We start from the raw sequence: 57,671 nt of genomic DNA, 5'->3' as shown, positions 1-57,671 counted from the left end.
AACAGGGTAAATACATAGATCATGATTCGTTCCGTCCGGCAGATGAAGGACGCCAGAGACGGATCGACCTTATGCCGAGCGAGCGCCTTGCGGGTCACGCGCACTACGATAAAAGCGATCAGGATCCCGACCAACGCGATGATCAGCGCTGCACCGAGATCGGGCAGGTATTTTATCACGCTTTGAGTCAGCGTATCCCAGAAATTTGTAATAGTTTTCATAGATTCACCACCAATGAGAATATCTTATAAAAAACGGTTGACAATTACAAGAGATTAGATGTAAACTTTTAATAAACTTATTCAGTGCATTAATCCCGATCGTCGCGGGCTGACGCCCCCAAAACGGCGATCAATAAACGAAAGAGGTGCTTTGATGAAAGCTTTGATTACAGGCGCATCCTCCGGAATCGGGCGCGATATGGCGCGTTATCTGGCGCAGAAAGGTTGGGATCTGATCCTGGTCGCCCGCAGAGAGGACAGGATCCGCGAATTACAAAAGGAGCTCAAGAATGTTGACGTCCGCTGTATCTCGCTTGATGTCGGACGCGCAGAGGACTGCTACCGTCTGTATGAGCTGACGAAGAACGACGGCGTCGACATGCTGGTCAACAACGCCGGCTTCGGACTTGCAGGCGAATATGTTCGTGCCGATCTTGATACGGAGCTGAACATGATCGATGTAAACATCAAGGCAGTGCATATCCTGACCAAGCTGTTCCTGCGTGATTTTGTCGCGCGTGACCGCGGCTTTATCCTCAACGTCGCTTCTTCAGCGGGCTTCATGGCGGGCCCGTTGCTCTCGACCTATTACGCGACCAAGAACTATGTCCTGCGTCTGACCGAGGCGATCTATGAGGAGCTTCGCCGCAAGGGGAGTCGCGTCCGCATCAGCGCGCTCTGTCCGGGACCTGTGAACACCGAATTCAATAAGGTTGCCAAGGTAAAATTCGCGATCGACGGTATCTCTTCCGAATATTGCGCGAAGGTCGCGATCGACGGAACCCTGCAGGGCAAGCCGGTCATCATCCCCGGTGCTTTGCTGAAAGCGGGACTGTTCTTCCGCAAGTTCCTCTCGGAGAAAACCATGCTGAAGATTGCTTACGGTTTTCAGCGCAGGAAAAACGAACGATAAATATGACAGCGCTTACGGCAAAAAGTCCGCAAGCGCTGTTTTTCTCTTAATATACGGTCATCAGAGGATTGAGATTCGCTCTCTGTGCCTCTGCCTCCTCGATGAAGGCGGTCGCCTTGTAACAGCCCGCGACAACGCAGTCTGTGGGACGCTTGGCAACATGAACGGTGATACCCGTTTCCTGTTCGATCAGCTCCGCCATACCCTTTAGCTGAGCAAGTCCTCCCGACAGCATGATACCGTCCACCTGGATATCGCCGAGAAGCTCGGGCGGTGTTTCTTCGAGAACGTCGGTGATTGCGCCGATAATGTCGCGCGTGATATCCGCGAGCGGCTCCATCAGCTCCGTTGAGGTGATCTCGACCGCTCTGGGCAGACCCCTGAGGCTGTCTCTTCCTTTTGCCCGGAAGGTCAGCTCTGTTTCCGGCTTGATCGCGCAGGCGATCGCTTCTTTACAATTTTGCGCCATCGCTTTACCGATGATCAGACCGTGCTGACGGCGGATGTAGCGTGCGATCTCTTCATCCATGCTGTTGCCGGCGGTTTTGAGGGTCTTGCTGACGGAAATACCGCCCAACGACATGACCGCGATATCGACGGTTCCTGCGCCCATATCAACGACCAGCGAGCCGTGAGGCGTCATAATATCGACGCCCATGCCGAAAGCAGCCGCCTTGGTGGATTCGATCAGCAGAACTCTGCGTACGCCGAAGCTTGAGATCGCGCCGACGATGGCGCGTTTCTCGACCTCGGTGATCTCTCCCGGGATACAGGCGACGACGCGGGGCATGACGACGCGGCTGGTGCAAACCTCACACATGAAGATGTTGACCAGCTCCTCCACCAGTCCCGACTGCGCGATCACGCCGCCCTCCAGCGGGAAAACAACATCGATGCGGCTGGATGTCTTGCCGAGCATGGCGTAAGCTTCCGAGCCTGTCGCTAGGATCTCGTTATTATCACGGTTGTAGGCGATGACCGAGGGCTCGTCGATCGCGTTCCCGTTATCATTGATTCTTAGGCGTGAATTCGCAGTACCTAAGTCCAAAGCAATATCCATATATTTGCTCCTTATTACAAATGTTATTGCGAAGCTCGATAGAGCTGCGACAATCTCAACCTATTATATAATGCTAATTAAGAAATTTCAATAGTTTTATGAGCGGATCAAAAACGTTTTTAACCCTGTATAGCGCAGGATACGGCGATTATTCTCCACCATATACTGTAACGCTTTCTCATCGCCGACCAGGATCAACAGCTTTTTCGCTCTGGTAACGGCGGTATAGAGCAGGTTGCGGTACATCAGCTGAGGCGCGCCGCGGTACATCGGCATGACAACGCACTCGAACTCGTTGCCCTGACTTTTGTGTACGGTACAGGCATAGGCGAGCTCCAGATCGCCGACGCTGTCGCTGTCATAGGCGGCGATCCTGTCGTCAAAACGCACCTTGTATAGTTTGGAAGCGTTGTTCACCTCGATCATCACGCCGATATCGCCGTTGAATACGCCTTCGCCCATTTCGCCGTCGTCACGTGCCCAGGGGATGTCGTAGTTATTGCGGCTCTGCATGACCTTATCGCCTTCGTTCAGCGTGTAATAGCCGACCTTCACGCCGCGGGAGGGGTTGGGGTTGACGAGTGCTTGCAGGCGATTGTTCAATTCATAAGTGCCTAAAATACCCTTGCGGGTAGGGGACAGCACCTGGATATGCTCGTGCAGATCGTAGCCGAAGGCATTTTTCAGTCTGCGGGCGCAGAGATCACCGATGGTGTGTGCGATGCTTTCCATATTGTAATCACGCATGAAGAAGAAGTCGCTGTCACGCGCGCGTATATCGGGCATCTCACCGTTGATGATACGGTGAGCGGAGGTGACGATCAGACTCTGCATCGACTGACGGAAAATCTCATTGAGCGTGATAACGGGAATGGTTCCCGAAGCGATCAGGTCGTAGAGGACATTTCCCGCGCCCACGGAGGGGAGCTGATTACTGTCGCCGACCAAGATCAGACGGCAGGTCAGCGGAAGGGCGCGGAGAAGTGATTCAAGCAGGGCGGTATCGACCATACTGACCTCATCAACAATCAGCGCGTCGGTGTTCAGCATATTGCGTTCGTTGCGCTTGAATACCGGCTTGTCCTCGATATCGTAGCTGACCTCGAGCATGCGGTGGATGGTCTTGGCTTCTTCTCCCGTGACCATTGTCATGCGCTGGGCGGCTCTGCCGGTAGGAGCGCATAAAGTGACCTTCTCGCCGCTTTCCTTCAAGAGCCGGATGATCGCGTTGAGGGTGGTGGTCTTGCCGGTGCCGGGGCCTCCCGTTAGGATCAGCAGACCCGTATTCAGCGCCGCGGTGATCGCGTCCTTCTGACGCTTCGCGTATTGTATCCCCGTGCTTTCTTCGATCTGTCTGATCTTTTCCTCGGCGCCGGAAATCTGCATGGCGGGATACCGCTGCAGCATTTTGATACGCGCCGCGATATAGGCTTCGCCGTCGTACAGAGAGGGGAGGAAGATACATTCCTTCTCGTCGATGGTATCGAGAATGAGCGTGTTGTCCTCGATCATCTCTTTGAGTGCCGATTCACAGGATTCGGGCTCGATCTCCAAGAGGCTCGCGGTGGTATGAACCAGCTTATCCTGCGGCAGACAGGTGTGACCGTTGAGTCGGTTGTGACTGAGTACAAAGGCGAGTGCCGCCCGTATCCTAACGCGGGAGTCCTTTACGCCGTCATGGGACAGGGCGATCATATCGGCAGTCTCAAAGGAGATCCCCATTCCTTCTTCACACAGGATGTAGGGATTCTCCTCGATAGAGGCGATGGCGTTGTTGCCGAGCTTCTTCCAGATACGCACCGCGGCGTTCGCGGAGATATTGTAGGCGGCGAGATACACCATCAGCTCGCGGATTCCGATGACGCGTTTAAGCTGTTCGCTGATATCCTGCGCCTTCGTCAGCGAGATTCCCTTGAGCTTTGCGACTCTTTCGGGGTCGGTCTCGAGAACGGTCAGTGTGTCAGAACCGAACTCCGTGACCAGCCGTCGTGCCGTGGAGGGTCCGATCCCTTTGATCGCGCCGCTGGAGAGATATTTGAGGATGCCGTCGAGGTTCTCGGGCATCATGCGCTCAAATGCGGTTACCGCGAACTGCTCGCCGTAGGTTGGATGATTCTTGAATACGCCGAAGAGCTTGACCGTTTCGCCTTCGCTGACGAGAGGAATAATGCCCGTCGCGGTGATAAGCGCTTCTTCGCCGCTTAATTCCAGCACGGTATAGCCGTTTTCTTCATTACGGTAGATGATGGACTCCACCTGACCGCTTAGTTCAAATAACTGTTCGTTAGACATCATTGATCCTGTACGTAATAGCGTTTGTTGTTCTTACCGACGCCGAGCATGACCTCCGCGAGTCCCAGCCCCGAGAAGCGAGAGAACATGCCGAGGGTGATTCTGCCGCCGAGTAAGGTGACTTCGTCATCATAGCTGACGTCCTTATCCACCTTGACGCACATCATGTTCATGCCGACTGCGCCGACGACGGGGTACAGCTTACCTTTGATCTCGACGACTCTGCCGCTGCCGTTATGACCGATACCGTTGTTATAGCCGACCGGCAGTACGGCGATCCGGATATCCTCCGCCGCTTCAAAGCCTGCGGAATAGCCGATGTGTTCTCCCGCCTTGACGTCCTTTAGCTGGATGATGCGGGTCTTCATCGAGATCGCGGGTTTAAGATCGATCTCAACGTCACGGATGGTCTCGCTGAGATGATATTTCTTCTGGAAATGCTTGTCCCTGGCGGCGCGCAGCTTGTTCTTGATACCGCCGCCGTAGCTCTCGGGAGAGATGTTATAACCGTACATCACCAGCCCCATGCGGGTCGCGGTAGCGATCTCGTCCTTCGGATGAGCCATCATGGCGATGCCGCTGCCCAGGTGTACCAGCGGAATACGGCTCAGATCGAGCAGGGAAGTCAGCTCCTTGAAGCGCGCGGTCTGGGCGTCATAATAGGGGTCGAAGATGCCGGCTGTGGCGTAGTGCTGGTAAATGCCCTCCAAGGTATGGATCGAGGCGTCGATCAGGTCAGCCGCCTTCTTCACCTCCTGCTTGTCCTTGAAGCCGAGACGGTTAAAGCCCGAGTCGATCTGTAGATGCAGGGAGAAGGCGTGCTTGCAGGGATTCTTCAGAAGCTGTTCGAGGTAATCGAGATCGGGGATCGCTAAGGTCAGGTTCAGCTCGGCAGCGTCGTCGATACGATCCATCGCGACAGGCTCAAGACAGAGGAGCTTTGCGGACTTGTTATGGCGGCGAAAATCCTCCGCTTCATCCACCGAGGAAACTGCAAAATAGCGGATCCCGCCCTCATACAGGGCGTTTATCGCTTCGTAGCCGTGACCGTAGGCGTCGCCCTTGACGATGCCGATATGGGTCTTATATTCCGGATATTTTGCGAGCAGTGCTTCGACATTATGCTTCAGATTGCTCAGATTGATGATGGTATAGGTGTCAGTCATGATAACCCTCCGTTATGTTCGTTGCAGCACAGCCTTGATAAAGGGTGCGGCAATCTCAACAGATATATACAAACAGATTTATTATATCATGGTGCAATTATTGCTTTCTGCCGTAAGAGAAAATTAACGAATATTCCGATTTTGTTACAATACTTGAATTTCTTACCGTTTTAGGCTATAATAAGGCGAATTCTTTGTATGATACTATTATTATCAGTTTTGACAGATAGGAAATGCTTATGAAAAAGTTTCTGACCATTTTGATATGCAAGCTTCTGCGCTTTGTCGGAAAGCTGATCGGCAAGGGCAGCAGTATGCCCGGACAGGTCGCCTTGAAGCTCTGTCCCGATATCTTGAAGCGCATGGAATTGCCCCGGTACATCATCGCCATCACCGGCAGTAACGGCAAGACCTCTACCGTCGAGATGATCGCCCATATCCTGACCCGCGCGGGCAAGTCGGTCGCTTGGAACCGCGAGGGCTCCAACCAGATCGAGGGCGTTACCACGATGGTGCTCTCCAACGCGACCTTATCCGGCAAGGTCAAGAGCGATATTCTGCTGATCGAGAGTGACGAGCGCTACGCGCGCAAGACGTTCAGCTATATCAATGTGACGGATTACGTCATCACGAATCTGTACCGCGATCAGCTGACCCGCAACGGTCACCCCGAGTTTGTATTTGACGCGATCGCCGACAGCGTTCACGACGGCACCCGCCTGATCCTAAACGCCGACGATCCGCTGGTGTCCGTCTTCGGTCACGACAGAGAGAATGTAGTTTGGTTCGGAGCGGACGAGCTGTCTACCGATACCAAGGAGCTTGACAGCGTCTATAATGACGGCGCTTACTGTCCGATCTGCAAGGCGCCGATGGTCTATACCACTCATCACTATAACCATATCGGTCACTATCGCTGTACCGCCTGCGGCTATCGCCGCGAGGATACCGATTACACCATCACAGCAGTCGATATGAAGAAGGGCGAGCTAGAGATCAACGGCAAATATCATATCTCCTTAGCACTGAAATCACTCTATAATATCTATAATATCTTAGCGGCGTTCACGGTTGCTTCTCTGGTTGGTATCGACGGCGAGAAAATCGCCCTCGAGATGAATGATTATGTGCTGAAAAACGGCAGAGTCATCAACTTCAACCTCGGCTCGCGCAAGGGTACGCTGCTCACCAGCAAGCACGAGAACAGCGTGTCCTACGACCACTCCCTGCGTGTGGCGTGCGCCTGCGAGGGCGGGTGCGACGTGCTGATCATCGTCGACGCGATTAGCCGCAAGTACTTTACCGGCGACGTGTCGTGGCTGTGGGATATTGATTTTGAAATGCTTAAGGACGAGAACATCCATGAGATCGTGCTTTCAGGCACCTATGTCAACGACCTCGCCGCCCGATTCTCTTATACCGATATACCGAAAGACAAGATTCACCTGTACGAGAGCATAGACGACGCGGTAGGTTACCTCGACAGCGGTCGTAAGGAGTATATCTACGCGATCACTTGCTTCTCGGATAAAGATAAGTTCCTAGCGGACGTTGAGGAGGTTTAAGATGAAGCTGCTGCATTTATACTACGATATCATGAACCTCTACGGCGATTACGCCAATATAAGCGCCGTGAAGCGGATGCTGGAAAAGAGCGGGGAAGAGGTCGCCGTCGATAAGCTCAGCCTGTCTGATGAAGCGACCCTTTCCGACTACGACTTCATCTTCATCGGTTCGGGTACCGAGAAGAATCAGAAGGTTGTTTTGAAGGACATCGTAAAGTACAAAGACGCCTTGAAGGATTATATCGAATCCGGAAAGGTGCTGCTGATGACGGGTAATTCCTTCGAGCTGCTCGGTAATCTGATTACCGACGGAAAGGGTACGGAATACAGTGGCTTAGGTTTTTTTAAGTACGAGACCATCGAGAAGAGCGGCGTCCGCATGACGTCCGATATCATCTGCACCGCGTCCTTCCTCGATCGTCCGCTGGTCGGCTTCATCAACAAGTCAAGCGTGATCTTCGGGATCAACGATACCCTGTTCCACACGCAGTTCGGTATCGGGAACTCCGATGACGACAAGACCGAGGGTATCCGTTATAAAAACTACTTCGGCACACACCTCACAGGGCCCGTATTAATGAAGAATCCTCATTTTCTGACCTATATCACTGCTTTGATCCTCGGCAGAGAGCCCGAAACGGCTCATCTGACCTACGAGCAAAAAGGCTACGAAACAACCCTGAGAAAGCTCAGCGAGCGCGCTCAGGGATAACGGAGGGATAATTATGGCGATGTCGGCTACAAAATGGCTGATGAATAAATTCAAGGATATCAACCGCGAACGCTTCGACAAGCATGTGGAGATCATCCATAAAAATACCGGTAAGAGCAAGTTTTACATTCGTATGGATATGCTGTGGAATTTTCTCACCCGCGGTACAGGTTACACGGACTATTTCCGCTGTAATTTCATCGAGCTGAACTCCCGCGAGAAGGATACCTTCGTGACCGCGAAGAAGTTCTATAAGCTGCTCGCTTACCTCAACAGCGAGGAATACCTGGTCGTTCTCAACGATAAGCTGATCTTCGACGAGCTGTTCAGAGAATATCTCGGACGTGATTTCATCAATTTACAGGTCAGCTCCGCCGAAGATTTCAAGGCGTTTCTGAGTGATAAAACGACGGTTTTCGCGAAAGAAAATCACGGAGAAGGCGGTCATGGCATCACCAAGATCCGCGTCTCGGATATTGCCGACGCCGAAGCGCTCTATCATCAGCTCAGGAAGAACGGTCAGCTGCTCGTAGAGGACGCGATCATCCAGCATGAGGACTTGAACCAGATCAATCCCTACGTCGTCTGCTCCTTCCGCATCATCACCCTGTATAAGGACGGAAAAGCGACAATGATCGCCAACGCCATGCGCATCAATCAGGATGAAGCCGAGGTTATCGGCTGTACCAACGACCTGTATTTCAGCATCGGCGCCGACGGTAAGATTGACAGCAACGTCGTTGATGATTACGGCGAGGTCTACGACACCCACCCTATGACCGGCAAGCGCTTTTCGGACGTTTACATCCACGGCGTAAAGGAAGCGTTCGATATGTGCGTCGAGGCGCATCAGCGTATTCCTCAGGTGCGTTACATTGGCTGGGACGTCGCCTTCTCGGTGAACGGTCCCGTGATGGTCGAGGGCAACGAGTACCCCGGGTACGGACTTGTCCAGCATTTTAAGCTCCGCGATAAGCGCACCGGTCACCTTAAAGAGATAGCCGACGTTCTCGGCGACGAGTATTTTCAAATCAAGCTGTAAGCAGTAAAAAGCTGTCACTCCGCTTCGGAATGACAGCTTTCCTTATGCGACGGAATCCGAGATTTTAATGAAAGGGTATTCCCGCTGCATGAGCCTTGCGATATCATAAGCCGGGTCGTTTTCCCGACATACACAGAGAATACAACTGCCTCTTGTGCTTTTGCAGAGCCTTGCCGCTCGTCGTATTCTTAATTCGGCGTTATCGGCTTTCAAATCGTTCAGCACGATCAATAGCTCGCCTTTCCCTTTATAGGACATGTTCAGCACCGCCGAGATAAAGGAGCTCAGCCCGATGATCGCGAAAAATACCAATAGTATCATACAGAATATGTACATCAACTCACCTCACCTTATATTATTAGTTTGATCGTAAATTGTGCATGATTCATTCCGTTTTGACCATACTAACCTTACCGGAACACCGGCAATAACTATTGAGGTGACAAGATGTTAAAAGAAAATAACCCGAACCGCTCGATCCACTGCACCGTTGATGAGTGTAAATATCATTACGGCGAAGATAACTACTGCTCGCTCGACAGTATCATGGTGGGTTCACATGAGAAGAATCCCACCGACGAGAGCTGCGTAGACTGCCGCTCCTTCGACTGCGATAAGAGCTGTATGCACTGATCGGCACCTGCCTCCCTCTGATGAGGGAGGTTTTTTTCACCTTTTTATCAGGGCTTACATAGTATATACTGTATTCTTTGATGAGGTGATGGGATTGAAGGTTGCAGTCATCGGCGGCGATAAGCGGATGCTCTTTACTGCGAAGGAACTACTGAATGACGGTCATAGGGTCTGTATCGCAGGCTTTGACTCATTGTTGAGCCTGTGTGATATATGGATCACGGATATCGTAACTGCGGTATCGTGGGCGGATATGATCATCCTGCCGGTCATGCCGGTCAAGGGCGGTTATCTCAACGCGCCTTATACGTCTGATAAGATCAGGATCGGCGAGTTGCTCCGCCTGACCGGTGAGAAGCCGGTGTTCAGCGGTTCTGCCCAGCTGCTCCTGCCGTATAAGCATCACTCCCTGTATGATTACGCCGCGCGGGAGGATTTTACCTACCGTAACGCCGAGCTGACCGCCGAGGGCGCTCTGAGTCTGATCCTCAGCGATTACGAGGGCTCCGTATGCGGCAGCCGTATCCTTGTGACAGGCTACGGCAGGATCGCGAAGCTTTTGTCGGAAATGCTCAGATGTATGGGTGCTGAGGTGACTGTTGCCGCGAGAAAGGACGCTGATCGCGCGCTGATCGGTCTGAGAGGTATGACTGCAACCGGCTTCGGCGAGATTGATTACAGCGTTTATGATATCATCTTCAATACGGTTCCCGCCCCGATCATCGGCGCCGAGGAGATCGACAGGATGCGTGAGGATGTGTTCGTCGTCGATCTCGCGTCCCTTCCCGGCGGCGTAGACTTCAACAGAGCTGGAGAGAGAGGACTCAGCTGTATTCACGCCCTGTCCCTCCCGGGAAGCACGGCGCCGCTCGCGGCGGGGTGTATCATCAAGGATACCATCATAACAATACTGTCCGAGCTGAATGGAGCCGGCTCGGTATGAAGGAGGAAAACGGTGGAAAAGATAACTGTAGGCTATGCGATGACAGGTTCCTTTTGCACCTTTGATAAAAGTCTGAAAGAAATGTCGCGGCTCTGTGCCGACGGATACGAGCTCTTGCCGATCATGTCCGAGAACGCCTATATGACCTCGACGCGCTTCGGCAAGGCGCGGGATATCGTTGCAAAGGTGGAGGATATCTGTCAAAAGAGCGTCATCCATACCATCAGCGGCGCGGAACCCATCGGACCGAAAAAGCTGTGCGACGTGCTGGTTGTCGCTCCCTGTACCGGCAACACGCTCTCTAAGCTCGCGCTGGGTATCACCGATACGCCTGTCGCGATGGCTGTGAAGTCCCAGCTTCGTATCGGCGCTCCGGTACTGCTGTGTATCGCGTCAAACGACGCCTTAGGCGCTTCCGCCGAGAATATCGGGAAGCTTTTAAACCGCAAGAATGTCTATATCGTACCGGTCTCTCAGGATGATCCCGAGAATAAACCGAATTCACTGGTGGCGGACTTTAGCCTGATACCCTCGTGTGTGAAGCTCGCGATTCAGAGAAAGCAGGCTCAGCCGATATTCAGATGAAGCCGTAGGGCAGAAGAGTATTTGAACTTTTCTGCCCTAAAATATTGAAATGCTATCGGTTTTGTGCTAAGATAAGTGTTTAGTAAGGAGGGATGGCTTTGAAATTCTGCAAAACCTGTAAAGTCCTTTGCTTTGACAACACATTACCCGCGAACGGCTGCAAGCACAAGATCGCCGAGATCACCGATATCAACGAGCCTGTACGGCTGTGTATCGTCGGCGGTACGGAGCGCGCGATGCTGACCGGTATGCTGAAGGATGAGGGGATCCCCTATATGGAGGAGAACGTCCAACCCCAGGGCGTTGCGAACGAGATCGTCACCGGCTACGACGTGAAGCTCTCGAATATCAGCCTTGTCGTACCGTTCCAGGCGCTGCCTAAGGCGAGCGAGCTGTTGAGCTCTCTCGAAACCGTACCCAACGAGATCGAGCCTCATATCGACGAGATCAAGGCACAGATCGAGCATCTGAAGAGTGAGAACAAAGAGGACAAGCCCATGAGCGCGGCGAAGCGAACCACCGTCAAGGTGCTCTCCGTGATCGCGCTTTTGATCGTAATCGCTCTCGTCGTTTTCGGGACCGACGCGCTCACCTCATGGATCAAAAGTCTATTCTGAGTATTTTCACCCGATATAATATTTTGGAGGTAATTTGATATGAAACTGGATTCTTTATGCGTACAAGCCGGCTACGAACCGCAGAACGGCGAACCCCGCGTTCTGCCGATCATGCAAAGCACGACCTTCGTCTATGACAGCGCCGAGACCATGGGCAAGCTGTTTGACCTGACCGCCGAGGGCTGCTTCTACACCCGACTGGCGAACCCCACCCTGAACGCTGTCGCCGCTAAGATCGCCGCGTTAGAGGGCGGCGTAGGCGCGATGCTGACCGCTTCCGGTCAGGCGGCTTCGCTGATCAGCATTACCAATATCTGCAAGGCGGGCGATCATGTGATCGCTTCCGCAGCGATCTACGGCGGTACCTTCAACCTGTTCAACAAGACCCTGCGCGATCTGGGTATCGACTTCGACTTCGTCAGCCCCAATATCTCTGCAGAGGATCTTCAGAAGGCTTTCAAGCCTAACACCAAGGCGGTTTTCGTCGAGACCCTGACCAATCCTTCTCTGGATGTCATCGACATTGAGCTTTTTGCGAATATCGCTCACGCGCATCATGTTCCGCTGATCGTTGATAATACCTTCGCGACCCCGATCAACTGCCGTCCCTTCGAGTGGGGCGCGGATATCGTGGTTCACTCCACCTCCAAGTACATGGACGGACATGCCGTTTCTCTGGGCGGCGTCATCGTCGATTCCGGCAATTTCGACTGGACGCAGGGCGATTATCCCATGCTGACTACGCCCGACGAGACCTACCACGGCACGATCTATACGGAGCAGTTCGGTAAGGCGGCATATATTACCAAGTGCTGTACCCATCTTATGCGTGATTTCGGCGCTCAGCAGTCGCCTCAGAACGCGTTTCTGCTGTTCCTCGGTCTCGATACCCTCGCGCTGAGAATGGAGCGCCACTGCTCCAACGCGCAGAAGGCGGCTGAGTTCCTTGAGAAGCACGACAAGGTCGAGTGGGTCAACTATCCCGGTCTTGAATCCAATCAGTATTATGAGAGAGCGAAGAAGTACATGCCCCACGGTACCTGCGGCGTTATCTCCGTCGGTATCAAGGGCGGTAAGGAGGGCGCTGTCCGCTTTATGGAGGCGTTAAAGCTCGCCAAGATCGTCATTCACGTTGCCGACGCCCGTACCTGCGTTCTGCATCCCGCGTCCACGACCCACCGTCAGCTCACCGATCAGCAGCTGATCGACGCCGGTATCGCGCCGAACATGGTGCGTCTGTCCGTCGGTATCGAGGATCCCGAGGACATCATCGCCGATCTCGCTCAGGCGCTGGAGAACGTGTAAGTATGGACGGACGTTTTACCTGTGCCATCATCGTCGCCGCCGGCGACAGCACGCGCATGGGCTATAAGCTCAGTAAGCAGCTTATCCCGCTCAACGGAAGAGCCGCGATCGAATATACCTTAAAGGCGTTTCAGAGCTGCGATCTGATCGACGAGATCGTCGTCGTGGCGCGTCCCGTCGATATCGAGAATATCGCCGAGGTCGCCTTCAAGTTCAAAAAGGTCAGCACCGTTACCGCGGGCGGCTCCACCCGTATGGCAAGCGTCAGAAAGGGTATCCATGCCGCCGATAAGCGCGTGACGCATTTTGCGATCCATGACGGTGCGAGAGTACTGATTACTCCCGAGGAGATCGAGAGGGTGCTTTCCGCCGCTTATGAGAACGGCGCCGCGACCCTCGCGACTCCCGTGACGGATACTGTGAAGGTCGTCGGTGAGGACGGAGCGATCCTCTCGACTCCCGACCGCTCCTCTATGTGGGCGGTTCAGACGCCTCAGGTCTTTGAGAAGGATTTGTACAAGCGGGCGATGGGCAACGCGCTGATGAATAACCTCGACGTGACGGACGACTGCTCGATGGTCGAAGCCATCGGAGAGCAGGTGCTGACCGTTCGCGGCGAATACTCGAATATCAAGCTGACAACGCCGGTGGATATCACGATCGCCGAAGCGTTATTATCAAAAAGGAAGTGACAGCTATGCGGATCGGACACGGTTACGACGTACATCGTTTGAAGAAGGGCAGGGAGCTGATACTCGGCGGCGTTGAGATTCCCTATGAAAAGGGTCTGGACGGACATTCCGACGCGGATGTTTTGCTGCATGCCGTGATGGATGCGCTCTTGGGCGCAGCCGCTCTCGGCGATATCGGCAAGCTGTTCCCCGATACCGACCCGAAGTATGAGGGAGCCGACAGCGCGAAGCTCCTCTGGGAGGTCGTCGGCGAGCTCAAGGAAGCAGGCTTCAAGCCTCATAACATCGACTGTACGGTTTGCGCCCAAGCGCCGAAGCTTGCGCCTTATATTGATGAAATGCGCGAGAATATCGCGGTTGCCTGCGGGTTGAAAAAGACCGCCGTCAGCGTCAAGACGACGACCGAGGAGGGCTTGGGCTTTACCGGCTCGGGCGAAGGTATCTCCGCCACCGCCGTCTGCCTGATCGAGGAAATATAAGCTGTTGACCGTAAAATACTCAAAGAGAATATATCACGCACCTCTCTCATACACATGTGGGGAGAGGTGTTTTTTATGTTCAAAAAATGGTTTACGATCCTGTTATCCGCGATATTCCTCACCATACCCGTCCTATCGGCCTCTGCTTTATCTGAGGAGGATATCTCTTCGCCGTCGGCGATTTTAATGGATGCAAACTCAGGTAAAATTCTCTATGAGAAAAATGCACATGAACAGCGCCCCTGTGCTTCGATCACTAAGGTCATGACTCTCACGCTTGTAATGGAGGCGGTAGACAGCGGCAAGATCCACATGGACGACGTGGTGACGGCGTCACAGCACGCCGCCTCAATGGGCGGCTCGGATATCTGGCTTGAGGAGGGCGAGCAGATGACCGTTGACGATATGATCAAGGCTACGGCGGTAGCCTCCGCCAACGACGCGGCGGTAGCGCTCGCGGAATTCGTCAGCGGGAGTGAGGAGGATTTTGTCGCCGCAATGAACGCGAAGGCGCGGGAGCTGGGCATGGATAAGACCGTGTTCAAGAACTGCAACGGACTGGATGAGAACGGTCATATTACCTCTGCTTACGACGTGGCACTGATGTCACGCGAGCTGATGAAGCATAAAAAGATATTTGATTACACCAACATCTGGCTGGATTCCCTTCGAGGCGGCGAGACCCAGATCGTCAACACCAATAAACTTTTAAAAACCTACGACGGGATCACGGGGTTGAAAACCGGTACGACCGGCGCGGCGGGTTCGTGTATCAGCGCGACCGCCGAACGCGACGGCATGAGCCTGATCGCGGTCGTGCTGGGCGCCGACAGCGGTAAAGAACGCTTCAAGGACGCGGCGACCCTGCTGGATCACGGGTTTGCGAATTACGAGAGCAGAAGGCTGAGTCTGAATGATACTCTCGAGCCGATCGCCATTGACGGCGGTATGAAGGACAGCGTGAAGATTCTCTGTGAGCAGAGCGCGTCGCTGACCGTGCCGAAGGGCGAGGGCGAAGCGATTGAGCAGAATATCAGCCTGCCCGAGTCTGTCACAGCTCCCGTGAAACGCGGCGACAGGGTAGGGGAGCTGAGCTTTTCACTGAACGGCGAGCAGATTGCGAAGTTCGATATCACCGCCGCTGAGGACGCGGAGAAAAAGAGCTTCGGCAGCATTATATCGGTTCTGTGGCAGTCGCTGATCAGGATGTGAATTCGGAGAACGGAGAATGGATAATGGTGATGGGCGGGTTAAGCCCGCACCCGGATTATAATAAGCTTGATTATGAAACAACACCAGCGACTCTATATAGAGCAGTTACTTTCCGAGGCTCCCTTTGGTAAAGGGAGCTGTCCCCGAACGGGGACTGAGGGATTGCATAAATCGATCGACCGAAGAGAGATACCCTTCTCTGTTCTCCTCACAACATCTTGTGCCGCTGATCTCATCCTCCAACAAAATTTAGCTTTTATTCATAATTAATACGATAAAAATGTTGCAAACGGGCTTGAAATATAGTATAATGATGTAGTTAATATGAGAAGAAGTGTGTTTAGTTCTTCTCGGGAATTATAAGGAGGGTATTTCATGCCTACAACTCTTAGTGATAAGCATTTACAGGGCTTTTTGGGTACTGATGAATATGTCGGTATTGCTCCCGCGGTAAAGGCGGCTCACGAGGCGCTTCATTCCGGTCAGGGACTTGGCAACGATTTTATCGGTTGGCTCAATCTGCCTACCGACTATGACAAGGAGGAGTTCGCCCGCATCAAGGCTGCTGCCGAGAAGATCAAGAAGAACTCCGATATATTCGTCGTGATCGGTATCGGCGGCTCGTATCTGGGCGCCCGTGCCGCGATCGAGTTCATCAAGTCCCCGAACTACAACGCGCTGTGTAAGGACACCCCGCAGATCTACTATACCGGTAACTCCATCAGCTCCAACGCTCTCTCCGAGTTGCTCGAGATCTGTGAGGGCAAGGATGTTTCCATCAACATGATCTCCAAGTCCGGTACCACCACCGAGCCCGCGATCGCGTTCCGCGTATTCCGCGAGATGCTCGAGAAAAAGTACGGTAAGGACGGCGCCAAGGAGCGCATCTTCTGCACCACCGATAAGGCGCGCGGCACCCTCAAGCAGCTTGCTGACCGCGAGGGCTACGAGACCTTCGTCGTTCCGGATGACGTAGGCGGACGCTACAGCGTTCTGACCGCTGTCGGTCTTTTACCGATCGCTGTATCCGGCGCGGATATCGACGCGCTCATGCAGGGCGCTAAGGACGCTCAGGACAAATTTGCCGAGCCCGACCTCGAGAAGAACGACTGCTACAAGTATGCCGCGATCCGCAACATGCTTTATAATAAGGGCAAGACCACGGAGATACTCGTAAGCTACGAGCCCGCCTTCACTCTGATGAACGAGTGGTTCAAGCAGCTCTACGGCGAGTCCGAGGGTAAGGATCAGAAGGGTATCTTCCCGGCATCCGTCATCTTCTCCACCGACCTGCACAGCATGGGTCAGTACATCCAGGACGGCAGACGCAACCTCTTCGAGACCGTTGTGCTCTTTGATTCCGTTCAGAGAGAGATCACCATCGGTACCGATCCCGAGAACGTTGACGGACTGAATTTCCTCTCCGGCAAGACTATGGAGTTTGTCAACCGCAAGGCGTTCGAGGGTACTGTCCTCGCGCATAATGACGGCGGCGTACCCAACATCGTGCTCACCGTTGATAAGATGGACGAGTATAACCTCGGTTACCTGATCTACTTCTTCGAGAAGGCTTGCGCGATCTCCGGCTACATTCTCGGCGTGAACCCCTTCAACCAACCCGGTGTTGAGAGCTACAAGAAGAACATGTTTGCTCTCCTCGGCAAGCCCGGCTACGAAGATCAAAAGGCTGCTCTCGAAGCAAGATTAAAGTAAGTTATCAGTTCTACAGACTGTTATAAAACATAGGAGGAATGTACAAATGGTTACATTAATTATTGGTAAAAAGGGCTCCGGCAAGACCAAGAAGCTCATCGCGCTCGCTAACGAGGCTGTCGCCAAGTCCAGCGGTAACGTTGTCGTTATCGAAAAGGGCAACGGTCTGACCTACGACGTCACTCACAAGGCGCGTCTGGTCGATACCGACGTATATGGCATCAAGGGCTACGACATGCTGCTGGGCTTTATCAGCGGTATCTGCGCGGGTAACTACGACGTTACCGATATTTTCGTTGATTCCACCTTCAAGATCGCTCCCGCCGGCGTAGAGGGCATCGAGGACTTCGTCACTAAGCTGAACGCTCTCGCTGAGGAGAGCGGCGCGAAGATCACCCTGCTGGTATCTTCCGATGAGGCGGGTCTCCCCGAGGGCTTAAAGGCTGTTTGCGAAGAGATCTGATTGATTATAAATCAAAGCAACTGCCGCTCCGAAAGGGGCGGCTTTTGCTTTTGGAGAACTGTGAACGGAGAACGGTAGAAGGCAGCCTTCGCCCACACCTGAGTTGTAAAACAGATAATAACCGTAATGCCTGCGACCCGATAAAGAGTCACATATATTTGAAAAGCAGTCGTCATACCAATTCAAAAGCCGTCAGGCTTTCCGTAACTTCTTATTTCTTATTTCTTATTTCTTAGTTCTTAGTTCTTAGTACAACAAAGCCGTCAGGCTTTCCCATCACCGTTCTCCAATTAAATCTAATCAATTACAAGATTTTTACTTGACAAAAACCCGCTGTCTTATTATAATAATTACCAGCGTTTAATGTAGATAACTGTGCGGAGGTACTATGCTGTTAGATTTGAAAGAGCTTTTCGTTTCCGACGGCGCCTGTAAGGACGTCAGTTATACGCTTTCGATGAGCGACGTCGAGATCGCGGGGGAGCATCCATTCAACTCTCCTGTTGAGATCATCGCTCACGCTGAGAACAAGGCGGGTATCGTCACGCTCGATATCGATTCGCATTTTGTGTATGATACATTATGCGACCGCTGCCTTTCGGAACTCAGTCAGACGTTCGACTATCACTTCTCCCATAAGCTGATTCAAAATCTCGAGGAGGAGTATAACGACGACTACATCGAGACGCCCGACTTCACCGTGGATTTAGATGAACTTGTATCATCCGATATTCTGCTTGAGCTGCCGACCAAGTTTCTTTGCAGGGGAGACTGTCAAGGTCTCTGTCAAAAATGTGGACATAATCTTAACTTGGGAGATTGCGGCTGTGATAAACAGGAGATTGACCCGCGGCTCGAGGCGCTCAAAGCGCTTTTAAACTGATAATAATTATAAAAGATATAAATGGTAAGGAGGGTTTTTCATGGCTGTACCGGCTAGAAAACATTCACATGCTCGTAAAATGAAGAGAAGATCCAATGTTTGGAAGCTCCAGGCTCCCGCTCTGTCCGTTTGCCCCGAGTGCGGTGAGTATAAGGCTCCCCATAAGGTATGCCCCAACTGCGGCATGTACAAGGGCAGACAGGTCATCGTCAAGGACGCTGACTGATCTTATCGTAATCTGCGAAACTAACAAAAGTGCAAGGCGGGCAGTCAATTCTACTGTACCGCCCTTTTGTTATTATTGCATAAGTTTTTATATTGAAGTTGTTATACCAATCCAAAACGCGAAGCGTTTCCCGCAATTCCTAATTCCTCATTCCTAATTCCTCATTTCTGACCCCGGAGGCTTACTATGGCAGTTACAATTAAAGACGTTTACCGCCATAGCTATGCCGAACGCGTCGGCTGCGAGGCGGGGGACACCCTGATCTCGATCAACGGCAACGAGATCGTCGACGTGCTCGATTATCGGTTTTATCAGCTTAATTCTCTGTTGGAATTAAAGATAAGAGATCAAAAGGGCGTGATTCACACTGTCAAGGTGCGTAAGCCCGAGTATGAGGAGCTGGGGCTGGAATTCGACTCCTACCTGATGGATAAGGAGCGCTCCTGTCGCAATAAATGCGTGTTCTGCTTCATCGATCAGCTTCCGAAGGGCATGCGTGAATCGCTCTACTTCAAGGATGACGACAGCCGTCTGTCGTTCCTCTTCGGCAACTACGTCACGCTGACGAACCTCACCGAGCACGAGATCAGCCGTATCATCAAAATGCATATCAGCCCCATCAACGTCAGCGTTCACACCACCAACCCCGAGCTGCGCGTGAAGATGATGGGCAACCGCTTCGCCGGTAGTTCGCTATCGATTCTCAGGCGCCTATCCGATCACGGGATCGCGCTGAACACCCAGATCGTCTGCTGTCCCGGACTTAACGACGGCGATGAACTCAGGCGCTCTCTTCATGATCTTTACGAGATGAACGTCAACCTGATCGCGGTCGTGCCCGTGGGACTGACCAAGTACCGCAAGGGGCTCTTTGAACTGACCCCGTTCACGCGGGAGAAAGCGCAGGAGACCGTCGATATCATTGAGGACTTCGGTGAAATGTGCCTGAGAACCCGCGGCAAGCGTATCGCCTACGCCGCCGACGAGCTGTACCTAAAGGCGGGGTACGACATCCCCGACGCGTCGTTTTACGGCGACTTCGAGGCGATCGAGAACGGTATCGGACTGATAGCCCAGCTGACCGAGGACTTGCGCGACGAGCTCTCCTTCCGCGATCCCGACGAGAATATCCGTCGGCATGTTTCCATTGCCTGCGGTACGTCCGTAGCGCCGTATCTGAGGGGGCTGATGAATGAGGTAGAGGCAAAATATCCGAACGTGAAGATCACCGTCTATCCGATCGTCAACCGCTTCTTCGGCGAGCAGATCAACGTCAGCGGTCTGATCGTCGGCAATGATCTGATCGAACAGCTGAAGGATAAACCGCTGGGGGACGCGCTGCTGATCTCCTCGGCAATGTTACGATTTGAAAATGACCTCTTTCTTGACGACGTTCATATCGACGCCGCCATGAAGAAGCTGAATATTGAGATTTTCCCCATCAACAATGACGGCGTAATGCTGCTCAATGCGATTCTCGGAGAGGAGGGGGACAATGGCTAAACCTATTATTGCGATTGTCGGCAGACCCAATGTCGGCAAGAGCACGTTATTCAATAAACTTGTCGGCGAACGTATCTCGATCGTCGACGATACACCCGGCGTGACCCGCGACCGTATCTACGGCGACGTGGAGTGGAGCGGAAGGAGCGCCATGCTGATCGATACGGGCGGTATCGAGCCCAAGTCGGACGATGTGATCCTGTCCCAGATGCGCGAACAGGCACAGCTGGCGATCGACAATGCCGACGTCATCATCATGGTCACCGATGTGCGCTCGGGACTCGTGGCGACCGATCAGGACGTCGCCCACATGCTGCTCAAAAGCAACAAGCCCATGGTGCTCGCTGTCAACAAGTGTGACTCCGTCGGCGATCCGCCGCCTGAGTTCTATGAGTTCTATCAGCTCCCGATCGAGCCGATCGCGGTATCCTCCGTACACGGTCACGGTACGGGCGACCTTTTGGACGCGGTTTTTGAGCACCTTGAGGATTATCGTGAGGATGAAGCTGATCCTGAGGTGATCTCCGTCGCTGTTATCGGCAGACCGAACGTCGGCAAGTCCTCGCTGATCAACAAGATCACCGGTGAGAACCGCTGTATCGTATCGGATATCGCCGGCACCACCCGCGACAGCATCGATACAAAGATCGAGAACAAGCACGGCATCTTCAACTTCATCGACACCGCCGGCATGAGACGCAAGAGCAAGGTCACCGACCAGATCGAGCGTTATTCCATCCTACGCGCCAAAATGGCGATTGAACGCTGTGACGTTTGTGTCGTTATGCTCGACGCCGAGACCGGTATCACCGAACAGGATACCAAGGTCGCGGGACTCGCGAAGGAAGCCGGCAAGGCGACGATCATCGCCGTCAACAAGTGGGACGCTATCGAGAAGGACGACAAGACCATGCAGAACTTCCGCAAGGATATCGAGCGGGATTTCGCCTTCATGAGCTACGCCCCGACCGTCTTTATCTCAGCGAAAACGGGTCAGCGACTGGATAATCTCTTTGAGAACATCGTCCACGTCACCAACACCGCCGCCATGCGCATCACCACGGGACTTTTAAATGACCTGCTCGCTGCCGCGACAGCTCGTGTACAGCCGCCGACCGACAAGGGCAGACGGCTGAAGATCTTCTACATGACGCAGGCTTCCGTAAAGCCGCCGACCTTCATCTTCTTCTGCAACGACGCTGAGCTGTTCCACTTCTCATATCAGCGTTATCTTGAGAACCGACTCCGCGAAGCCTTCGACTTCAGCGGTACACCCATCAGATTTGTGATAAGGGAGAGGGATAAGAAGTGACTTTTGAGCTGATTATGCGGACGATTGCCACCATGCTGATCGCGTATCTGCTTGGCAGTCTCAGTCCCGCTATCATCATAACCAAGCTGAAAACCGGTAAGGATATCCGCAAAATGGGCTCCGGCAACGCCGGCTTTACCAACGTGCTCCGTTCCGTGGGTACGGGTCCCGCGGTAGCTACGATCATCTGCGACTACCTAAAGGGTATCATCGCCGTTCTGATCGGCTGGTGGATATTCTCCAACCTGACCGTCACCAACGACGTAGCCCCGCTGGAATACGTCAAATACGGACGATACCTTGCGGGCATGTGCGTTATCATCGGGCATGTGTTCCCGCTGTATTACGGCTTCAGGGGCGGTAAGGGTGTCGTTACGGCGAACGCGCTGATGCTGGTCGTTGACTGGCGCGTGTTCCTCATGATCGTTGCCTCCTTCCTGATTATCGTCCTGATCACCAGGATCATCTCGCTGGGCTCGGTCGCCTGCGCAGCGCTGTACCCTGTCTACACGATGATCGTGACCTACTTCTTCGAATATCTGCCATATCTCGGGACGGAGAATGAGCTGCGATTCCGTTTCGTCCTGATATCTACAGCCTGCGCGCTCGCCGTAGGGCTGATGGTTATTATCATGCACCGCGAGAATTTAAAGCGCCTCTTCAACGGAGAGGAAAAGTGTATCAAACCGAAAAAGACCGAAAAGAGGAGTTAATATAATGAAGCGTGCGAGCTGTATATTGATTGTATTCGTGCTGTTGTTTGTGACCGCCATATCCGCCTCGGCGTTCGACTACGGCTGTAATGTGGATACCGTCTCAGGATCCGTATATCTCGAGAACCTCGACACCGGCGCCGTTATCCTCGATAAATATGCAAACAAGAAAATGTATCCCGCCTCTACGACCAAGATCATGACTTATATCATCACGACAGAGAACGTACAGGATCTCGAGAATACCAAGGTCGCGATCTCTGCCGACGCGCTGACGGGGCTTGATCCCGAGAGCACCGTCATGGGGCTCTCCGAGCACGTAGGGGAGGAGGTCTCGATCAAGGATCTGCTCTACGGTATGATGCTGCCCTCGGGCAACGACGCCGCGTTGGTGCTGGCAAATTACGTTGGAAACGGTATCTCGGGCTTTGTTGAGATGATGAACAAGAAAGCGGCGGAGCTGGGCTGTGAGAACACCCATTTCGTGAACCCGCACGGTCTGCATGATACCAACCATTATACCACCGCGCTCGACATGGCGAAGATCGCCAAGTGCGCCATGAAGCAGCCGATGTTCATGGAGATCACCTCCACCGTGAACTACACCCCGGCAGGCTTCACCAATCCCCTGCATAATACCAACTATATGCTCGATGAGAACTACCACCGCGGCGAATACTATTACCCCAACGTAAGGGGCATCAAGACCGGCTATACCGACGAGGCGGGAAAGTGTCTGGTCACCACCGCCGAGAAGGACGGCTTTAGCTACCTTTGCGTCGCGATGGGCGCCGCGTATTCCTTTGCGGACGATATCAACTACGCCATGAAGGATACCGCGAACCTGTACGACTGGGTTTTTCAAAACCTCGCTCAGCAGGTCGTCTACGGTCCTGCCGATACCGTGAAATCCATCCCCGTCGAGTATGCATCAAAGGGTCAGGAGCTGGCGCTCATTCCCGAGAGGGAGGTCCTCGCGCTCCTGCCGAATAATTATGACAAGAGCCTGCTGAAAACCATCGTCAGCAGTGAAGAGCGCGTACAAGCCCCCGTTACCAAGGGTCAGGTGCTTGGCACCGTACATGTCGCTTACGACGATCTGGAGCTCGGCGATATCAACATCGTCGCCTCCGAGGATATCGAGCGCGATACGTTCAGCTACATCACCGCGAAAACCGGCGAGTTCCTTAAAAATAATTTCATCTGGATCATCGTCGTCGCAGTGGTACTGCTCGCGGTCATCGTCGCAATCTCGTCAGCCAGAGCTTCCGCCCGTAGGAAAGCTCGCGCCAGAGCAGGCCGCCGCTACCACCGATAATCGATAAGAAACAATGCCGGACGAGCTTTTTCGTCCGGTTTTTTCTTTTATTCACTTGACTAAAGACGGCTGAGGTTATACAATAATATGTATGATTATGTAACTACGGAGGTAACTATGTCTGATTGTATTTTTTGTAAGATTGCCGCGGGTGAGATCCCGTCCAATAAGGTCTATGAGGATGACCGTATCATCGCCATCCATGACCTGAATCCCATGGCTCCCGTACACGTCCTGTTCATCCCTAAGACCCATATCTGCTGCGCGAACGCGATCACCGAGGAGAACAGCGATATCATCGCCCATATCTTCACCAAGATCCCTGTCGTCGCAAAGGAGCTGGGACTGGAGAACGGCTACCGCGTCGTCAATAACTGCGGTGAGGACGGCGGACAGACTGTGATGCACATCCATTTCCATCTGCTCGGAGGCAAGAAGCTGAGCTTGGGTATGGCTTGAAGGATATTTTATAAGTTAAAGAAGGTATTTACATGGCAAAAACATTCAAAATGACGATTGCGGGCTGTGAGCGCGAGCTTCCGCTGTGCGAGGTCAACGAGCATCTGGATATCGCCGCTTTCATCATGTTCGGCGATGTGGAGATCACCGAGAAAGCAGCCGCCGAGCTCCTTAAGATCGCTCCGGAGCATGATGTGGTCATCTCCGCCGAGGCAAAGGGAATCCCGCTGTGCTACGAGATGGCGCGCCAGGGCTGCGGCAAGTACATCATCGCGCGAAAGGGCGTCAAGGTCTACATGCCCGATCCCATCAGCGTGAACGTCAAGTCCATCACCGCCCTGAGCCAACAGACGCTGTTCCTCGGAAGCGACGACGCGGAGCATATGCGCGGCAAGCGCGTGTTGATCGCCGACGACGTTATCTCCACCGGCGAGAGCCTCAGAGCGCTCGAAGCGCTGGTCGAGAAGGCGGGCGGAATAATCGTCGGTAAGGTCGCGGTTCTCGCCGAGGGCGACGCGGCTGACCGTGACGACATCATCTTCCTCAACAAACTCCCTGTATTCCCCAAGTAATATACTTGCCCATTATAGAGGTATCTTATGAAGCGATTGCCTGCACAGATCGGTATTACCTGCTTTTCTGTGCTGTCAGTCGCTTTTTTCGCGAATGAAACGGCTGTGATCGCTCTCGGAATAATGGGGCTGGCGGGCGCTGTTGCGTTTTCTGTTATTCAAAAGCTTCGCAAAACGGTATTTCTGCCTGTTATTGCGATCACCGTAGCGCTTTCCGCTATATTCAGCTTATGCTATGAGCATCTCAGCGTCAAGCCGATTCATGATAGGTATTCCGGTACCCGCCGCGTACACGCCGTCCTATGCGACGAACCATACAAAAACTATCGCATGTATTATTATCACCTCAAGACGCTCAAGATCGACGATGAGGATAAGTCGGTTGATATCCTCCTGAAAACGCCGAAGGCCATAAACGTCGAGGTGGATGATGCTTTTCGCTTTACCTGCGAGCTTGTCCCGACGAATAACGATTATTACCGTGCTAAGGGCTATCTGTTGATGACGGATGAATACAAGGCGGATGTACAGATCGAGGAGGCCGCGGATCACAGCCTGTATTTTCAGGCGATCCGGCTGCGCCGTGTGATGCGCAGCGCGTTCGATTCGCTTCTGCCCGGAGATTCCGCAAAGCTGACGCGGGCGATACTCCTCGGCGATAAATACGCGATGGATAACGATTTACGGGATCAGTTCCGCTATGCCGGCGCTTCGTACTTCATCGTGGTATCGGGTATGCATTTTTCTGTGATATGCATGCTGCTCATACGCCTGCTGAAACGCTTCAAGCGGCTCAACCGATGGGTAAATCTCGTGTTATCGCTGCTTTTGATCTTACTGTATATGTCTGTCACGGGGTTTCAGTCGTCCGTGATGCGCTCCGGGCTGATGATGGTTATGCTGATTATCGGTGGTACCGTCCGCCGAAAGACCTACCCGCTGAATCATCTCGGCGTTGCCGGCATTCTTCTGCCCGCCTTTATGTCGCCGTACGCGGCAGGGGACCCCGGCTTGATCCTTTCGTTCTATGCCACCCTGTCGATTCTTTTGTGGGCGGAACCGATCCGTAATAAGCTGAGTTTTCATGATGGAGCCGGGAACATCCCGCAGCTGAGCTTCAGAGCGGTCGGGCTTATATTTGTAAAAAAATCCGGATTCTTATTACTGCTGAAGCTGCTGCTGAACAGTATCTCGGGGATTCTTTCAGTCAGTCTTGCGGCAAATATACTGGTTGTTCCGATCAGCGTCTGCTTATTCCGCGAGTTGTCCCCGGTCACGCTGCTGTCCTCCGTGATCCTGTACCCGTGCGTTTATTTGATCCTGTTTTTGGCTCTGCCAATATGTGTATTGTGGTGTCTGCCGTTTCTTCGGTGGATGGCATCAGGTCTGTCATGGCCGCTGTATTTCCTCACGAAATTGGTACTGTGGGCGGTTGGATTACTGGCGTCCGTTCCGGGCGCGTATATCCCGGTTCACGAGCCGTTTGTCCCGATCTGCTTTTTCGTGAACGCCGTGCTGATGACAGCGGTGCTTCTGCTCAGGCGAAGATATAATCTGCTTTTGCCTGCGGCTCTGACAGCCTTCGCTGTATTTCTGGGCGGATTTTTAATCCATTCCGCTATTGAGCTGAACACGATCGAGCTGATCGTTTCTGACGCGGACGGCGGTATGAGCGTTGCGCTGAACAGCAGGGGGAACCTGCACCTGCTCGCGATGGACTGCAAAAGCAGAGATTACTACAGAATCATGAACGAATTATCAGATCGCTTCGGCTCGGCTGAATCCGCTCTGTGTCTTGATAAATCCGAATACGAGCGGTATCTGAACTATTCCGATCACGAATTTGCAATTCATCGCTATTTGTTGTATGATATAGAGGATGAAGGCGAAGGCAGTACGATATTCAGCGGCGACAGCGACTTTGTCCTGGACGACGGAGTGACGCTGAGTGTCTCGACCGCTGACGGACAGCCGGTCATGCTGCTGCGAACGCCACATAAGCAGGTGGTGCTGCTCCCTGAAGGCGCTGCCGTATCCGATATCCCCTTATCCTGGAGAGAAGCGGACTGCATCATCAGCGGCTCACAGACCGCTTTAGACTCCGACCATATCAAATATACCTGCGAGGGCGGCTTCACGCTCGATTTGAGGTGACTATGTTTACGGAAAGTGAACTGAAAAAACATCTGAACAGCGGACATTTCAAGAATCTTTATCTTTGCTTCGGTGAGGAAAAAATGCTCGTTAAGCGCTCCGTCGAGCTTATCGAGAAGAAAGTCTCGGGCGAAGAAGCGCTTAACGAGTTTAATTATCATATATTCGGCGCTGACAGCGATATCGGCGAGATATCCGTTACGGCGGATATCATCCCCTTCATGAGCGAGCGGAACATCCTACGTATCAACGATATGGATATCGACAAGCTGAAGAAGAGCGATTTTGACGCCTTGATGACGATATTGAAGAAGCTCCCCGATACCACTGTTGTGATCTTCGCGATGCCTACCTTAGAGCTTACCTCCAAAACGGCGAAGTCACAGTTCAAGAAGCTGATGTCCTTTATCGATAAGAACGGCGTGTGTATCGAGCTTACTCACCGCAGCGGACTCGCACTGGAGCGAGACTTATGCAAATGGGCGAAGGCTGGCGGTTGTACCATGTCTGAGCTAACGGCACACAAGCTCATCCAATACGCAGGCGAGGATCTGAATCGGCTCAACGGCGAGATGAAGAAGCTGACAGCCTACGCCGACGGCGCTGAGATCACGCCAGAGATGATCGAGCTGCTCGTCAGCAAATCAACCGAAGCCAGCGTCTATGACCTGTTCGGCTATATTGTCGCGGGCAATACCGACAAGGCGATCAACGCGATCTCGGTGCTGTTTTATCAGCAGGTCAGCGGTGTGTATATTTGTACCGTTCTCTCCGGCGCGTATCTCGACGCCTACCGCGTTCGTATCGGCATTGAAGCAGGCAAGTCAACGGGCGAAATAGGGGAGGACTTCGGCTACAAAAACCGCTCATGGGTACTCGGCAAGATTATCAAGCAGATACGTCCCGTAACAACCAAAGCGCTGCGCCGTAGTCTGGACGAACTGATTGATGTTCAGGCGAGGCTGGTCACCGAGACCGCCGATGAACGTATCGAAATTGAGCGGCTGGTCTGTAAGCTTGCTTTGATCGCGGAGGATCGCAGAGATGACTGAAAAGCTCAGACTGCGTGAAGCGGTCATCGTCGAGGGCAAATATGATAAAATTCGCCTGAGCGAGCTGATCGCGACCCCGATCATCGAGACAGGCGGCTTTCGTGTGTTCAAGGATAAGGAGAAGCAGGAGCTGATCCGCTCGATCGCTCAGCGCAGGGGGATCCTCGTGATGACCGACGTGGATTCGGCGGGCTTCGTCATCCGCAATTTCCTGCGCGGTATCGTTCCGGAGGAGCAGATCAGGCACGCTTATATCCTGACCGTTGAGGGTAAGGAACGCCGCAAGGCGCAGCCCTCTAAGGAGGGTATCCTCGGCGTAGAGGGGCTTGATAAAGAACTGTTGGCTCAAGCTATCCGCAGCAGCGGCGCACATATTGAAGGCGAGGTAAGTGAGCCCGTCGCTCTGATCACCAAAGGCGATTTCTACGATTACGGCTTGACCGGTTCGGAGCACTCCGCCGAATACAGGACGATGATACTGCAAAGCCTCGGCTTGCCGAAGTATCTGACGACGAACGCGATGATCGCCGCCCTTAACTGCCTCTTTACGAAAGAAGAATTTGAAAACTACCTGTCACAATTGAATCAGGCAAAAAGATAAGGCTGCTCACAATGATGTGAACAGCCTTATTTTGCTTTATCGGTAACTGTAACGGCGGAGAATAGTACAGTAAATCGCTGAGGTCAGACGCGCCGTTGCACTTCTTTTCAGTTATATTGAACTTATCAAAAGGCGCAATGGGTGAAGCATCATGCTTCCCAGTTGTGCCAGACATTCTGGATATCGTCGTTATCGTCGAACATATCCAGCATCTTCTGCATCTGAACGCGGGTATCGGGATCGTCGATCTTGGTATAGGTGGAGGGTACCTGCTCGACCTCGGCGGAAGCGAACTCATAGCCCTTTGCCTCCATATCATCGCGAACGCCGCTCAGATCGTCGGGCTCGGTGTAGATGGTGAAGATGTCATCATCAGCCTCAAAGTCGGAAGCGCCCGCCTCGAGAGCGTCCTCCATAACGGTATCTTCTTCCTTCTCGAGATCCTCGCGATCGATGACGATAACGCCCTTCTTCTCGAACATGAAGCCGACGCAGCCGGGGGTACCCATGTTGCCGCCGAACTTGTCGAAGTAGTGTCTGACTTCGCCCGCGGTACGGTTACGGTTATCGGTCAGCGCTTCAACGATGACGGCGACGCCGCAGGGACCGTAGCCCTCGTAGGTGACAGACTCGTAGTTCGCGCCTTCACCGCCCTGCGCCTTCTTGATAGCGCGCTCGATGTTGTCGTTGGGGACGTTCGCCGCTTTCGCCTTGGCGATACAGTCTCTGAGCTTGGAGTTGACCGCGGGATCGGCGCTGCCGCCGTCGCGGATCGCGACCATCAGCTCTCTGCCGATCTTGGTGAAGACCTTGGCGCGAGCCGCGTCGTTTTTACCCTTTTTCTGCTTAATAGTGCTCCATTTATTATGTCCTGACATTGTTTATCATTCCTTTATCAGCAAATTTAACTTATACAATATAACACATTTCAAGGATAATGCAAATAGTTATTACAATCTTGTAATAACTCTATTGTGATTCCGTAGGAGTGGTGGTAAAATATTGTAAAGAATAAGGATAAGGGGGAATCTATGTGGTAAGATCCATGACCGGCTTCGGCAGAGCTGAGATGTCTGTCGGAACCCGCGATATCATCGTCGAGATCAAGAGCGTCAACCACCGTTATTTCGAGTTTTCATGCCGCACCGGCAGGGGATACAGCTTTCTGGAGGATAAGCTCAAAAAGTATGTCGGCTCACGTGTCAGCCGCGGTAAGGTCGATATGTATGTCTCAATCACGGAGAATGACGATACTGCCGTTGAGGTCGAGCTGAACAAGCCGCTTGCGTCGGGTTATATCAAGGCGATGCGCTCGCTTGTTGAAGAATACGGAGTAAAGGATGATATCTCGGTATCTACACTGTCACGTCTCGGCGATATCTTCCAGATCAGCCGTCCGCCCGCGGATGAAGACGCGGTGTGGAACGACGTCAAGACTGCTGTAGACGAGGCGCTGAGTCACTTTGTCGCAATGCGTGAGGCGGAGGGTGAGAAGCTCACGGCGGATATTCTCAGCCGTGCAGAGACGATCATCAATATCGTAGGTGAGATCGAGGAGCGCTCTCCGATCACCGTTCAGGAATACCGCGACAGACTCTACGCAAAGCTCAGCGAGGTATTGCAGAGCACCAACATCGACGATCAGCGTATCCTGACCGAGGCGGCGATCTTTGCCGATAAGGTCGCGGTGGATGAAGAGACCGTCCGTCTGCGCTCTCACTTCGACCAGATGAAGTCCTTCCTTGACTCCGATCAACCGGTCGGCAGAAAACTCGATTTCATCGTACAGGAGATGAACCGCGAAGCGAACACCATCGGCTCGAAGGTCAACGACTCCAAGCTCGCTCATAAGGTCGTTGAGATCAAGGGTGAGATCGAGAAAATCCGCGAACAGGTCCAGAATATCGAATAAACGGAGGAGCCTATGCGTTTTGTGAATATCGGCTTCGGCAACGTTGTGAATATCAGCAAGATCGTTTCCGTGGTCAGCCCGGATTCTGCGCCCATCAAGCGTATCGTACAGATGAGCAAGGCGGCGTCCACCCTGATCGACGCGACCTTCGGACGTAAGTGCAAGGCGGTCATCATCACCGACAGCGAGTACATCGTGCTCTCAGCGCTGACAACTGAGACGATCGCGTCCCGAATGGAGGAATCCCATGAAGAATAAAGGCTTACTGATCGTCTATACCGGCGCTTCCGGCGTCGGCAAGGGCACGATCATGAAGGAACTGCTCAGGAAAAATCCCAATCTACGCCTGTCTGTCTCTGCTACTACCAGAGCGCCGCGCGAGGGAGAAGTCGACGGCAGAGAATACTACTTCGTATCCCGTGAGAAGTTTGACCGGATGATTGCCGAGGACGGCTTTCTGGAGCATGCAGAGTATGTCGGCAACAAGTACGGCACCCCGAAGGAAGCGGTCTTTCGCATGCTGGATGAAGGACTCGACGTTATCCTCGAGATCGAGGTCAAGGGCTTTTTACAGATTAAGAAGGCTTGTCCCGACTGTGTGACCATCTTCATCGCGCCGCCGTCCTTCGAGGTGCTTGAGGCTCGCTTGAAGGGCAGAGGCACCGAGACCGATGAGGTCATCGAGATGCGGCTCAAAACCGCCCGTGAAGAACTGCAAAGCCAAAATTTATTCGACTATATTGTAATCAATGATGATGTTGACAGAGCAACCGACGAGGTCCTCTCCATCATTTCCGATACCAAAAACGAAAGAAAAATAAAGGAGTAATAGTTATGAAAAGAGCGTCTTTAGATGATATGCTGACCGGTAAGGAGAGCCGCTACGCGCTGGTAATCGGCGTTGCAAAGCGTGCCCGTGAGATCGCTGACGAGTTCAAGGAAGAGGGTCTTATCACCGATGAGAAGCCCGTTCTGCTCGCGATCGACGACTTCAAGAACCATAAGTACAATATCCTCGAGGAAGAGGACGACGAGGACTGATGATCGCCAAGATCGCATCCGTCGCGGTCGAAAACGCGATCTATCACTTTGACCGAGCGTTCAGCTATCGGATCCCCGACGGAATGCCTGTTCAACCGGGATACCGCGTCTCTGTGCCCTTCGGTAGAGGGAACGCAAGGCGTCAGGGTATCGTGCTAGCTGTAAGAGAGGACGAAGGGGAGGAGTTGAAGGCTGTCTGTGAGCTGCTCGATACCGAGCCTGTCCTTAATGACGAGATGCTGCGCATGTGCGGTTTCATGAAGAATCACTTCTTCTGCACCTATTATGACGCAGTGAAGGCGATGCTCCCCGCCGGTATCAACTACCGTCTGTCGCAGGAGTATTCCGTCAGTGAGAAGCTCGGCGAACGCTTCTATGACCTGTCCGATGAACAGCGTAGGATCGTTACGATTATTCGTTCAAAGAATAATAAAGCGGAGAAATACGCTCTTCTGCATGAGCTTGGACTTTCCGACACATCGGTTCTCGACAAGATGGAGACTGACGGCGTTCTGTATAAGAACGACTCGGCTTTTCGCCGTATCGGTGATAAAACCATCAAGATGATCCGCCTTGCAGATGACTGTGAAGCCCGCATCCACGGCATGAAGCTAAGCCCGAAGCAGGAGAGCGTGATCGATCTGTTGAATACCGTCGGCTCCGCTTCCGTGAAGGAAGTCTGCTACTATACGGGCGTGACCGTCTCCGTACCCGATACGCTGGTGCGTAAAGGAGTCGCCGTGTACTTCGACGACGAGGTGTTCCGCATCCCCAAGTCCATGCAGGCGAAAAAGCGCGACGTGATCCTCACCGATGAACAGCAGAAAGCGTATGATGAGCTTTTGAAGCTGTATCAGGGCGATACCGCCGAGGTTTCACTCCTCTACGGCATTACCGGATCGGGCAAGACCTCCGTGTTCTTCAAGCTGATCGAGCGCGCAGTCGCCGACGGCAGGGACGTGATCGTGATGGTTCCCGAGATCGCGCTGACTCCTCAGCTGATCGCGATCTTCCGCGCGAGCTTCGGTGATCTGGTGGCGGTTTTTCATAGCGCATTATCGCTTGGAGAACGGCTCGACGAATACAAGCGCGTCAGCCGTGGAATCGCAAAGATCGCCGTCGGTACACGCTCCGCGATATTCGCTCCGTTCAAGGATCTCGGACTGATCATCATGGACGAGGAACAGGAGCACACTTATAAATCCGAGAGCAAGCCGCGATTCAGCGCGAAGGAGCTTGCGAAGTTTCGCTGTTCCTATCACCGCGCCTTATTATTGCTGAGTTCTGCGACGCCATCCGTCGAGACCTATTATTACGCCAACAGCGGCAGATACCACAAGCATGTGCTGACAAAGCGCTACGGCTCGGCGACCCTGCCGGATGTAGTGATAGCCGATATGAACGAAGAGGTAGCGATCGGCAACACGAGCGCTTTCTCAAATATTCTTTTACAGAATATTGAAGAAAATCTCGATACAGGAAAGCAGAGCATTTTGCTCCTGAACCGCCGCGGGTACAATTCCTTTGTCACCTGCTGCAGCTGTAAGGAACCGCTGACCTGTCCGAACTGCTCGATCTCGCTGACCTACCACAGCGCCAATAATCGCCTGATGTGCCACTACTGCGGATATTCGGTTCCGTATCGATCCGAGTGTCCGACCTGCGGCAGTCATCAGTTAAGACTGTCAGGTACGGGAACTCAGAAAGCTGAGGTAGAATTGGCAGAGATATTCCCGAGCGCCCGTATTCTGCGCATGGACACCGACACCACCATGACCCGCTCGTCGCATGAGAAGAAGCTGACCGCCTTCTCCAACGGCGAATATGATATCCTCGTCGGTACCCAGATGGTCGCGAAGGGACTGGATTTTCCGAATGTTACCTTAGTAGGCGTGCTTAACGCCGACAGGATGCTGTATCTTGACGACTACCGCAGTTACGAGAACACGTTTTCGCTTCTGACTCAGGTAGTCGGTCGTTCCGGACGCGGCAGCGACAAGGGCAGAGCAATCATCCAGACCTTCACCCCCGAGAACCCGATCATCTCACTTGCCGCAGCTCAGGATTACGACGCGTTTTACACCTCCGAGATCGAGATTCGCCGCGCCATGCTGTACCCGCCGTTCGCGTCGATCTGCTTAGTCGGTTTCGTCAGTGAGAACGGAAAGCTGTCCGAGAAGGCTGCATTTGCCTTTACCGATCGTATGACAGGGCTGGTCAAGAGCGAGTACCCCGATATCCCGCTGCGTGTGCTCGGGCCGTCAATGGCGGCGGTTTTCAAGGTCAGTAATAAATATCGTTATAAATTGATCCTAAAATGCCGTAACGACGCGCGTTTCCGCGAGATGCTCAGCCGTATGCTGGTGGATTTCGCCTCGATCCGCGACTTTAGCGACGTCACGGTCTATGCGGACATTGATCCGCTGTCTATATAGGCTCTCATAGGTAAAGAGAGCTGTCAGCGCAGGCTGACTGAGAGATTGCATGATTTGATTGAGTACCACAAGGAGTAAGTATATAGTATGGCACTGAGAAATATCGTAAAAGAGGGCGACCCCATTCTGACCAAGAAGTGCCGCCCCGTAGAAAAATTCAATAAAAGGCTCTGGGATCTGCTGGATGATCTTGCCGATACGCTGGAGGATTCCGGCGGAGTCGGCTTAGCCGCTCCCCAGGTCGGCGTGATGCGCCGCGTCTGCGTTATCAATGTCGGCGACGGTCCGATCGAGTTTATAAACCCCGTCATCGTTGAATCCGACGGTGAGCAGGAGGTACAGGAGGGCTGTCTGAGCTGCCCCGGCGAGTTCGGTATCATCAAGCGCCCCGCACACGTCAAGGCGCAGTTCAATGACCGCGAGGGTAATCTGTGTGAGATCGAGGGCGACGACCTCTTCGCACAGGCGATGTGTCACGAGTTCGATCATCTGGACGGCATTATTTTTAAATCCAAGGTCGAGCGCATGTTATCCGAAGAGGAACTGCGCGCAATGAGAGAAGAAGAGTAAGATGAAACTGATTTTTATGGGCACGCCCGACTTTGCGGTGCCGTGTCTTGAAAGCCTGATAGAAGCGGGGCATGAGATCGCCGCTGTCTTTACCCAGCCTGATAAGCCCCGCGGCCGTAAGCAGGAGATGACTCCTCCCGAGGTGAAGGTCTGCGCGCTCGAGCACGGCTTGACCGTTTATCAGCCGAGCACCTTAAAGGACGGTGAAGCGATGAAGATCATCGAGACCCTGCAGCCTGACTGTATCGTCGTCGCCGCTTACGGAAAGATTCTTCCTAAAGAGATCATCGATTATCCACGCTTTGGCTGTATCAACATCCACGGTTCGCTCCTTCCGAAATATCGCGGAGCGGCTCCGATCCAGTGGGCTGTGATCAACGGCGAGCAGGAGACCGGCATCACCGTCATGCACATGGACGTCGGGCTCGACACCGGCGATATGATGTATGTCAAAGCGATCCCGATCGGGATCGACGACACTGCCGAATCCATGTTCGACAAGCTGTCCGCCTTAGGCGGCGAAATGATCGTCGAAGCGCTCGAGAAGCTCGAAAAAGGTGAGCTGACCGCTGTCAAACAGGATGATAGCCTGGCGGTCTATGCTCCGATGCTGGATAAATCTATCGCTGTTATCGACTGGAACAAAACAGGTATCGAGGTACACAACCTCGTCCGCGGCTTATACAGCTGGCCGATCGCTCAGACCACCCTGCACGGAAAAAAGCTTAAGATCTACCACACCTCGCCGTGTGAGAAGTCCGGAGAGCCGGGTACCGTGATCTGCACCGATCCGCTGACGATCGCTTGTAGTGAAGGCTCGGTGATCATCCGCGAACTCCAGCTCGAGGGCAAAAAGCGTATGGATGCCAAGACCTTCCTGATCGGACATCCGCTGCAATTGAAAGAAAGGTTAGGAGAGTAATATGGGTTTATATTATTATGACTGGACGTATCTCGCGTTTATGCTGCCGTGTCTGATCCTCTCGATGATCTGCAGCGCAAGCGTCAAAAGCGCTTTTTCAAAGTACAGCGGCGTTCAAAACACCCGCCGTATGACCGGCGCTCAGGCTGCTCAGGCTGTACTGAACGCTCACGGTGTAACCGGTGTGCGTATAGAGCCTGTCGGCGGAAGTCTGACCGACCATTTTGACCCGAGAACCAACGTTATCCGTCTCTCGGAATCCGTCTATAACGCGACGACCGTCGCGGCTGTCGGCGTTGCCTGTCACGAGGCAGGTCATGCCTGTCAACATGCCGAGGGCTATTTCCCGAACAAAGTCCGCTCCGCAATCGTTCCCGTCGCAAATATCGGCTCAAAGCTCAGCTGGATATTCCTTATCATCGGTATGCTGCTGCCGGCAAAGTACACCTTTTTCATCACGATCGGCATCATCATGTTCTCCGCGTCTGTTCTCTTCACCCTGATCACCCTGCCGGTCGAGTTCAACGCTTCATCCCGCGCGCTCAAAACGATCAAGGATACCGGTATGCTGAATACGACAGAATACGACGGCGCCAAAAAGGTGCTTACCGCCGCGGCGATGACCTATGTAGCAGCTGCCGCGACCTCGATCATGCAGCTGCTGCGACTCCTGCTGATCTTTAACCGACGCAGAAGATAATCTATAGATTAAAGGAAACGACCAAGATGGCTGATGTGCGAATGACAGCATATAACGTACTGTACCGTGTCCTCCACGAGGATGCGTATTCCGCTATTGCCATCAATCATGCCGTTAGGGAAGAGAAGCTCAGCGGCGTAGACGTAAGCTTTCTGTCTGCGCTGGTCTACGGTGTTTTGGAACGCAAGCTGACGCTGGAGCATATCATCCGACAGTATTCCTCCCTGCGTATCAGAAAGATAGAGAAGAAAACGCTGATCGTGCTGTATCTCGGCGTGTATCAGCTGATCTATATGGATAAGGTACCCGATTCCGCTGCGGTCAATGAAAGCGTAAAGCTTTGCAAAAAGCTCAGGCTTTACAAAAGCTCCGGCTTCGTCAATGCCGTACTGCGCAATCTGGTCAGGGCGGATAAGCACTATACACTTCCCGATAAATCTCAGACGCTCAAATATCTGTCGGTCGTTTATTCCTGTCCCGAAGCTATCGTACAGGAGCTGATCGACGATTACGGAGCCGAGGATACCGAGACCATCCTCAACGGCTTCATCGGCAGACCGCCTGTCACGATTCGCGTCAATACGCTGAAAACCGATAAACCGACCCTTGTCCGCCGCTTGAAGGAGCAGGGGATAGGCGTGGAGGAGATCCCCTTCCTCAAGGACAGCCTAAAGCTTAGCAATACCGGTTCGCTCGATAAGATACCGCAGTTCAAGGCGGGACATTTCTACGTCGAGGACGCCGCCTCTCAGCTATGTGCCGAGATGCTCGGCGCGAAGCCCGGCGATCACATCGCCGACGTCTGCGCCGCCCCGGGAGGGAAATCATTCTATCTGGCGCTTTCTATGTTCGATGAAGGCAAAGTGTACTCTTACGATGTTCACGAGCATAAACTGAACCTGATCCGCGACTCCGCGAAACGCCTCGGCATCGACATGATTGAACCCGCGATCCGCGACGCTTCGACCGATTCTGACCTTCCCGATTGTGACAGGATTCTCTGTGATGTACCATGTTCGGGACTCGGAATCCTACGTCGAAAGCCCGAAATTCGTTACAAAACAGACACAAATATTGACATCTTAACGAAGTTGCAATACAGTATATTGTGTATGAGCGCAAAGCACCTTTCTACGGATGGCGTGCTGGTCTATTCGACCTGTACGCTTCGCCGTGCCGAGAATCAGCAGATCGTTCATCGATTTCTGGAGGAACATCCCGATTTTGTCCCCGAGCCTCTGAAACTGCCGAGGGGCATCGAACGACGGATTCCCGAAGAAGATCACTGCCTGACCCTTTTGCCCGGCGTGTATGATACCGACGGCTTTTTCATTGCAAAGCTCAGGAGGGTACGCTCATGACGGATATCAAGTCGATGAACCTCTCGGAGCTCACCGCCTACCTGACTGACAACGGATTTGAGAAATTCCGCGCTAAGCAGGTACTCAGCTGGATACAGCATGACGTCAGCAGCTTTGATGATATGAAGAATATCCCCGCGAGGCTCAGGGAATTTTTGAAGAGTGACGCATATCTCGCTACTGCCGAGATTGTCCGTACTCGCCGATCGAAGCTTGATGAGACCGTCAAGTATCTTTACTGTCTGAACGACGGCGAATATGTTGAAGGCGTGCTGATGTCCTACCGTCACGGCAGGAGCATCTGTATCTCTACGCAGGTCGGCTGTAAGATGGGCTGTACCTTCTGCGCGACCGGTAAGAGCGGCTTTTCACGTTCGCTGACCGCTTCTGAGATGATCGCTCAGATCTGTTCGGCAGAAAGCGACTGCGGTGAAAGAATCTCCAACGTCGTTTTGATGGGAATGGGCGAGCCGTTCGATAATTATGATAACGTGATCCGCTTCTTAAGGCTCGTTTCAAGCGAGGATTCGCTGAATATCGGCATGCGGCATATTACGATCTCCACCTGCGGTATCGTACCGCGTATGCTTGAATTTGCCGATCTTCAGTTACAGTGCGGACTGTCGGTATCGCTCCATGCGCCGAACGATGAAGCGCGATCGCGTACCATGCCGGTCAACCGCCGCTATCCGATCGCTCAGGTGATTGAGGCCTCGCGCTATTATGTTGAAAAGACGAATCGTAGGATCACCTTTGAGTATGCTCTGATCGATGGTGAGAACGATTCCGACGCCGCTGCGCGGGAGCTTGCTTCTCTGCTGAAGGGAATGCTCTGTCATGTCAATCTGATTCCCGTCAACAATGTGACGGGAGCAGGCTACCGAAAAAGCTCGATCAAAAGGCAACAGGCCTTTGTGAATATACTGTCCGCTCAGGGAATCAACGCTACCGTTAGGCGAACGCTTGGTTCGGATATAGAAGCGTCATGCGGACAGCTCAAGAGAAATTATATGAAAGGGGATGTATGACATGGAAGTTTTTACCAAAACCGATATCGGACTGGTTCGTAAAGAGAACCAGGACAGTTCCGCTTATTCTGTCATATCCTCAGACTGCGTTTGGGCGGTAGTATGCGACGGTATGGGAGGCGCACAGGGCGGCAAAACCGCTTCCTCTGTAGCTGTTCAGTATATCACCGAACTGATCGAACGCGAGTACAAAAACGATATGGATGACGAGGCGCTTGCCGATATGCTCACCGGAGCAGTCGCCGGAGCGAATCTCACCGTATATAAGATGGCGATGGATGACCCCGATCTCGCCGGAATGGGAACGACCTGTGATCTCGTATTTGTACGCGGGAACATCGCGCATGTTGTCCACGTCGGCGACAGTCGCACCTATTCTATCCGTGACGGCAAGATCTTACAGATCACCGAGGATCATTCGCTGGTACAGGAGATGGTCAGAAGGGGAGAGATCACCGCTGAACAGGCGATGAAGCATCCCAACAAGAACCTGATCACCCGTGCACTTGGCGTAGCCCATGAGGTAAGGATCGATTATATCGAGGCGGAGTTCAGTAAGGGCGATACTCTTCTTATCTGCTCCGACGGTTTATCTAATTTTGTCAGCCGTGCCGATATGGTCAAGACCGTATCCGAGTGCAAGGGCGATATTTTGATCGATACGTTGGTTGAAATCGCAAAACGACACGGCGGTCACGATAACATCACCGTTACAGTCATTTATTAAGGAGTGATTACCATGGATAAATATACCGGCAAGAAGCTCGACGGCAGATATGAGATCCGCGAATTGATCGGCGTAGGCGGTATGGCTAACGTCTATCATTGCTATGATACGATCGATGCGCGTGAGGTAGCTATCAAGATTTTAAAGGACGAGTTCCTCGATAACGAGGATTTTATACGCCGTTTTAAAAACGAGAGCAAGGCAATAGCCGTACTGAATCATCCGAATATCGTTCGCGTTTACGACGTCAGCTTCGGCGATATGATCCAGTATATCGTCATGGAGTATATCGACGGCATCACACTCAAGGAATACATCGATATGCAGGGCGTCCTGGATTGGAAAGAGACCGTCCACCTGACAACTCAGATTCTGAAAGCGCTGCAGCACGCGCATGAGAACGGCATTGTCCACCGTGATATCAAGCCGCATAACATCATGCTGCTGCAGGACGGCACCATCAAGGTGACCGATTTCGGCATCGCGCGCTTCTCATCCAACGCGACCCGCACCATGACCGAGCAGGCGATCGGCTCCGTGCATTACATCGCGCCGGAGCAGGCGAGAGGTGAGAAAACCGACGGAAAGACCGATATCTATTCTGTCGGCGTGATGATGTATGAGATGCTCACCGGTAAGCTTCCCTTCGACGGAGATTCCGCCGTGTCCGTCGCTCTGATGCAGCTGCAGGCGAACGCCAAACGCCCCAGAGAGATCAATCCCGACATCCCTGAGGGTCTGGAAGAGATCACCATGAAGGCGATGCAGAAGAACCCTAACAATCGCTATCGTTCCGCTGTTGAGATGCTCAGCGATATCGAGCGCTTCAGACTCAACCCCGGTATTCGTTTCAATTATCGCTATGCTGCCGAGAAGAAGCAGCATAATCCCGACCCCCAAAGAAAGCAGCGCTCCAAGCCTCAGTATGAGGATCCCAAGAAGGATAAGACCCGTCCCGCGTATGATGAGGATATGCCTGTCCGCAGCCCTGCGCTCTCGGCAATCAAGGGTATTATCATCGCCGCAGTCATCGCGCTTGTCGTCTTCGGAGGTCTGGCGCTGATCCAGGGATATACCTCCTCTCAGCCTAAGGAAGTCGAGGTCCCGAATTTTGTTAACATGACCGTCAGCGAAGCTTCCGCGAAGAATAACGGTCAGTTTGTCTTTACCTATGAGAGTCGTTACAGCGATGATATCCCTGCCGATACGATTATCGAGCAGAGTCCCGCCGGCGGTTCAAAAAAGCTCAAGGAAGGCTCCACCATCAAGCTTACCATCAACTCCTCCGACTCTACCGTGAGCGTGCCTTTTCTGCAGCAGTCAGCGGGCAGCGAAGAGATCATAAAAAAGATCGAAGCAGTCAATCTTGTTCCTAAGATCCTATATGTTGAGAGCGACCAGCCTGCTATGAAGGTTGACTCTCTCTATCCGCCTGCGGGCACTGAGCTCAAGCTTGGCTCCACCGTTTATGTCTTTGTATCCAAGGGTATTACCAAGCCGATCCTCAAGCTTCCGTCCTTAAAGGGTTATACCGCTTCTGAGGCTGAGAATATGCTCAAGGAAGCCGGCTTCACCAACTATGAGGTCTCGTATGACGATACCGTCAAGGCGGGTAAGGACGAGGTCGTTCGCCAGAATCCTATGCAGGGCAGTGAGGTTCCCTCTGATTATAAGATTCAGATCGTCTGCTCCAAGGGCGATAATACCGAAAAAACCGTCACTATCGAAGTTGATCTGCCTTCTACCGTAACGAATAATGTCAAGCTGACCGTGCTGATCGACGGCGCTGTGGATGATTCCAACACCAAGAGCGTTGTACCCGCTTACAGCCCGTATTATAATGTAGAAGTCAAGGTCAAGAAGGACGCTAAGGTTGTTATTCTGTTGGATGATCAGGAGTACAGAGAGTACCAGATCACTTACGATACCAATAAGGTTGATCTGCTCAACTCGCATGAGTATGTACCGGCTACCGAAACGCCAACTGAAGCTCCCGCCATTGAGACGCCTACCGAGGCTCCTCAGCAGATAGATGAAGTTACGATCGCGGAAGGTTGATATGAACCAAAACACGGGTATTATCATTAAAATTACAGGCGGCTTCTATTATGTAGAAGCCGCCGATACCATTTATGAGTGCAAGGCGCGCGGGATTTTTCGTAAGCGGGGCATGTCTCCTCTTGTCGGCGACAGCGTAGATATCACTGTTCCCGATGACGGTTACTGTTCCGTTGATCGAATCTACGATCGTAAAAACTCCCTCGTTCGTCCGGCGTTGGCAAATCTCGATACACTGATGATAATCAGCTCCGTTAAAGAACCGGAAGCGAATCTTTATCTGATCGATAAAATGACTGCCGCGGCGGTATCCAAAGGGATTCGCCCCGTGGTAGTTTTTACCAAATGTGATCTTTCATCCGCTGAGGAACTGACTGCGATATATAAGGCGGTAAATATCCCCGTCTATGAGTTTTCTTCTCTCGATCTGCGCGGTTTAGACGAAATCAAAGCCGAGCTCAAGGACAGCGTTACCGCCTTTTGCGGCAATTCGGGAGTGGGGAAGAGCACGCTGCTAAACGCTCTGTTTCCCGAGCTGGAGCTAAGGACAGGCGAGATCAGTGATAAGCTCGGCCGCGGCAGACATACGACCCGTACCGTCGAGCTGTTCAAAAAACACGGCGGTTATATTGCCGATACGCCGGGTTTCTCTACCGTAGATATCGAACGCTTTGAGCTGATACGCAAGGATGAGCTGAAATTCTCCTTTCCGGAGTTTGAAGAGTACTTCGGCACCTGTCAGTTCAACTCCTGTAACCATGTATGCGAGAAGGGCTGCAGGGTACTGGAGGCAGTAGAACGCGGCGTCATCCCCAAATCCCGCCACGACAGCTATGTGCGTATGTACAACGAGGTCAAGGATATCAAGGATTGGCAGATCGCCGATAAGCAGTTAATAACGCCGTTTTTATCACTCGAAAAGTAGATTCATTGAAATATTTTCATTTTTCACTTGCATTATCTGCAAAGATGTGGTAATATAATACTGCTCTGGGGGCGTAGCTCAGCTGGGAGAGCGCTTGAATGGCATTCAAGAGGTCAACGGTTCGATCCCGTCCGTCTCCACCAAAACGAAAGAACCTCGCTTTTTGCGGGGTTCTTTTTCTTTTTGCGGTGATTTTCTTTTATTATTCTAATTTAGAATAATGGTTGAATGCATTATGAATAAGATGTTTTTGATAGACAAATCGGAGCCTGTTTGTTATAATCATAGAAAAAGAAATAAGATATCGCGGAGGTAAAGATGGAACAGAAGTTATTTTCAGAGTTGCGTCCGCTATATGCTGCAACCAAAGAAATTCCTAATTAAATCAGGAATAGAATTCGGATGCGCGATCTGATTGGGTTGGTGACAAAATATGAACAAAAGTGATATATCAGCAAAACAAGTATTAGCACTTGCGTTATTTTCATTTTTTATGTCTATGCTTTTATTAGTGATTTTTATGATCCATATGCAAGGCTTATTCACATATTCGTATTCCGGCTTTGGAATAGACTCACATGGAATACTGTATGTGGGCACAGATTCGGGAATCAAAAAATATCAAAACGGCGAAGTCATAGGGAGTGTTTATCCGCAAACCACCAGAGGATATAGCTTTACTGTACAAAGTGATGATACGCTCCTGTTAAGTGTTAGCGATAAATTTTTTACGATGGATCTTGACGGTAATGTTTTGAACATGAAAGATTATGAAGATGACTATCACCTCCAAAGTGAGATCGAAAAAAGTAATCGTGTTTTTGTCGATCAAAAGGGTTCTGTCTACAAGGTGAAGCTTCCTTTCCTACGGACTACAGTATATGATCAGGACGGAAAGATCGTTTTTCAAATGCCTGTATTGGATTACGTCATGCGTATTCTGCATATTTTCATATTCATTGCATTTTTTACATTTATTCCACTGTTTCTCTATAAGGTGAATGGCACGTCTAAACGCAATCAAGCGGTCATACATTAAAGACATCAGTAATACTGTGGTTCTACGATATTACTAAAACAACTGGTTACTATTTTTATAAGATAAGTATTTCTTTTGTTCCAATTCAAAAATCGTTATACCTTTTTACGTACAACATCAAAATACGTAGCAACGATCCCTCTGCTGGTTTGCGGAGGGATCGTTGCTTTTGTATATGTCGAAAGAATAAAAGATGAGATAGGAAAGGGGAGAAGATTATCAGTTGACCTTGGAATAATCAGCGATACAGTCCGATACATACTCTTACCGGCTATTCTGTGCTCTCCACAGGAGTGCCGATATTCGGAAAGCTTTGTAAGCCCGCGACGAGGCGCCGGATCACGGCTGCGTCCATCGCGTCAACCGTTCCGTCTTCATCTGCGTCGGCAGCGGTTTCGATGAATACAGGCACGTCCATTTCAGCTAAATAACGCTGAATGATTGTTGCGTCTGCAACGGTGATTACGCCGTCGCAGTCCGCGTCTCCTAGTAAGAAGCTTTTCTGTGGCTCTGTTGCCGGTTCTGTACTTTCTCCGCGCGTACAGGTGATCCCGTCTGCGTCAAACATGCTGGTGAAGCCTTTGTTACACGCGGTAACGCACCGAACCGTAAATGTACATTTCTCTCCGACTGCGGCGTCTTTGTAGACAAACGATGTATCGGTCGTATCTCCGAGGCGTTTCCATGTATCGTTCTCGCGGACATAATAGCGGTAGCGAGCCGCTCCGTCCACCTTGTCCCACTTGACCTCGATCCCATCCTCGGTATTGACCGCAGAGATCAGCTTCGGCGTATCCAGCGTGACCGCGCCGACCTTCAGCACGATATACATGGTGTTGCGATCCTTCATCGGATAAATTGCCGAGATCGCGTTACACGAGCCCTGACCTCCCGTTACGGTGTTGGAATGCCACAGCACGTCGCTGTGACCGTCGCCCCAGTAGATGCCCGTGTGATCATACTGATTGTTGACGTTTTCGTTCTGGTCGAGGATCATCCATATAATATCGCCCTTTTCGGCATATCCCGAATCGAGCATCTCCTGCTTATTGGTGAAGTATCGGCGCGTGATATTCAATCCGCGATAGAAGGATAACCGTCCCATCGACTTATTGACCGCTGCCTGATTCCCGTTGCTGTATGCAGTCGCCTTATACAAAACATGCCATACAAAGCCCATGCAGTTCATCCCGGGCTGACCTTTGATGTCTAAGGTTCCGTATGCGCCCTTACAGTCGCCGTTGGGATTACGATGGTCGTAAGGACGATAGGGAGTACCCAGATAATAATTGTCGTACTCGTGACTGAGCAGCCAGTTCATATACGCAGCTCCGTCCATACCGAGCGCATCACAGACCGTCCTACCCTTAAACGAATCGCCTGCTTTCGCGGCAGATACATTGATAGCAGAGAGTGTATTCACACTCAATACCATGACGATCATTAAAACTATACTGATGATTCTCTTGAATGTTAGCATATATTATCACCATATATAACTATATCGAGCGCACCATAAAATGTCAATAATCATCGGGAATTAATGCGTAAATATACATTATGAATCGAGCTTTCATGAATTTAGGCATTATAATTCTAATTTGCAATTAAAAATGATTCTTCTGACATTATAATACTCTTTGGCTTTCATTTAGTAAACTGTTAAAGGAGTAAATCAAAATGAGTAACGAAAGATTGGTCGGTACCGTATCCCGCGGTATCCGCTGTCCCATTATCCGTACCGGTGACGATCTCGCTTCGATCGTGACCGACAGCGTGCTTGCAGCCGCAGACAGCGAGGGCTTCTCTCTGCGTGACCGCGACGTGATCGCTGTCACCGAGTCGATCGTCGCACGCGCTCAGGGCAACTATGCCACGGTTCAGAATATTGCCGACGACGTCAAGGCGAAGCTCGGCGGCGGTACGGTAGGCGTGATCTTCCCGATCCTGTCCCGTAACCGTTTTGCAATCTGCCTGCGCGGTATCGCGATGGGCTGTAAGAAGATCGTGCTGATGCTGTCTTATCCGTCCGATGAGGTCGGTAATGAGCTCGTATCCATCGATAAGATCGACGAAGCAGGCGTGAATCCCTACAGCGACGTATTGACACTCGAGAAGTACCGCGAGCTCTTCGGCGTGAATAAGCATGAGTTCACCGGCGTAGATTACGTCGATTATTACGCGAATCTGATCAAGGAGAGCGGGGCAGAGGTTGAGATCATCTTCGCCAACCGTCCCAAGACCATCCTCGAGTACACCGATACCGTACTCACCTGCGATATCCATACCCGTAAGCGCACCAAGCGCATCTTAAAGGACGCGGGCGCCAAGATCGTACTGGGTCTCGATGATATCATGAACGCTCCCGTAGACGGCTCGGGCTATAACGAGAATTACGGTCTCTTAGGCTCCAACAAGTCCACCGAAGACACCGTCAAGCTTTTCCCGCAGAACGCTCAGCCGCTGGTTGAGGACATTCAGAAGAAGATACTCGACGCTACCGGCAAGCATGTTGAGGTCATGATATACGGCGACGGCGCCTTCAAGGATCCTCAGGGCAAGATCTGGGAGCTCGCCGATCCGGTCGTATCTCCCGCTCATACCGACGGTCTGATCGGTACGCCGAACGAGCTTAAACTCAAGTACCTGGCTGATAATGACTTCAAGGAGCTCAGCGGCGACGAGCTGAAAGCCGCGATCTCACAGAGCATCAAGACCAAGGACGCGAACCTCGTCGGTAATATGGCTTCTCAGGGCACGACGCCCCGTCAGCTGACCGACCTGATCGGCTCGCTGTGCGATCTGACCTCCGGCTCCGGCGATAAGGGTACGCCCGTCGTACTGGTGCAGGGCTACTTCGATAACTATACCAACGACTGATCAAGTTAATAATATTCAGGCGCAGCCTTCCCGGGGTAGGGGAGGCTGCTTTTTTACTCTTGTTTAAAGAAATTCGACATCCCGAATGATTACAATTTTGTAGTAAAAGTCCTCTTGACATAGCTTATAAATTGTGTTACTGTAGTAATACAATAATACAGTCAGGAGGAATGATATGAATTGGCTGTTGGATAAAAAACGTCCGATATGTCCGCAGATCGCCGAGAAGCTGTGCGTTCTGATCGCGTCGGGTGAGATCGGCGCGGGGGACAGGCTGATGTCCGTTCGCGACGTCGCGCTGAATGCCGGCGTGACCCCGAATACCGTCCAGAAATCCTTTGAGATGCTTGAACAGCAGGGCGTGATCTATTCGCGCAGAGGCGCGGGATGGTATGTCAGCGATAACGTCGATGTCGCGAAGAATGTTTTTGACGAATTGGTTCATTCCAAAACCGTTGCTTATCTCAACGACATGGAGTCGCTGGGACTTGGCAAAAAGGATATTATCAATATCATAAAGGAGTTTCGTTATGAGTGAGATATTACGCTGCGTCGGTCTTACCAAGAACTACGGCGGACTCAGAGCGCTCGATAACCTTTCTCTTTCGATAGAAAGCGGAAGGATCATTGGCCTTTTAGGTCCCAACGGTGCCGGTAAAACCACGCTGATCAAGATGATCAACGGCTTGCTGCAGCCTACGTCCGGCACCATTACCGTCAACGGGTTGGCGCCCTGTATGACGACGAAGCAGCTCGTCAGCTATCTGCCCGACGTCAGTTACCTCAACAACTGGATGACGGTCGAACAGATCGTTGATATGTTCACCGACTTTTACGCTGATTTCCGTCCTCAGCTTGCTTATGAGATGATATCAAGACTCGGGATCGACCGTAAGCTTCGCTTGAAAACGCTCTCTAAGGGCAACAAGGAGAAGGTCTGCTTGATTCTGGTGATGAGTCGTAACGCAATGCTGTATGTGCTTGATGAGCCGATCGCCGGTGTTGATCCCGCTACCCGCGACTACATCATCTCAACCATTATCAATAACTACAATCCCGCCGCTTCGGTGCTGATCTCGACTCATCTGATCTCCGATATCGAATCGGTGTTGGATGAGGTGATCTTTATCCAAAACGGCATGATAACCTTGCACGATTCTGTCGATAGCATCCGCTCTCAGCATAACATGAGCGTCGACGAGTATTTCAGGGAGGTGTTCAGATGGTAAGCAAGCTGATAAAATACGACTTTCAGTCATTTATCCGGCTCATCCTTCCGGTTCAGCTGATCGTTATCGGTATCGCGGCGCTCAACCGTATCGTACAGCTGTTTGAACCGGCTTCGATCGGTGTTGACGCTTCTGAGGCTTCCCGAAACGCACACGCTGTATATAACACCTTCTTTGTATCTTCCATGGTGCTGTACGGTATCGCGATCGTGACCGCTCTGATCCTTACCGTGATTGTAGCGATCGTGCGATTCTATCAGGGCATGTACACGAATGAGGGCTATCTGAATCACACGCTGCCGGTTACGCCCGCCCAGCATATCTTCGCGAAGCTGCTCAACTCACTGATCTTCTTCGTCGGTACGCTGTTCGCGATATTCCTCTCGTTTATGGTCATCACGCTCGGCGAGGTGAATATCGAGATATTCAAGGCGTTCGGTTTTCTCGTCGGAAAGTTCTTCAGTACCGCGGGAGCAGAAGGCGTACTGTACATCGTCGAAGCGGGACTTTTGTTGCTGATCACGTTGATCACAATGTACCTCAAGCTGTATTTCTGTATCTCCGTCGGACAGTTCGCAAAGAAGCGCAAGATTCTGCTTGCCTTCGGCGCGTTCTTCGGCATTTATGTTGCAAAACAGATCATCGGCACCATCTTCATCGCGATGGTAGCTATAGGAGCCAATTGGATTATTGAACTTGGCGAATGGTTCGACAACTACTCGTCCGCTGTTCATTTTGTCTTGTGGTTCGGTATTGTCATATACGCGATCGCCTCGGTCGTTTATTTCGCGCTGACCAGATTTATCATGGGCAAAAAGCTCAATTTGACCTAAAGGAGGGGAGAGGATGAAACGATTATTTCAACTTTCTGCGCTGATACTATGCGCTGTTCTGACCACCTTCTCGCTCTGCTCCTGTAACGCCTTGGATGAAGCGAAGGCAAACCGCGCGATATACAACGAGGATAAATCCGTCATTACCTTCCGGGACAACGAGTACCGTAAAATGGATATCGGTAAGTACGAGTTCATTATTGATTACGACAGCAGTGATGTGTATTATGTCACAACTCCCGATGTTCCCGTTCTGCTCGCGTCGAGCTTCGGCGACCAGATATTCACGAACAAGGATTTCACTATTCTGAAATACAGCAACAACCGCTCTTATGTGCGCGGCGATCAATATGACGCCGTGAAGAAAGCGGTAGACAGTGCTGAGCTTGACCGTTACTTTTTCAATTACAGTGATTTTGATGCATGGGATGGAGACGGAGACTATGCTCCGACGAAATACGTCATGCTGGATGATAAGCAGATCGCGGTGATCAATAAGGCGCTGAATGCTCCCGATAAAGATAAGTTCAAGTACACGGAGCTCAGCGACGGTGCGTATGATATCAAAACCATTCGGCTGTCTGTATGCGATAAGGATATGCTGCTGACGGACGCTTACACGACCTATTATATCTTCCGCGACGGGTCGAAGTACTGCTTCTGGGACGGTAAAACCTATATGGAAAACTGTATCTATCAGTTCAAGGGCGAGGATGAAAAGATGATCGAAGATATCTTTGACCAAAATCCCAACGGCTTTACAGATGAGAATATCCGCTGGCGTATCGGATATGAACCCGAGATAAACGAGCCGCAGCCGGAAGACGCCGTTCATCAGGAAGGATAACCGAAAAACAAAAATCTCCCTGCCGTGATCAACTCACAGCGGGGAGTTTTTTACTACGGTGTACGTGAGAATTACCGGTAAATACAAATATCATTACGAAGCTTGGCAGAGCTGTGGCAATCTCGACCTATCAAATACGTCATTGCGAAGCTCGATAGAGCTGTGGCAATCTCGACCTCTTTATTTTCCCGATTTCGGCTTGACCTTAGAGAGAGGATTGCTCTTTGCAGCGGCTTCGATCTGAGAGGAATCGAGGTGCGTATAGATCTCGGTCGTGCTCAGGTTCTCGTGACCCAGTACATCCTTCAACACGCGAATATCGACGTTGCCGTGCTGATACATCAGTGTGGCGGCGGTATGGCGCAGCTTATGCACCGAGTATCCCTGCGAATCCAAGCCGATCTTATCGAGGTATTTATAAACGATCTTCTGCACCATTTCGCGCGAGATACGGCGCTTCTGAGAAGAGAGGAAGAGAGCATACTTATCCTGAGCGCGAACACCCTCGACAGGACGTACCTTCATATACGCTTCAAAGGCTGAGATACAGGCGTCATTCAGGTAAATGATACGCTTTTTGTTGCCCTTACCGATGATCTGAGCCGTGTGATCGGAGCGAATATCGGGATAATCCATCGAGACCAGCTCCGCCAATCGCATACCGCAGTTGAGGAAGAAGGTCAGGATGCAGTAATCGCGCTCCTTGAACTTGCCGTCGACCGCGTTCAGCAGTTCGATGCTTTGTTCGAGAGTCAGGTATTTTGGCAGAGGATTCTTCTCACGGGCGTTCGGACGCTCCAGATCCTTCAGCGGATCAACCTTCAAAGCATGCTTTTTATCGGTCAGATAGCTGTAGAATGACTTGATACTGGTCGTGCGGCGCGCACGCGCGGCTTTGTCGTTCTTGCGTTCACGAAGCAGGTAATTCATAAACTCATAGCCGTCGGTCAGCGTGACGGATGAGATCAGCTCGATATCAACGTCATCGACAGGGATATCCTGATAGGGGACATCCGCAGGCACCAGACGCTTGCGCTGCTTGATAAACCGAAAGAACAATCGAAGATCATTATAGTATTCGTCGACCGTCGACGGCGAACGGCCTTTGACCGTTTGCAAATAATATAAAAAATCTTTCATCGGCTCGGAGGCTTCAACAGAAAAATTACCCTTACTCAAAATATCACCTCAGCAATCTCAAATTACAGTCATTATAAATACGCGTTATGATAATCATAAGAAAAGCATCACCGCAAAGCTCGACAGAGCTGTGGCAATCTCCAACATATCGAATACGTCATTGCGAAGCTCCGAAGGAGCTGTGGCAATCTCCACCTTTAACTTTTTATATAATTATACCCGAAGAGAGGGGGCTGAAAATTCCAATTTAGAAAATTACATAAAATTAATATTTTATGTAATTTAGGGGAGGGTATAAACGCAGAAAACGCCTGACAACCGCATTTTGAGCCAATTCGAAACCTTATACAGTCATTTTGGTCTGATTGCTGATTTTTGGCTTCAAATAGAATCGTCTCAGTTTTTTTCAGACGATGGCTGACTCATTCAGAAAAAACTGAGACGATGGTTGTTCACGCTATTCGGATTTATCTATTATGGTTTTACAAATAAAGCTTTATCGATAAAGAGTTTTACATTTATCAAATATCAGAATCATAAACTGTATTCAAAATGATTCATTAAATATATCATGTGAAATGATTCTGTCAGTCCGGCGGATGATTCAGCGCGATCGATCTTACGATAAACCTCAAATTGATAGTTAACCGTTGTTTTTATATATACTTTGTACTGATTAGGAGTGATCGTTTGATGATAAGACAAAAGCAGACAATCGCTTTCGTCTTACCCCTATTTTCTGCTTGTTGCACTTCCCTATTTGTTAATAATTTAACAAAATAAGATCCCACCAATATCAACGAGCTCGTCATCCGTCAGTGATATGATCTTCGTACCGTGATCGATACAAAAGTCCTCGATTCGCTCATAATCCGGATGCTTACGGATATTTCCCGTAAAATACAGCGTTCGACTCGCTCGATCGTAACCCGAAGCGCCGCCGATAAAGCCGTAATCCGCGCCGTCGAGCCTGACTCTCCCCTGCTCTGTCAACAGTACATTGATCTTTGAGCCTTTTAGCGTTCTTTCTATCCCGTGATCGGCAGTGATGATCGCACGATCGGAAACCACCGCACAGGAACACTTGGCGTACCCTTGACGGACATGGATCAGTTCGTAGTTATTCCTTCTTGCGTACTCCGAAGCCTGCTTATCAAGGGTGTCGGTGCGGCAAATCAGCGTTTTACCCACCTGAGCGGCGTTCAGAGGCACATTCAACGGATAATCGTGTCCGATATCATCCGCACACAAAACGACGTTACAGACGCTTTTCAGCGCGTTAGCAAGCTTATCACAGCAGCTGAGTACAAAAGCGGTATCATCCAGTATCAGACACTGCAAATCGGCGTGATCCTGCTCGTAGTCGATTAAGCAGCTGACCTTCTCAGTTGGTATAACGTCATAACCGAGCGCTTTCAGCTTCTCTGCAAACTGCGGATACCGCGTCGACAGGATCGCTTTACTCACAGATCGCCTCAAACGCCTGACGGACATTCTTCACCGGGATCACCTCTACCCCATCGGGGATCGTGATATCCTTGCTGTTGTGAGCGGGAATGATGATCTTCTCAAAACCGAGTCTTACCGCCTCGTTCAGACGCTGCTGGGCATGACTGACGGAGCGAATCTCCCCCGCCAAGCCGATCTCACCGAAAGCGATGGCGTTATCATTGATCGGAACATCCTTTAAGGACGAGATCAGCGAGATCGCTACCGCCAGATCGACTGCGGTCTCATCCAGTCGTAACCCTCCGACAACGTTCACATAAGCGTCGGTATTGTTGAAATAATAGCCTGCGCGCTTTTCAAGCACCGCGATGATCAGATTCATGCGGTTGTAGTCGAAGCCGGTACACATACGGCGCGGATTGCCGAAGCCGGTAGAAGCCGCGAGCGCCTGGATCTCGGCAAGGATCGGTCGCGTACCCTCCATCGCGCACGCGATACAGGTGCCGCTGACGTTCTTCGGCCTGCCGGATATCAACATCAGCGAGGGGTTCTCGACCTCTCTGAGTCCCGAATCCGTCATCTCAAATACGCCGATCTCATTGGTAGAGCCGTAACGGTTTTTGACCGCTCGCAGAATACGGTAGGACATCTGGCGGTCGCCCTCAAAGTGCAGAACGGCATCTACAACATGCTCAAGCACCTTAGGACCCGCGATCGAACCCTCCTTGTTGACATGACCGACAATGATCATCGGGATATCGAGGCTCTTGGCGGCACGCATGAAGAAGTTGGTACTCTCTCTCACCTGTGTTACCGAACCGGGCGAAGAATTCAGCTCCGACAGGGACATCGTCTGGATAGAGTCGATCATCACAATATCGGGCTTGTCCTGTCGAATAGTCTCACACACAAGCTCGACGTCCGTCTGAGTCAGGATATAGAGGTTGTCCGAGTTGACGCCCAGACGGTCTGCGCGGAGCTTCAGCTGTCGCTTGCTTTCCTCACCCGAAACATAGAGTATCTTCAGATTTCTGCCTAAATGCTCACAGATCTGGAGTAGGATCGTCGATTTACCGATACCCGGATCGCCGCCGAGCAGGATCAGACTGCCCTTGACGATACCGCCGCCCATCACACGGTCGAGCTCCTTGGAGCCGGTCTGATAACGGATCTCGTCGGTCGTGCTGATCTCGCTGATATGTACAGGCGGCGCATAAGCGGTCGCGTGAGATCGCGCTGCCGCCGTGGAAACCTTAGAGGTATCCTTGATCTCCTCATTCATGGTATTCCACTCGCCGCAGGAGGGACATTTACCGTACCACTTAGGGCTTTCATAGCCGCACTCCGAGCATATATAAACGCTTTTGATCTTAGCCATATTACCGTTCCTTTTCTGAATATTCCAGTACGCCCATCGCTACGGCGTACGCCATTTCACTTTGATAATTCTCGTCGAGGAGCTTCGCGCGTTCTTCGCTGTTCGAGAGGAACCCGCATTCGACGATCACCGCGGGGACTTCCGCTTGATCGAGAACATAAATATCCGAGCTTGCCGGCTTCAGTTCACGCGTGTTATCCTTCTGGAGCAGTGAAACCACGCTGTTCCTGATCGACTCGGCGAGGATCGCGCTGTTCTCATTGTTGGTCGAATAAAACACCTGCGTTCCGCTGTAGGCGCTGTTGTCGAACTTGTTCTGATGGATGCTGACAACGATATTGTCTGCGTCCTCGTTAAAGATCTCAGCGCGGTGCTTCAAGTCGGAGGTCTTTTTCTGCCGGAGCGTCTCCGCGTCGTCGGTATATACGGAAATATCCTCATCGCGGATCTCCGTTACCTGATACCCGCACAGTCGTAGGATATCGGCAAGCTTATTCGCAATATTCAGGTTGATATCCTTTTCCAAAACGCCGTCGACCTCTGCCCCGCCGTCCTCGCCGCCGTGACCCGCGTCGATAACGATATGCGGCATATCTTCAGTAATATTATCCGAAGAGGTATGAACCGCGCTGTTTGAAAAAGCCGAGTACAATAGTACGCATACGCATATGATGACCACGCAGAGAGTTATGATATATAATGTCTTGACTTTCAATCCAATCACCATCATATGTATATGGCGACTCTACTATCATTATACCGTTATTTCAATAGGAGTCAAGGATTGTTTATTCACCTTTTTCGTAGCGCTTTTTGAGTTTTTCCAGCGCCTTCTTCTCGATACGCGAGATATAGGAACGCGAGATACCGAGCGACTGTGCCAATTCACGCTGAGGCCGGATTTTCTCGCCTCTGATCCCGTAGCGGCAGGTGATGATCTGCTTCTCCCTGTCCGTCAGCACCTCGTCGATGTAGCGGTCCAGCACCTCGAGATGCAGCTTGGTGTCGACGTCCTCGGCAACATCCATATCGGACGCGAGTATATCGATCAGCGTCAGCGGATTGCCGTCCTTATCGGTATCGATCGCATCGTTGAGCGATACATTCTGTGACGATTTGCGATTACCGCGAAAATGCATCAGTATTTCATTCTCAATACAACGCGAGGCATAGCTCGACAGCTTGATATTCTTGCTCAGGTCATAGGTGTTTATCGCCTTGATCAGACCGATCGTACCGATGGAGACCAGATCCTCCTGACCGTCGTAGTTCTGGTAATACTTCTTGATGATATGCGCGACCAGCCGAAGATTATGCTCTACGAGGATATTCCGCGCTTTGATATCACCCTGAGCCGCAAGTTCTAAATATCGTTGTTCTTCATCCTTTTTCAGCGGTTTCGGGAAGCTCTCGCCGTGAGCCAGATGCAGAACGAACAGGAAGAGATACTGACTGATATAGGATAAAAAAGCAAACATAAAACCACCCCATGAAAGTCTATTCACGAGGCGGTATGTCCTATACGAGTATTAGATTATTCAGCGTTGCCGAAGTCCTGCAGGGTCAAGCCCTTGTTATGCTCCAGCGCCCAGTCGATGCTCCACTCGGAACGGAACAGCAGAAGCTTGTTATCTCTGAAATCAGCGACAACCTTGGTATCTGACGCAAGATCAAGAGCTTTGTAATCGACCTCCGAGGTGATCCAGCGGATGAACTGGTAGGGCGTATTCTCCATGATGATCTCAACGTTATACTCGTTCTCAAGACGATATTTCAGCACGTCAAACTGCAGAACGCCGACAACGCCGACAATGACCTCCTCCATACCGGATTCGGGCTCATGGAATATCTGGATGGCGCCTTCCTGCGCGATCTGATTCATACCCTTGACGAACTGCTTACGCTTCATGGTATCCTTCTGACGAACCAGCGCGAAATGCTCGGGCGCAAAGGTCGGGATACCCTTGAAAGCGAACTTCTGTCCCGGGGTAACGATGGTATCGCCGATGGAGAACATGCCCGGATCAAATACGCCGATGATGTCGCCCGCGAAAGCCTCGTCAACGATCTCGCGCTCCTGCGCCATGATCTGCTGAGGCTGGGACAGCTTCATCTTGCGGTCACCCTGCACATGATAGACCTCCATGTTTTTATCGAATCTTCCCGAGCAGATTCGCATGAAAGCGACGCGGTCACGGTGGGCTTTATTCATATTCGCCTGGATCTTAAAGACAAAGGCGGAGAAAAAGTCGGAATCGGGAGCGATCAGCTTATCCCCCGCTTCACGCGGGAGCGGTCCTGTAGTCAGCTGCAAGAACTCCTGCAAAAACGGCTCAACGCCGAAATTGGTCAAAGCGGAGCCGAAGAATACCGGCGTCAGTTGTCCCTTGCGTACAAGGTCTATATCAAAATCGTTGCCCGCTCCGTCAAGCAGGTCGATATCATCGAACAGAGTATCCTTCTGCCCGTAAAACAGCTTGGATTCGAGCTCAGGATCATCGAGAGAGATCTCCTCCTGCTCGACCTCGCGCTGACCGTTGTTTGCGGTATAGGAAAGGATCTTCCCTTTCTTGCGGTCGTAAACGCCCTTGAACTCCTTACCTGAGCCGATCGGCCAATTCATCGGGCAGGTATTGATACCGAGTACATTTTCGATATCCTCGAGTAGATCGAAGGGATTCTGCGCGTCGCGATCCATCTTATTAATAAAGGTGATGATCGGAATATGGCGCATGACGCAGACCTTGAAGAGCTTTTTTGTCTGGTTCTCAACGCCCTTGGAGGCATCGATGACCATGACCGCGCTGTCAGCCGCCATCAGGGTACGGTAGGTATCCTCCGAGAAGTCCTGATGTCCGGGTGTATCAAGGATATTGATGCAATAACCGTCGTATTTGAACTGCAATACGGAGGAGGTTACGGAGATACCTCTCTGCTTTTCGATCTCCATCCAGTCGGAAACCGCATGCTTGGCGGTCTTTTTACCCTTAACGGAACCAGCTAAGTTGATTGCGCCGCCGTACAGCAGCAGCTTCTCGGTCAGCGTTGTTTTACCCGCGTCAGGGTGTGAGATGATCGCAAAGGTGCGGCGCTTGTCGATTTGTTCAGTCAAATTGCTCAATGGGAACCTCCGTGTATTCGTCAATATGACAACACCTTAGTGCAAAGTGCTGTAGTAATAATCTTATTTTTGGTGATACAACATAATTTTACTATTAATCTATAGTAAAAGTCAACAACTTTGCACTTGTTTTTTCTACGGTAAAATAAACAAATGCACTTGACTTTTTGATGATATTTTATTAAAATAGCTTTACAAACAAGAATTCATCTAAGTTTTTTCATATACCTTCCAAATTGAGGCAGGAACGCAAGTTCCTGCCTCACCCCTTTGTAGGAGTATTCTATGCGTAAAATCGGTCTTTATCTCCATATTCCTTTCTGTGACGGCAAGTGCGCTTACTGCAGCTTTTTCAGCAAGCGTTCCGACGAATCCTTTATTGATCGTTATACCGATCACTTGATCAAGGCGATACATGATTGGGGCGATATAATCAAACGTACTGTCGATACCGTATATTTCGGCGGCGGTACCCCATCCCTGCTCGGTCACGAACGGCTGATTCGAATTCTCAAAGCAGTTGAACAAAGCTTTACAGTTACAGACAACGCAGAGATCACGGTAGAGGTAAATCCGACTTCTACAAATGATCTCGACTTTGCCGCCATGCGTCAGGCGGGCTTTAATCGGCTTTCGATCGGTATGCAAAGCGTCAACGATAATGAGCTTAGAATATTGGGCAGACGACATAACGCCGAAGCGGTTTCTCGATCAGTGCAGAGCGCTAAAAACGCCGGATTTAATAACATTTCATTAGACGTGATGCTGGCAATTCCCGAGCAAACTATCGAGTCATTGAATAAAACGTTGAGCTTCTGCGCTTCACAGAATGTACAGCATATTTCCTGCTATATCCTGAAAATTGAGGAAGGAACGCCATTCTACGCCATGCGTGATACGCTGTCGCTTTTCGACGATGATGAACAGGCTGCGTTCTATGAGCATACTGCTGAACGGTTACGAGAATTTGGGTTTAATCAGTACGAGATATCTAACTTTTCGCAAAGAGGCTTTGAGAGCCGCCATAACCTGCATTACTGGCATGATGAAGAATATCTTGGTATCGGTCCTTCGGCACATTCTTTTCTAGACGGAAAGCGGTTTTATTATGATAATGATTTCCAAAGCTTTTTTGAAGGTCGTACCATACACGAAGGAAACGGCGGTGACAGCGAAGAGTATATCATGCTTGCGCTACGGCTTACGGAAGGTCTGATATTTAAGAAATACAGCGAAAGATTCGGCAAAACGGTCAGTTCAAGATTAATCGAAGCCGGACGACGTTTAGCTGCAAACGGCCTGTGTCATGTAGACGATTACAGGATCTCGCTGACGGTCAAAGGTTTTCTCGTTTCCAATTCAGTGATCGCTTATTTATTAGAAAACACTTGACATTACGCGAAAAAAACAGTAAAATAACCTTTGCAATAAGGAAGCGTATCGAAGTGGTCATAACGGGCCTGACTCGAAATCAGGTAGTCCTCACGGGCTCGTGGGTTCGAATCCCACCGCTTCCGCCATAATAAAAGCAGGAGATACCATCAGGTGTCTCCTGTTTTTATATACAAAAGAATCAGCGGAAGAGGTGGGATTCGAAGGCGACTGTGTCAAGCCGTAAGCGGCAAGCGCACGGCGCAGACAAAAACGCCATGGGATGGCGTTTTTAAGGA

General features: G+C 51.5%; 59 protein-coding genes and 2 tRNA genes (1 of these 61 running past the window's edge). 47 read left to right on the top strand and 14 right to left on the bottom strand.

The window, feature by feature from the left end; translation table 11 throughout:
* A protein-coding gene (locus R2I50_RS01820; protein WP_316607378.1) for a mechanosensitive ion channel family protein crosses the window boundary here: on the bottom strand, positions 1-221 show its 5' end (the start). 598 nt of this gene lie to the left of the window's left edge; only the first 221 of its 819 coding nucleotides appear in the window; the start codon lies at positions 219-221; the stop codon falls past the left edge of the window.
* A gap of 154 nt (positions 222-375) precedes the next feature.
* On the opposite strand from R2I50_RS01820, the gene R2I50_RS01815 reads away from it, so the two are divergent.
* A complete protein-coding gene (locus tag R2I50_RS01815) occupies positions 376-1,134 on the top strand; it encodes an SDR family oxidoreductase (RefSeq protein ID WP_316607377.1) in 759 nt (252 codons plus the stop codon).
* Between the two features lie 46 nt (positions 1,135-1,180).
* On the opposite strand, the gene R2I50_RS01810 is transcribed toward R2I50_RS01815, so the two are convergent.
* From R2I50_RS01810 to R2I50_RS01800, 3 genes are all read right to left on the bottom strand, one after another.
* Positions 1,181-2,194 carry a rod shape-determining protein gene (locus R2I50_RS01810; RefSeq protein WP_316607376.1) on the bottom strand — a complete coding sequence of 338 codons (1,014 nt, stop codon included), beginning with the start codon at positions 2,192-2,194 and terminating at the stop codon, positions 1,181-1,183.
* A 96-nt stretch (positions 2,195-2,290) separates the two neighbouring features.
* Complete coding sequence (locus R2I50_RS01805) at positions 2,291-4,486, bottom strand: ATP-dependent RecD-like DNA helicase (protein WP_316607375.1); 2,196 nt, start codon at positions 4,484-4,486, stop codon at positions 2,291-2,293.
* Positions 4,486-5,652 (bottom strand): alanine racemase, encoded by a 1,167-nt coding sequence (locus R2I50_RS01800; RefSeq protein WP_316607374.1) that lies wholly within the window; start codon positions 5,650-5,652, stop codon positions 4,486-4,488. The genes R2I50_RS01805 and R2I50_RS01800 overlap by 1 nt, the downstream gene beginning before the upstream one ends.
* Positions 5,653-5,891: 239 nt before the next feature.
* Between R2I50_RS01800 and R2I50_RS01795 the strand changes: the two genes are divergently transcribed.
* Genes R2I50_RS01795 through R2I50_RS01785 form a run of 3 tightly spaced genes read left to right on the top strand, consistent with a single transcriptional unit; the run spans position 5,892 to position 8,971 of the window.
* Positions 5,892-7,217 (top strand): MurT ligase domain-containing protein, encoded by a 1,326-nt coding sequence (locus R2I50_RS01795; protein WP_316607373.1) that lies wholly within the window; start codon positions 5,892-5,894, stop codon positions 7,215-7,217.
* Between the two features lies 1 nt (position 7,218).
* Entirely contained in the window at positions 7,219-7,929 is a 711-nt protein-coding gene (locus R2I50_RS01790; protein ID WP_316607372.1) for a glutamine amidotransferase, read from the top strand.
* A 13-nt stretch (positions 7,930-7,942) separates the two neighbouring features.
* Positions 7,943-8,971, top strand: coding sequence for a sugar-transfer associated ATP-grasp domain-containing protein (locus tag R2I50_RS01785; RefSeq protein ID WP_316607371.1), 1,029 nt, complete (start codon positions 7,943-7,945; stop codon positions 8,969-8,971).
* Positions 8,972-9,013: 42 nt separating this feature from the next.
* Here R2I50_RS01785 and R2I50_RS01780 read toward each other — a convergent pair whose 3' ends face one another.
* Positions 9,014-9,307: a hypothetical protein gene (locus tag R2I50_RS01780; RefSeq protein ID WP_316607370.1), complete on the bottom strand. Its 294-nt coding sequence runs from the start codon at positions 9,305-9,307 to the stop codon at positions 9,014-9,016.
* A 111-nt stretch (positions 9,308-9,418) separates the two neighbouring features.
* Here R2I50_RS01780 and R2I50_RS01775 point away from each other — a divergent pair, with 111 nt between their 5' ends.
* The 21 genes from R2I50_RS01775 to R2I50_RS01675 all read left to right on the top strand — a co-directional run bounded on the left by R2I50_RS01775 (position 9,419) and on the right by R2I50_RS01675 (position 28,406).
* On the top strand, positions 9,419-9,604 hold the full coding sequence (locus R2I50_RS01775; RefSeq protein ID WP_316607369.1) for a DUF1540 domain-containing protein: 186 nt from the start codon (positions 9,419-9,421) through the stop codon (positions 9,602-9,604).
* An 88-nt stretch (positions 9,605-9,692) separates the two neighbouring features.
* Positions 9,693-10,547: a dipicolinate synthase subunit DpsA gene (locus R2I50_RS01770; protein WP_316607368.1), complete on the top strand. Its 855-nt coding sequence runs from the start codon at positions 9,693-9,695 to the stop codon at positions 10,545-10,547.
* A gap of 12 nt (positions 10,548-10,559) precedes the next feature.
* Positions 10,560-11,132 carry a dipicolinate synthase subunit B gene (locus R2I50_RS01765; protein ID WP_316607366.1) on the top strand — a complete coding sequence of 191 codons (573 nt, stop codon included), beginning with the start codon at positions 10,560-10,562 and terminating at the stop codon, positions 11,130-11,132.
* Between the two features lie 98 nt (positions 11,133-11,230).
* Positions 11,231-11,749 (top strand): hypothetical protein, encoded by a 519-nt coding sequence (locus R2I50_RS01760; protein WP_316607365.1) that lies wholly within the window; start codon positions 11,231-11,233, stop codon positions 11,747-11,749.
* A gap of 39 nt (positions 11,750-11,788) precedes the next feature.
* Positions 11,789-13,054 (top strand): O-acetylhomoserine aminocarboxypropyltransferase/cysteine synthase family protein, encoded by a 1,266-nt coding sequence (locus R2I50_RS01755; RefSeq protein ID WP_316607364.1) that lies wholly within the window; start codon positions 11,789-11,791, stop codon positions 13,052-13,054.
* Between the two features lie 2 nt (positions 13,055-13,056).
* Positions 13,057-13,746, top strand: coding sequence for a 2-C-methyl-D-erythritol 4-phosphate cytidylyltransferase (gene ispD / locus R2I50_RS01750; RefSeq protein ID WP_316607363.1), 690 nt, complete (start codon positions 13,057-13,059; stop codon positions 13,744-13,746).
* Positions 13,747-13,751: 5 nt separating this feature from the next.
* Entirely contained in the window at positions 13,752-14,225 is a 474-nt protein-coding gene (gene ispF, locus R2I50_RS01745; protein WP_316607361.1) for a 2-C-methyl-D-erythritol 2,4-cyclodiphosphate synthase, read from the top strand.
* 54 nt (positions 14,226-14,279) lie between these two features.
* Positions 14,280-15,437, top strand: a complete 1,158-nt coding sequence (locus R2I50_RS01740; RefSeq protein ID WP_316607360.1) for a D-alanyl-D-alanine carboxypeptidase family protein — start codon at positions 14,280-14,282, stop codon at positions 15,435-15,437.
* 375 nt (positions 15,438-15,812) lie between these two features.
* Entirely contained in the window at positions 15,813-17,150 is a 1,338-nt protein-coding gene (locus R2I50_RS01735) for a glucose-6-phosphate isomerase (RefSeq protein ID WP_316607358.1), read from the top strand.
* 46 nt (positions 17,151-17,196) lie between these two features.
* The gene (locus tag R2I50_RS01730; protein ID WP_316607357.1) at positions 17,197-17,613 is read left to right on the top strand and encodes a hypothetical protein; all 417 of its coding nucleotides are present in this window, start codon (positions 17,197-17,199) and stop codon (positions 17,611-17,613) included.
* Positions 17,614-18,001: 388 nt separating this feature from the next.
* Positions 18,002-18,496 carry a DUF177 domain-containing protein gene (locus R2I50_RS01725; RefSeq protein WP_316607356.1) on the top strand — a complete coding sequence of 165 codons (495 nt, stop codon included), beginning with the start codon at positions 18,002-18,004 and terminating at the stop codon, positions 18,494-18,496.
* Positions 18,497-18,536: 40 nt separating this feature from the next.
* Positions 18,537-18,722: a 50S ribosomal protein L32 gene (rpmF, locus tag R2I50_RS01720; RefSeq protein ID WP_316607355.1), complete on the top strand. Its 186-nt coding sequence runs from the start codon at positions 18,537-18,539 to the stop codon at positions 18,720-18,722.
* A 186-nt stretch (positions 18,723-18,908) separates the two neighbouring features.
* The gene (locus tag R2I50_RS01715; protein ID WP_316607354.1) at positions 18,909-20,225 is read left to right on the top strand and encodes a DUF512 domain-containing protein; all 1,317 of its coding nucleotides are present in this window, start codon (positions 18,909-18,911) and stop codon (positions 20,223-20,225) included.
* Positions 20,218-21,537, top strand: coding sequence for a ribosome biogenesis GTPase Der (gene der / locus R2I50_RS01710; protein WP_316607353.1), 1,320 nt, complete (start codon positions 20,218-20,220; stop codon positions 21,535-21,537). Before R2I50_RS01715 ends, der begins: the two co-directional genes overlap by 8 nt.
* Complete coding sequence (gene plsY, locus R2I50_RS01705) at positions 21,534-22,250, top strand: glycerol-3-phosphate 1-O-acyltransferase PlsY (protein ID WP_316607352.1); 717 nt, start codon at positions 21,534-21,536, stop codon at positions 22,248-22,250. Before der ends, plsY begins: the two co-directional genes overlap by 4 nt.
* A gap of 4 nt (positions 22,251-22,254) precedes the next feature.
* On the top strand, positions 22,255-23,568 hold the full coding sequence (locus tag R2I50_RS01700; protein ID WP_316607351.1) for a D-alanyl-D-alanine carboxypeptidase family protein: 1,314 nt from the start codon (positions 22,255-22,257) through the stop codon (positions 23,566-23,568).
* Positions 23,569-23,685: 117 nt separating this feature from the next.
* Positions 23,686-24,027 carry a histidine triad nucleotide-binding protein gene (locus R2I50_RS01695; protein WP_316607350.1) on the top strand — a complete coding sequence of 114 codons (342 nt, stop codon included), beginning with the start codon at positions 23,686-23,688 and terminating at the stop codon, positions 24,025-24,027.
* 32 nt (positions 24,028-24,059) lie between these two features.
* Positions 24,060-24,599, top strand: a complete 540-nt coding sequence (locus R2I50_RS01690) for a phosphoribosyltransferase family protein (protein WP_316607348.1) — start codon at positions 24,060-24,062, stop codon at positions 24,597-24,599.
* Between the two features lie 27 nt (positions 24,600-24,626).
* Positions 24,627-26,753, top strand: coding sequence for a ComEC/Rec2 family competence protein (locus tag R2I50_RS01685; protein WP_316607347.1), 2,127 nt, complete (start codon positions 24,627-24,629; stop codon positions 26,751-26,753).
* Between the two features lie 2 nt (positions 26,754-26,755).
* Positions 26,756-27,805, top strand: coding sequence for a DNA polymerase III subunit delta (gene holA, locus R2I50_RS01680; protein ID WP_316607346.1), 1,050 nt, complete (start codon positions 26,756-26,758; stop codon positions 27,803-27,805).
* Entirely contained in the window at positions 27,798-28,406 is a 609-nt protein-coding gene (locus tag R2I50_RS01675; RefSeq protein WP_316607345.1) for a DUF4093 domain-containing protein, read from the top strand. Before holA ends, R2I50_RS01675 begins: the two co-directional genes overlap by 8 nt.
* 149 nt (positions 28,407-28,555) lie before the next feature.
* On the opposite strand, the gene R2I50_RS01670 is transcribed toward R2I50_RS01675, so the two are convergent.
* Positions 28,556-29,284 carry a YebC/PmpR family DNA-binding transcriptional regulator gene (locus R2I50_RS01670; protein ID WP_316607344.1) on the bottom strand — a complete coding sequence of 243 codons (729 nt, stop codon included), beginning with the start codon at positions 29,282-29,284 and terminating at the stop codon, positions 28,556-28,558.
* Positions 29,285-29,439: 155 nt separating this feature from the next.
* On the opposite strand from R2I50_RS01670, the gene R2I50_RS01665 reads away from it, so the two are divergent.
* The 15 genes from R2I50_RS01665 (at position 29,440) to R2I50_RS01595 (ending at position 43,124) form a co-directional block, all read left to right on the top strand.
* Entirely contained in the window at positions 29,440-30,318 is an 879-nt protein-coding gene (locus R2I50_RS01665) for a YicC/YloC family endoribonuclease (protein ID WP_316607343.1), read from the top strand.
* Positions 30,319-30,330: 12 nt separating this feature from the next.
* On the top strand, positions 30,331-30,576 hold the full coding sequence (locus R2I50_RS01660) for a DUF370 domain-containing protein (protein ID WP_316607342.1): 246 nt from the start codon (positions 30,331-30,333) through the stop codon (positions 30,574-30,576).
* Positions 30,566-31,147 carry a guanylate kinase gene (gene gmk, locus R2I50_RS01655; protein WP_316607341.1) on the top strand — a complete coding sequence of 194 codons (582 nt, stop codon included), beginning with the start codon at positions 30,566-30,568 and terminating at the stop codon, positions 31,145-31,147. Before R2I50_RS01660 ends, gmk begins: the two co-directional genes overlap by 11 nt.
* Before the next feature lie 5 nt (positions 31,148-31,152).
* Positions 31,153-31,359: a DNA-directed RNA polymerase subunit omega gene (gene rpoZ, locus R2I50_RS01650; protein WP_316607340.1), complete on the top strand. Its 207-nt coding sequence runs from the start codon at positions 31,153-31,155 to the stop codon at positions 31,357-31,359.
* Entirely contained in the window at positions 31,359-33,794 is a 2,436-nt protein-coding gene (gene priA / locus R2I50_RS01645; protein ID WP_316607339.1) for a primosomal protein N', read from the top strand. Before rpoZ ends, priA begins: the two co-directional genes overlap by 1 nt.
* Before the next feature lie 87 nt (positions 33,795-33,881).
* On the top strand, positions 33,882-34,364 hold the full coding sequence (def, locus tag R2I50_RS01640) for a peptide deformylase (protein WP_316607338.1): 483 nt from the start codon (positions 33,882-33,884) through the stop codon (positions 34,362-34,364).
* Between the two features lies 1 nt (position 34,365).
* Complete coding sequence (gene fmt / locus R2I50_RS01635) at positions 34,366-35,286, top strand: methionyl-tRNA formyltransferase (protein WP_316607337.1); 921 nt, start codon at positions 34,366-34,368, stop codon at positions 35,284-35,286.
* A gap of 1 nt (position 35,287) precedes the next feature.
* Positions 35,288-35,986 carry a zinc metallopeptidase gene (locus tag R2I50_RS01630; protein WP_316607336.1) on the top strand — a complete coding sequence of 233 codons (699 nt, stop codon included), beginning with the start codon at positions 35,288-35,290 and terminating at the stop codon, positions 35,984-35,986.
* A gap of 26 nt (positions 35,987-36,012) precedes the next feature.
* Positions 36,013-37,347, top strand: coding sequence for a 16S rRNA (cytosine(967)-C(5))-methyltransferase RsmB (gene rsmB, locus R2I50_RS01625; RefSeq protein WP_316607334.1), 1,335 nt, complete (start codon positions 36,013-36,015; stop codon positions 37,345-37,347).
* Positions 37,344-38,375: a 23S rRNA (adenine(2503)-C(2))-methyltransferase RlmN gene (rlmN, locus tag R2I50_RS01620; protein ID WP_316607333.1), complete on the top strand. Its 1,032-nt coding sequence runs from the start codon at positions 37,344-37,346 to the stop codon at positions 38,373-38,375. The genes rsmB and rlmN overlap by 4 nt, the downstream gene beginning before the upstream one ends.
* 1 nt (position 38,376) lies before the next feature.
* Positions 38,377-39,102 (top strand): Stp1/IreP family PP2C-type Ser/Thr phosphatase, encoded by a 726-nt coding sequence (locus R2I50_RS01615; RefSeq protein WP_316607332.1) that lies wholly within the window; start codon positions 38,377-38,379, stop codon positions 39,100-39,102.
* Between the two features lie 12 nt (positions 39,103-39,114).
* Positions 39,115-41,160, top strand: coding sequence for a Stk1 family PASTA domain-containing Ser/Thr kinase (gene pknB / locus R2I50_RS01610; RefSeq protein WP_316607331.1), 2,046 nt, complete (start codon positions 39,115-39,117; stop codon positions 41,158-41,160).
* 1 nt (position 41,161) lies between these two features.
* Positions 41,162-42,085, top strand: a complete 924-nt coding sequence (rsgA, locus tag R2I50_RS01605; protein WP_316607330.1) for a ribosome small subunit-dependent GTPase A — start codon at positions 41,162-41,164, stop codon at positions 42,083-42,085.
* 67 nt (positions 42,086-42,152) lie between these two features.
* Positions 42,153-42,228: transfer RNA gene (locus R2I50_RS01600), tRNA-Ala, on the top strand.
* A 290-nt stretch (positions 42,229-42,518) separates the two neighbouring features.
* On the top strand, positions 42,519-43,124 hold the full coding sequence (locus tag R2I50_RS01595; RefSeq protein ID WP_316607329.1) for a hypothetical protein: 606 nt from the start codon (positions 42,519-42,521) through the stop codon (positions 43,122-43,124).
* Positions 43,125-43,395: 271 nt separating this feature from the next.
* Here the strand turns inward: R2I50_RS01595 and R2I50_RS01590 are convergent, their stop codons facing one another.
* Positions 43,396-44,604 (bottom strand): dockerin type I repeat-containing protein, encoded by a 1,209-nt coding sequence (locus R2I50_RS01590; RefSeq protein ID WP_316607328.1) that lies wholly within the window; start codon positions 44,602-44,604, stop codon positions 43,396-43,398.
* Positions 44,605-44,804: 200 nt separating this feature from the next.
* Here R2I50_RS01590 and R2I50_RS01585 point away from each other — a divergent pair, with 200 nt between their 5' ends.
* The 5 genes from R2I50_RS01585 (at position 44,805) to R2I50_RS01565 (ending at position 48,913) form a co-directional block, all read left to right on the top strand.
* Positions 44,805-46,004, top strand: coding sequence for a coenzyme F420-0:L-glutamate ligase (locus tag R2I50_RS01585; RefSeq protein WP_316607327.1), 1,200 nt, complete (start codon positions 44,805-44,807; stop codon positions 46,002-46,004).
* 175 nt (positions 46,005-46,179) lie between these two features.
* Positions 46,180-46,542, top strand: a complete 363-nt coding sequence (locus R2I50_RS01580; RefSeq protein ID WP_316607325.1) for a GntR family transcriptional regulator — start codon at positions 46,180-46,182, stop codon at positions 46,540-46,542.
* Positions 46,535-47,233 (top strand): ABC transporter ATP-binding protein, encoded by a 699-nt coding sequence (locus R2I50_RS01575; protein WP_316607324.1) that lies wholly within the window; start codon positions 46,535-46,537, stop codon positions 47,231-47,233. The genes R2I50_RS01580 and R2I50_RS01575 overlap by 8 nt, the downstream gene beginning before the upstream one ends.
* On the top strand, positions 47,227-48,066 hold the full coding sequence (locus R2I50_RS01570) for a hypothetical protein (RefSeq protein ID WP_316607322.1): 840 nt from the start codon (positions 47,227-47,229) through the stop codon (positions 48,064-48,066). The genes R2I50_RS01575 and R2I50_RS01570 overlap by 7 nt, the downstream gene beginning before the upstream one ends.
* Before the next feature lie 13 nt (positions 48,067-48,079).
* The gene (locus tag R2I50_RS01565; protein WP_316607321.1) at positions 48,080-48,913 is read left to right on the top strand and encodes a hypothetical protein; all 834 of its coding nucleotides are present in this window, start codon (positions 48,080-48,082) and stop codon (positions 48,911-48,913) included.
* A 180-nt stretch (positions 48,914-49,093) separates the two neighbouring features.
* Here R2I50_RS01565 and R2I50_RS01560 read toward each other — a convergent pair whose 3' ends face one another.
* From R2I50_RS01560 to R2I50_RS01535, 6 genes are all read right to left on the bottom strand, one after another.
* Positions 49,094-50,092: a tyrosine-type recombinase/integrase gene (locus tag R2I50_RS01560; protein WP_316607320.1), complete on the bottom strand. Its 999-nt coding sequence runs from the start codon at positions 50,090-50,092 to the stop codon at positions 49,094-49,096.
* A gap of 732 nt (positions 50,093-50,824) precedes the next feature.
* On the bottom strand, positions 50,825-51,520 hold the full coding sequence (locus R2I50_RS01555; protein ID WP_316607319.1) for a DUF6873 family GME fold protein: 696 nt from the start codon (positions 51,518-51,520) through the stop codon (positions 50,825-50,827).
* Positions 51,513-52,880 (bottom strand): DNA repair protein RadA, encoded by a 1,368-nt coding sequence (radA, locus tag R2I50_RS01550; protein WP_316607318.1) that lies wholly within the window; start codon positions 52,878-52,880, stop codon positions 51,513-51,515. The genes R2I50_RS01555 and radA overlap by 8 nt, the downstream gene beginning before the upstream one ends.
* Before the next feature lies 1 nt (position 52,881).
* A complete protein-coding gene (locus R2I50_RS01545) occupies positions 52,882-53,472 on the bottom strand; it encodes an N-acetylmuramoyl-L-alanine amidase (RefSeq protein ID WP_316607317.1) in 591 nt (196 codons plus the stop codon).
* Positions 53,473-53,668: 196 nt separating this feature from the next.
* Positions 53,669-54,358, bottom strand: coding sequence for an RNA polymerase sporulation sigma factor SigK (gene sigK, locus R2I50_RS01540; RefSeq protein ID WP_316607316.1), 690 nt, complete (start codon positions 54,356-54,358; stop codon positions 53,669-53,671).
* Positions 54,359-54,414: 56 nt separating this feature from the next.
* Positions 54,415-56,001 (bottom strand): peptide chain release factor 3, encoded by a 1,587-nt coding sequence (locus R2I50_RS01535; RefSeq protein WP_316607315.1) that lies wholly within the window; start codon positions 55,999-56,001, stop codon positions 54,415-54,417.
* 285 nt (positions 56,002-56,286) lie between these two features.
* Here R2I50_RS01535 and hemW point away from each other — a divergent pair, with 285 nt between their 5' ends.
* Together hemW and R2I50_RS01525 are read left to right on the top strand one after the other, a co-directional pair.
* A complete protein-coding gene (gene hemW / locus R2I50_RS01530; protein ID WP_316607314.1) occupies positions 56,287-57,393 on the top strand; it encodes a radical SAM family heme chaperone HemW in 1,107 nt (368 codons plus the stop codon).
* A gap of 39 nt (positions 57,394-57,432) precedes the next feature.
* Positions 57,433-57,521: transfer RNA gene (locus tag R2I50_RS01525), tRNA-Ser, on the top strand.
* Here R2I50_RS01525 and R2I50_RS01520 read toward each other — a convergent pair.
* Positions 57,484-57,671 (bottom strand): hypothetical protein (locus tag R2I50_RS01520; protein ID WP_316607313.1); only part of this gene is annotated, 188 nt, incomplete at its 5' end. The genes R2I50_RS01525 and R2I50_RS01520 overlap by 38 nt on opposite strands.

The sequence above is a fragment of the uncultured Ruminococcus sp. genome, assembly GCA_902785355.1.
GTDB lineage: Bacteria > Bacillota > Clostridia > Oscillospirales > Acutalibacteraceae > Ruminococcoides.
Note: the sequence above shows the minus strand (reverse complement) of the source record. Positions and strands in the feature narration are given on the sequence as shown.

Coding starts and splice junctions, on each gene's coding strand:
- R2I50_RS01795 (WP_316607373.1), top strand. CDS start 5,892: ATGAAAAAGTTTCTGACCATTTTGATATGCAAGCTTCTGCGCTTTGTC.
- R2I50_RS01780 (WP_316607370.1), bottom strand. CDS start 9,307: ATGTACATATTCTGTATGATACTATTGGTATTTTTCGCGATCATCGGG.
- R2I50_RS01810 (WP_316607376.1), bottom strand. CDS start 2,194: ATGGATATTGCTTTGGACTTAGGTACTGCGAATTCACGCCTAAGAATC.
- radA (WP_316607318.1), bottom strand. CDS start 52,880: ATGGCTAAGATCAAAAGCGTTTATATATGCTCGGAGTGCGGCTATGAA.
- R2I50_RS01805 (WP_316607375.1), bottom strand. CDS start 4,486: ATGTCTAACGAACAGTTATTTGAACTAAGCGGTCAGGTGGAGTCCATC.
- R2I50_RS01590 (WP_316607328.1), bottom strand. CDS start 44,604: ATGCTAACATTCAAGAGAATCATCAGTATAGTTTTAATGATCGTCATG.
- R2I50_RS01585 (WP_316607327.1), top strand. CDS start 44,805: ATGAGTAACGAAAGATTGGTCGGTACCGTATCCCGCGGTATCCGCTGT.
- R2I50_RS01785 (WP_316607371.1), top strand. CDS start 7,943: ATGGCGATGTCGGCTACAAAATGGCTGATGAATAAATTCAAGGATATC.
- R2I50_RS01565 (WP_316607321.1), top strand. CDS start 48,080: ATGAAACGATTATTTCAACTTTCTGCGCTGATACTATGCGCTGTTCTG.
- rlmN (WP_316607333.1), top strand. CDS start 37,344: ATGACGGATATCAAGTCGATGAACCTCTCGGAGCTCACCGCCTACCTG.
- R2I50_RS01700 (WP_316607351.1), top strand. CDS start 22,255: ATGAAGCGTGCGAGCTGTATATTGATTGTATTCGTGCTGTTGTTTGTG.
- fmt (WP_316607337.1), top strand. CDS start 34,366: ATGAAACTGATTTTTATGGGCACGCCCGACTTTGCGGTGCCGTGTCTT.
- R2I50_RS01725 (WP_316607356.1), top strand. CDS start 18,002: ATGCTGTTAGATTTGAAAGAGCTTTTCGTTTCCGACGGCGCCTGTAAG.
- R2I50_RS01615 (WP_316607332.1), top strand. CDS start 38,377: ATGGAAGTTTTTACCAAAACCGATATCGGACTGGTTCGTAAAGAGAAC.
- holA (WP_316607346.1), top strand. CDS start 26,756: ATGTTTACGGAAAGTGAACTGAAAAAACATCTGAACAGCGGACATTTC.
- R2I50_RS01815 (WP_316607377.1), top strand. CDS start 376: ATGAAAGCTTTGATTACAGGCGCATCCTCCGGAATCGGGCGCGATATG.
- R2I50_RS01570 (WP_316607322.1), top strand. CDS start 47,227: ATGGTAAGCAAGCTGATAAAATACGACTTTCAGTCATTTATCCGGCTC.
- R2I50_RS01675 (WP_316607345.1), top strand. CDS start 27,798: ATGACTGAAAAGCTCAGACTGCGTGAAGCGGTCATCGTCGAGGGCAAA.
- rsmB (WP_316607334.1), top strand. CDS start 36,013: ATGGCTGATGTGCGAATGACAGCATATAACGTACTGTACCGTGTCCTC.
- priA (WP_316607339.1), top strand. CDS start 31,359: ATGATCGCCAAGATCGCATCCGTCGCGGTCGAAAACGCGATCTATCAC.
- sigK (WP_316607316.1), bottom strand. CDS start 54,358: ATGTTTGCTTTTTTATCCTATATCAGTCAGTATCTCTTCCTGTTCGTT.
- R2I50_RS01580 (WP_316607325.1), top strand. CDS start 46,180: ATGAATTGGCTGTTGGATAAAAAACGTCCGATATGTCCGCAGATCGCC.
- R2I50_RS01630 (WP_316607336.1), top strand. CDS start 35,288: ATGGGTTTATATTATTATGACTGGACGTATCTCGCGTTTATGCTGCCG.
- rpmF (WP_316607355.1), top strand. CDS start 18,537: ATGGCTGTACCGGCTAGAAAACATTCACATGCTCGTAAAATGAAGAGA.
- R2I50_RS01790 (WP_316607372.1), top strand. CDS start 7,219: ATGAAGCTGCTGCATTTATACTACGATATCATGAACCTCTACGGCGAT.
- def (WP_316607338.1), top strand. CDS start 33,882: ATGGCACTGAGAAATATCGTAAAAGAGGGCGACCCCATTCTGACCAAG.
- pknB (WP_316607331.1), top strand. CDS start 39,115: ATGGATAAATATACCGGCAAGAAGCTCGACGGCAGATATGAGATCCGC.
- gmk (WP_316607341.1), top strand. CDS start 30,566: ATGAAGAATAAAGGCTTACTGATCGTCTATACCGGCGCTTCCGGCGTC.
- R2I50_RS01735 (WP_316607358.1), top strand. CDS start 15,813: ATGCCTACAACTCTTAGTGATAAGCATTTACAGGGCTTTTTGGGTACT.
- rpoZ (WP_316607340.1), top strand. CDS start 31,153: ATGAAAAGAGCGTCTTTAGATGATATGCTGACCGGTAAGGAGAGCCGC.
- ispF (WP_316607361.1), top strand. CDS start 13,752: ATGCGGATCGGACACGGTTACGACGTACATCGTTTGAAGAAGGGCAGG.
- R2I50_RS01695 (WP_316607350.1), top strand. CDS start 23,686: ATGTCTGATTGTATTTTTTGTAAGATTGCCGCGGGTGAGATCCCGTCC.
- R2I50_RS01670 (WP_316607344.1), bottom strand. CDS start 29,284: ATGTCAGGACATAATAAATGGAGCACTATTAAGCAGAAAAAGGGTAAA.
- R2I50_RS01595 (WP_316607329.1), top strand. CDS start 42,519: ATGAACAAAAGTGATATATCAGCAAAACAAGTATTAGCACTTGCGTTA.
- R2I50_RS01715 (WP_316607354.1), top strand. CDS start 18,909: ATGGCAGTTACAATTAAAGACGTTTACCGCCATAGCTATGCCGAACGC.
- R2I50_RS01755 (WP_316607364.1), top strand. CDS start 11,789: ATGAAACTGGATTCTTTATGCGTACAAGCCGGCTACGAACCGCAGAAC.
- der (WP_316607353.1), top strand. CDS start 20,218: ATGGCTAAACCTATTATTGCGATTGTCGGCAGACCCAATGTCGGCAAG.
- R2I50_RS01575 (WP_316607324.1), top strand. CDS start 46,535: ATGAGTGAGATATTACGCTGCGTCGGTCTTACCAAGAACTACGGCGGA.
- ispD (WP_316607363.1), top strand. CDS start 13,057: ATGGACGGACGTTTTACCTGTGCCATCATCGTCGCCGCCGGCGACAGC.
- R2I50_RS01545 (WP_316607317.1), bottom strand. CDS start 53,472: ATGCCGCATATCGTTATCGACGCGGGTCACGGCGGCGAGGACGGCGGG.
- R2I50_RS01730 (WP_316607357.1), top strand. CDS start 17,197: ATGGTTACATTAATTATTGGTAAAAAGGGCTCCGGCAAGACCAAGAAG.
- R2I50_RS01690 (WP_316607348.1), top strand. CDS start 24,060: ATGGCAAAAACATTCAAAATGACGATTGCGGGCTGTGAGCGCGAGCTT.
- R2I50_RS01660 (WP_316607342.1), top strand. CDS start 30,331: ATGCGTTTTGTGAATATCGGCTTCGGCAACGTTGTGAATATCAGCAAG.
- R2I50_RS01740 (WP_316607360.1), top strand. CDS start 14,280: ATGTGGGGAGAGGTGTTTTTTATGTTCAAAAAATGGTTTACGATCCTG.
- R2I50_RS01770 (WP_316607368.1), top strand. CDS start 9,693: ATGGGATTGAAGGTTGCAGTCATCGGCGGCGATAAGCGGATGCTCTTT.
- rsgA (WP_316607330.1), top strand. CDS start 41,162: ATGAACCAAAACACGGGTATTATCATTAAAATTACAGGCGGCTTCTAT.
- R2I50_RS01800 (WP_316607374.1), bottom strand. CDS start 5,652: ATGACTGACACCTATACCATCATCAATCTGAGCAATCTGAAGCATAAT.
- hemW (WP_316607314.1), top strand. CDS start 56,287: ATGCGTAAAATCGGTCTTTATCTCCATATTCCTTTCTGTGACGGCAAG.
- R2I50_RS01685 (WP_316607347.1), top strand. CDS start 24,627: ATGAAGCGATTGCCTGCACAGATCGGTATTACCTGCTTTTCTGTGCTG.
- R2I50_RS01775 (WP_316607369.1), top strand. CDS start 9,419: ATGTTAAAAGAAAATAACCCGAACCGCTCGATCCACTGCACCGTTGAT.